Source organism: Mesorhizobium sp. L103C105A0 (genome assembly GCF_000502215.1).
GTDB lineage: Bacteria > Pseudomonadota > Alphaproteobacteria > Rhizobiales > Rhizobiaceae > Mesorhizobium.
The window spans coordinates 1-57,671 of the sequence record NZ_AYXF01000014.1; the positions used below are offsets into that span (position 1 = coordinate 1).

General features: G+C 63.0%; 49 protein-coding genes and 3 pseudogenes (1 of these 52 running past the window's edge). 24 read left to right on the top strand and 28 right to left on the bottom strand.

The genetic code is table 11. The annotated features are described in order from the left end of the window. Both X727_RS139085 and X727_RS139080 read right to left on the bottom strand, forming a co-directional pair. Positions 1-101, bottom strand: a pseudogene (locus tag X727_RS139085) (co-chaperone GroES); the annotation flags it as partial. A 184-nt stretch (positions 102-285) separates the two neighbouring features. Next, positions 286-1,083 carry a methyltransferase domain-containing protein gene (locus tag X727_RS139080; RefSeq protein WP_023835098.1) on the bottom strand — a complete coding sequence of 266 codons (798 nt, stop codon included), beginning with the start codon at positions 1,081-1,083 and terminating at the stop codon, positions 286-288. An 82-nt stretch (positions 1,084-1,165) separates the two neighbouring features. Between X727_RS139080 and X727_RS139075 the strand changes: the two genes are divergently transcribed. Next, on the top strand, positions 1,166-2,035 hold the full coding sequence (locus X727_RS139075; protein ID WP_023715203.1) for a hypothetical protein: 870 nt from the start codon (positions 1,166-1,168) through the stop codon (positions 2,033-2,035). Here the strand turns inward: X727_RS139075 and X727_RS139070 are convergent. Beyond that, positions 2,032-2,658: a TetR/AcrR family transcriptional regulator gene (locus tag X727_RS139070; protein ID WP_023835099.1), complete on the bottom strand. Its 627-nt coding sequence runs from the start codon at positions 2,656-2,658 to the stop codon at positions 2,032-2,034. The two genes, X727_RS139075 and X727_RS139070, sit on opposite strands and share 4 nt — an antisense overlap. 170 nt (positions 2,659-2,828) lie before the next feature. Here X727_RS139070 and X727_RS139065 point away from each other — a divergent pair, with 170 nt between their 5' ends. Next, entirely contained in the window at positions 2,829-4,088 is a 1,260-nt protein-coding gene (locus tag X727_RS139065) for an MFS transporter (RefSeq protein ID WP_031204688.1), read from the top strand. 79 nt (positions 4,089-4,167) lie between these two features. Next, entirely contained in the window at positions 4,168-5,103 is a 936-nt protein-coding gene (locus X727_RS139060; RefSeq protein ID WP_023752081.1) for a helix-turn-helix domain-containing GNAT family N-acetyltransferase, read from the top strand. Positions 5,104-5,109: 6 nt separating this feature from the next. On the opposite strand, the gene X727_RS139055 is transcribed toward X727_RS139060, so the two are convergent. Beyond that, positions 5,110-5,940: an AraC family transcriptional regulator gene (locus X727_RS139055; protein ID WP_023835101.1), complete on the bottom strand. Its 831-nt coding sequence runs from the start codon at positions 5,938-5,940 to the stop codon at positions 5,110-5,112. A 129-nt stretch (positions 5,941-6,069) separates the two neighbouring features. Here X727_RS139055 and X727_RS1000000167085 point away from each other — a divergent pair. The 5 genes and pseudogenes from X727_RS1000000167085 to X727_RS139035 all read left to right on the top strand — a co-directional run. After that, positions 6,070-6,278, top strand: a pseudogene (locus X727_RS1000000167085) (iron chelate uptake ABC transporter family permease subunit); the annotation flags it as partial. 126 nt (positions 6,279-6,404) lie between these two features. Continuing rightward, a complete protein-coding gene (locus X727_RS139050; protein ID WP_023705728.1) occupies positions 6,405-6,875 on the top strand; it encodes a MarR family transcriptional regulator in 471 nt (156 codons plus the stop codon). Continuing rightward, a complete protein-coding gene (locus tag X727_RS139045; protein WP_023835102.1) occupies positions 6,872-8,065 on the top strand; it encodes an HlyD family secretion protein in 1,194 nt (397 codons plus the stop codon). The genes X727_RS139050 and X727_RS139045 overlap by 4 nt, the downstream gene beginning before the upstream one ends. 349 nt (positions 8,066-8,414) lie before the next feature. Next, entirely contained in the window at positions 8,415-9,950 is a 1,536-nt protein-coding gene (locus tag X727_RS139040; RefSeq protein ID WP_023694754.1) for a DHA2 family efflux MFS transporter permease subunit, read from the top strand. A gap of 333 nt (positions 9,951-10,283) precedes the next feature. After that, on the top strand, positions 10,284-12,902 hold the full coding sequence (locus X727_RS139035) for an EAL domain-containing protein (protein ID WP_023835103.1): 2,619 nt from the start codon (positions 10,284-10,286) through the stop codon (positions 12,900-12,902). Between the two features lie 29 nt (positions 12,903-12,931). Here X727_RS139035 and X727_RS139030 read toward each other — a convergent pair whose 3' ends face one another. The 4 genes from X727_RS139030 to X727_RS139015 all read right to left on the bottom strand — a co-directional run bounded on the left by X727_RS139030 (position 12,932) and on the right by X727_RS139015 (position 18,446). Beyond that, positions 12,932-13,468 carry a CAP domain-containing protein gene (locus tag X727_RS139030; RefSeq protein WP_023682979.1) on the bottom strand — a complete coding sequence of 179 codons (537 nt, stop codon included), beginning with the start codon at positions 13,466-13,468 and terminating at the stop codon, positions 12,932-12,934. 139 nt (positions 13,469-13,607) lie between these two features. Continuing rightward, positions 13,608-14,240 (bottom strand): LysE family translocator, encoded by a 633-nt coding sequence (locus tag X727_RS139025; protein WP_023705731.1) that lies wholly within the window; start codon positions 14,238-14,240, stop codon positions 13,608-13,610. Between the two features lie 155 nt (positions 14,241-14,395). Next, positions 14,396-16,369 carry a pilus assembly protein gene (locus X727_RS139020; protein WP_023705732.1) on the bottom strand — a complete coding sequence of 658 codons (1,974 nt, stop codon included), beginning with the start codon at positions 16,367-16,369 and terminating at the stop codon, positions 14,396-14,398. Positions 16,370-16,556: 187 nt separating this feature from the next. Next, on the bottom strand, positions 16,557-18,446 hold the full coding sequence (locus X727_RS139015; RefSeq protein ID WP_023694757.1) for a pilus assembly protein: 1,890 nt from the start codon (positions 18,444-18,446) through the stop codon (positions 16,557-16,559). Positions 18,447-18,781: 335 nt separating this feature from the next. Here X727_RS139015 and X727_RS139010 point away from each other — a divergent pair, with 335 nt between their 5' ends. Continuing rightward, positions 18,782-19,642, top strand: a complete 861-nt coding sequence (locus tag X727_RS139010; RefSeq protein ID WP_023671533.1) for a TIGR01459 family HAD-type hydrolase — start codon at positions 18,782-18,784, stop codon at positions 19,640-19,642. A 9-nt stretch (positions 19,643-19,651) separates the two neighbouring features. Further along, positions 19,652-20,635, top strand: a complete 984-nt coding sequence (locus X727_RS139005; RefSeq protein ID WP_023694758.1) for a bifunctional riboflavin kinase/FAD synthetase — start codon at positions 19,652-19,654, stop codon at positions 20,633-20,635. A 29-nt stretch (positions 20,636-20,664) separates the two neighbouring features. Here X727_RS139005 and X727_RS139000 read toward each other — a convergent pair whose 3' ends face one another. The 4 genes from X727_RS139000 to X727_RS138985 form a co-directional block, all read right to left on the bottom strand. After that, positions 20,665-21,219, bottom strand: coding sequence for an HdeD family acid-resistance protein (locus tag X727_RS139000; RefSeq protein WP_023671535.1), 555 nt, complete (start codon positions 21,217-21,219; stop codon positions 20,665-20,667). Positions 21,220-21,347: 128 nt separating this feature from the next. Next, positions 21,348-21,761, bottom strand: coding sequence for an MAPEG family protein (locus tag X727_RS138995; RefSeq protein WP_023671536.1), 414 nt, complete (start codon positions 21,759-21,761; stop codon positions 21,348-21,350). Between the two features lie 12 nt (positions 21,762-21,773). Then, positions 21,774-22,256, bottom strand: coding sequence for an SRPBCC family protein (locus X727_RS138990; RefSeq protein WP_023694759.1), 483 nt, complete (start codon positions 22,254-22,256; stop codon positions 21,774-21,776). Next, positions 22,253-22,558, bottom strand: coding sequence for a metalloregulator ArsR/SmtB family transcription factor (locus tag X727_RS138985; protein WP_023689559.1), 306 nt, complete (start codon positions 22,556-22,558; stop codon positions 22,253-22,255). Before X727_RS138985 ends, X727_RS138990 begins: the two co-directional genes overlap by 4 nt. 212 nt (positions 22,559-22,770) lie before the next feature. On the opposite strand from X727_RS138985, the gene X727_RS138980 reads away from it, so the two are divergent. The 3 genes from X727_RS138980 to X727_RS138970 all read left to right on the top strand — a co-directional run bounded on the left by X727_RS138980 (position 22,771) and on the right by X727_RS138970 (position 27,675). After that, positions 22,771-23,574, top strand: coding sequence for a MipA/OmpV family protein (locus X727_RS138980; protein WP_023734252.1), 804 nt, complete (start codon positions 22,771-22,773; stop codon positions 23,572-23,574). Positions 23,575-23,808: 234 nt separating this feature from the next. Continuing rightward, positions 23,809-26,790, top strand: coding sequence for an isoleucine--tRNA ligase (gene ileS, locus X727_RS138975; RefSeq protein WP_023712763.1), 2,982 nt, complete (start codon positions 23,809-23,811; stop codon positions 26,788-26,790). Positions 26,791-26,991: 201 nt separating this feature from the next. Beyond that, positions 26,992-27,675, top strand: a complete 684-nt coding sequence (locus X727_RS138970) for a hypothetical protein (protein ID WP_023682973.1) — start codon at positions 26,992-26,994, stop codon at positions 27,673-27,675. 28 nt (positions 27,676-27,703) lie between these two features. Here X727_RS138970 and X727_RS138965 read toward each other — a convergent pair whose 3' ends face one another. Then, positions 27,704-28,156, bottom strand: a complete 453-nt coding sequence (locus X727_RS138965) for a nucleoside deaminase (protein WP_023724815.1) — start codon at positions 28,154-28,156, stop codon at positions 27,704-27,706. 180 nt (positions 28,157-28,336) lie between these two features. Here X727_RS138965 and X727_RS138960 point away from each other — a divergent pair, with 180 nt between their 5' ends. The 5 genes from X727_RS138960 (at position 28,337) to X727_RS138940 (ending at position 34,996) form a co-directional block, all read left to right on the top strand. Then, positions 28,337-30,520, top strand: a complete 2,184-nt coding sequence (locus X727_RS138960) for a pseudouridine synthase (RefSeq protein WP_023835104.1) — start codon at positions 28,337-28,339, stop codon at positions 30,518-30,520. A gap of 47 nt (positions 30,521-30,567) precedes the next feature. Continuing rightward, complete coding sequence (gene rsmD, locus X727_RS138955; protein ID WP_023671544.1) at positions 30,568-31,122, top strand: 16S rRNA (guanine(966)-N(2))-methyltransferase RsmD; 555 nt, start codon at positions 30,568-30,570, stop codon at positions 31,120-31,122. A gap of 96 nt (positions 31,123-31,218) precedes the next feature. Then, positions 31,219-32,574 (top strand): pitrilysin family protein, encoded by a 1,356-nt coding sequence (locus tag X727_RS138950; protein ID WP_023824515.1) that lies wholly within the window; start codon positions 31,219-31,221, stop codon positions 32,572-32,574. A 188-nt stretch (positions 32,575-32,762) separates the two neighbouring features. After that, positions 32,763-34,139 carry a pitrilysin family protein gene (locus X727_RS138945; protein WP_023821174.1) on the top strand — a complete coding sequence of 459 codons (1,377 nt, stop codon included), beginning with the start codon at positions 32,763-32,765 and terminating at the stop codon, positions 34,137-34,139. Next, on the top strand, positions 34,136-34,996 hold the full coding sequence (locus tag X727_RS138940) for a patatin-like phospholipase family protein (RefSeq protein WP_023712767.1): 861 nt from the start codon (positions 34,136-34,138) through the stop codon (positions 34,994-34,996). Before X727_RS138945 ends, X727_RS138940 begins: the two co-directional genes overlap by 4 nt. 168 nt (positions 34,997-35,164) lie before the next feature. Here X727_RS138940 and X727_RS138935 read toward each other — a convergent pair whose 3' ends face one another. The 10 genes and pseudogenes from X727_RS138935 to X727_RS1000000169190 form a co-directional block, all read right to left on the bottom strand. Then, positions 35,165-35,701, bottom strand: a complete 537-nt coding sequence (locus X727_RS138935; protein WP_023697685.1) for a dihydrofolate reductase family protein — start codon at positions 35,699-35,701, stop codon at positions 35,165-35,167. A 113-nt stretch (positions 35,702-35,814) separates the two neighbouring features. After that, on the bottom strand, positions 35,815-36,483 hold the full coding sequence (locus X727_RS138930; RefSeq protein ID WP_023835105.1) for a 4'-phosphopantetheinyl transferase superfamily protein: 669 nt from the start codon (positions 36,481-36,483) through the stop codon (positions 35,815-35,817). Beyond that, positions 36,480-36,938, bottom strand: coding sequence for a GNAT family N-acetyltransferase (locus X727_RS138925; RefSeq protein WP_023697683.1), 459 nt, complete (start codon positions 36,936-36,938; stop codon positions 36,480-36,482). The genes X727_RS138930 and X727_RS138925 overlap by 4 nt, the downstream gene beginning before the upstream one ends. Beyond that, positions 36,938-41,026 carry a Pls/PosA family non-ribosomal peptide synthetase gene (locus tag X727_RS138920; RefSeq protein ID WP_023835106.1) on the bottom strand — a complete coding sequence of 1,363 codons (4,089 nt, stop codon included), beginning with the start codon at positions 41,024-41,026 and terminating at the stop codon, positions 36,938-36,940. The genes X727_RS138925 and X727_RS138920 overlap by 1 nt, the downstream gene beginning before the upstream one ends. Before the next feature lie 300 nt (positions 41,027-41,326). Beyond that, positions 41,327-42,508, bottom strand: coding sequence for an arabinose transporter (locus X727_RS138915; RefSeq protein ID WP_050591325.1), 1,182 nt, complete (start codon positions 42,506-42,508; stop codon positions 41,327-41,329). 29 nt (positions 42,509-42,537) lie between these two features. Then, positions 42,538-42,972: a lipocalin-like domain-containing protein gene (locus tag X727_RS138910; RefSeq protein WP_023835108.1), complete on the bottom strand. Its 435-nt coding sequence runs from the start codon at positions 42,970-42,972 to the stop codon at positions 42,538-42,540. A gap of 57 nt (positions 42,973-43,029) precedes the next feature. Then, positions 43,030-44,046, bottom strand: coding sequence for a zinc-dependent alcohol dehydrogenase family protein (locus X727_RS138905; RefSeq protein ID WP_023835109.1), 1,017 nt, complete (start codon positions 44,044-44,046; stop codon positions 43,030-43,032). Positions 44,047-44,071: 25 nt separating this feature from the next. Next, positions 44,072-44,467, bottom strand: a complete 396-nt coding sequence (locus X727_RS138900) for a cupin domain-containing protein (protein ID WP_023682960.1) — start codon at positions 44,465-44,467, stop codon at positions 44,072-44,074. Between the two features lie 19 nt (positions 44,468-44,486). After that, positions 44,487-44,957, bottom strand: a complete 471-nt coding sequence (locus tag X727_RS1000000169185; protein WP_023734245.1) for a cyclophilin-like fold protein — start codon at positions 44,955-44,957, stop codon at positions 44,487-44,489. A 62-nt stretch (positions 44,958-45,019) separates the two neighbouring features. After that, positions 45,020-45,499: pseudogene (locus tag X727_RS1000000169190) on the bottom strand (MFS transporter); the annotation flags it as partial. Positions 45,500-45,647: 148 nt separating this feature from the next. Here X727_RS1000000169190 and X727_RS138890 point away from each other — a divergent pair. After that, on the top strand, positions 45,648-46,541 hold the full coding sequence (locus X727_RS138890; RefSeq protein WP_031204694.1) for a LysR family transcriptional regulator: 894 nt from the start codon (positions 45,648-45,650) through the stop codon (positions 46,539-46,541). Positions 46,542-46,902: 361 nt separating this feature from the next. Here the strand turns inward: X727_RS138890 and X727_RS138885 are convergent, their stop codons facing one another. The 5 genes from X727_RS138885 to X727_RS138865 all read right to left on the bottom strand — a co-directional run bounded on the left by X727_RS138885 (position 46,903) and on the right by X727_RS138865 (position 52,375). Further along, entirely contained in the window at positions 46,903-47,637 is a 735-nt protein-coding gene (locus X727_RS138885) for a hypothetical protein (protein ID WP_155923613.1), read from the bottom strand. Positions 47,638-47,653: 16 nt separating this feature from the next. Continuing rightward, complete coding sequence (locus X727_RS138880) at positions 47,654-48,751, bottom strand: hypothetical protein (RefSeq protein WP_023835113.1); 1,098 nt, start codon at positions 48,749-48,751, stop codon at positions 47,654-47,656. Beyond that, positions 48,751-50,391, bottom strand: a complete 1,641-nt coding sequence (locus X727_RS138875; RefSeq protein ID WP_023835114.1) for a HAMP domain-containing sensor histidine kinase — start codon at positions 50,389-50,391, stop codon at positions 48,751-48,753. The genes X727_RS138880 and X727_RS138875 overlap by 1 nt, the downstream gene beginning before the upstream one ends. Before the next feature lie 126 nt (positions 50,392-50,517). Continuing rightward, the gene (locus X727_RS138870) at positions 50,518-51,009 is read right to left on the bottom strand and encodes an ATP-binding protein (RefSeq protein WP_196815020.1); all 492 of its coding nucleotides are present in this window, start codon (positions 51,007-51,009) and stop codon (positions 50,518-50,520) included. 10 nt (positions 51,010-51,019) lie between these two features. Continuing rightward, entirely contained in the window at positions 51,020-52,375 is a 1,356-nt protein-coding gene (locus X727_RS138865; protein WP_196815021.1) for an Eco57I restriction-modification methylase domain-containing protein, read from the bottom strand. Between the two features lie 569 nt (positions 52,376-52,944). Here X727_RS138865 and X727_RS138860 point away from each other — a divergent pair. The 5 genes from X727_RS138860 to X727_RS138840 form a co-directional block, all read left to right on the top strand. Further along, on the top strand, positions 52,945-54,003 hold the full coding sequence (locus tag X727_RS138860; RefSeq protein ID WP_023835117.1) for a LacI family DNA-binding transcriptional regulator: 1,059 nt from the start codon (positions 52,945-52,947) through the stop codon (positions 54,001-54,003). A 117-nt stretch (positions 54,004-54,120) separates the two neighbouring features. After that, positions 54,121-55,365 (top strand): sugar ABC transporter substrate-binding protein, encoded by a 1,245-nt coding sequence (locus X727_RS138855; RefSeq protein WP_023835118.1) that lies wholly within the window; start codon positions 54,121-54,123, stop codon positions 55,363-55,365. A 175-nt stretch (positions 55,366-55,540) separates the two neighbouring features. After that, positions 55,541-56,458, top strand: a complete 918-nt coding sequence (locus X727_RS138850; protein WP_023835119.1) for a sugar ABC transporter permease — start codon at positions 55,541-55,543, stop codon at positions 56,456-56,458. Next, positions 56,458-57,315: a carbohydrate ABC transporter permease gene (locus X727_RS138845; protein WP_023705753.1), complete on the top strand. Its 858-nt coding sequence runs from the start codon at positions 56,458-56,460 to the stop codon at positions 57,313-57,315. The genes X727_RS138850 and X727_RS138845 overlap by 1 nt, the downstream gene beginning before the upstream one ends. Positions 57,316-57,353: 38 nt before the next feature. Then, positions 57,354-57,671 carry the 5' end (the start) of a glycoside hydrolase family 127 protein gene (locus X727_RS138840; protein WP_023835120.1) on the top strand. 1,650 nt of this gene lie beyond the right edge of the window, so 318 of the gene's 1,968 nt are visible here — the first part of the coding sequence; its start codon is at positions 57,354-57,356; its stop codon lies off the right edge, out of view.

Below are 57,671 nucleotides of genomic sequence, written 5' to 3' on the forward strand. Positions count from 1 at the left end.
GCCGTATCCGGGATGATGATCCCGCCGGCGGTCTTGGATTCGGATTCGACCCGGCGTACGACCACGCGGTCATGAAGCGGGCGGAACTTCGACTTTGCCATTTTTTCTTCCTCGAATGAGAACGGTGAGAGCTGTTCCTCGATCCGGCGGTGCCGGATGTGCGTTAGCACTCACCTGGGGAGAGTGCTAACGTGCGCTGAAATAAGCGCGTGGCTTTCGAGAGTCAAGGCGAACGGTGAGCACAATTGTGCCAATTGGAGCCGTGCCGCGATCCGACGGCAGACCCTACCGGCGCCGCGGCGATTTAAGCACCAGAAGCGGACAGCGTTCAGCCAGCCCATAGGTCCCTGTCGGCGCGAGGCGGACACTGTCAAAAAACCGGCTCGCCTCTTCGACCAGCGTCGCCGCCGGGGCGAAACTGTAGACAGTCTGCGAATTCGCATAGACATCGATGGTGCCGATGACCGGCATCTCCCATCCGGTCGTCGCGGCAAGGGCCTCCCGGTCGGCAAACAGCGCATCGAAGGCGTCGAGGATCGCCCGCACCGGAATGGCGCGGTCGGGATCGCCGCCGGCACAAGCCATGGCAATGCGCCATTTGAGTTCGTGGAAGGTCGCGACACCACCGGACAGCGTCAGCGCCCGGACCTCCTGCAGATCGTCCGGCACCTGAGGGCTTGCATAGGCGCGCAATGCAGCCCGCCCATCGGACTTCAGCACACGCGCGATCTCGGCAAGCAGCGCCTGCCGTGCAACCGAGGAGTCCAGCGCCGACAGACAGCCGTCGCCGATCACCGCCCCGGCGCTTTCGTCGCCCAGCGGCAACTCCAGCCAGTTGCCGATCACCGCCTTGCGTGAGGCGGTATCGCCCGGCCAGATGCCCGATATCATGGCAGTGGACTCGTCGATCGCGAGCATGGGCCTTCCGAGGCCGGCAAGCTCCGGCGTGACCCCGAGCAGCACCACATCGACTGATTGCAGGCTAAGTTCGCGCTCATAGGCGGCGACAGCTTCCGGGGGCGGACACAGCGGCGACCCGAGAAGCCGCCAATGACGGCGAATTGCGTCCCAATGCTCAGTCATGCGGAACGGTTTGGGGAAAGGCTGGACATATTTCCTTCCAGGCTGTTGGTTGCCTTGCGAGTTACCTCATGCAGGAAAGGCCATGGCCCGCATTGCCGTCATAACGCATGAATTTGACCGCTTCCAGAGCCGGCGGGGCCTCCTGCTGCGCCAGGACAGCCCCTACATGCTGTTCGACGTCCTGGCGGAGCTGAAACGGCGCGGTCACTCCGTGCAGATCATGCGTGGACCCTCGGCAAGTCATAACGCCGATATTGCCGTCCTGCATGTCGACGCGACAGTGACGCCATCGGACTATGTCGACTACGCGCGCGGATTTCCGATTTGTCTCAATCTTGGTGCAACCGACATTTCCAAGCGCCGCATCAGCGGTGCGATCCTCGAGGAGGGTGCCAACTGGAGCGGCCAGGTCATCGTCAAGAGCAACCTCAATCATTGGGGGACGCCCGAGGAGCAGCTCAACCGAAAATCCGTTCGCGCCGGCAAGGCAGTGCCTTTCCCGGGCGCTCAGACCTTCGACCGTTATCAGGTGCATGCCTCGCTGGCCGATGTGGCGCCGGAGATTTTCAGGCGTGCCGACCTGATCGTGGAAAAATTCATTCCCGAAATCGAGCCCGACGGGTTTGCGGCGCGGTTCTGGATATTCTGCGGCGATCGGGAGCGCTGCACCCGCTATGTCTCGCCGCAGCGCCTGGTCAAGGGCGACGACACCGTCCGCCGGCAGCCGGTTGCGGTTCCCGACGAACTGCGCGCCTTGCGTCGGAAGCTGGGCTTCGACTATGGCAAATTCGACTTTGTCGTGCATGAGGGCAGGGCCGTGCTGCTCGATGCCAACAAGACCCCAGGTCGCGCCAGGAACCTGTCGAAGATTGTTGCCGCCGGCACAGCCAACCTGGCCGACGGCTTCGAAAACCTCATCCACCAGACCGGACGGGGTCGAATCGGGCGCTAGAGAAACAGTCCCAACTGCGTATGGATGATCGACCGGTAGTCCTCGATGGTGTGGCGGCTTTCCTCCTGGTCCTGGGTCAGCGCCATGCGCACGACGCCGCCGGCCAGCTGGAAGATCAGGAAAACCATACGGCCGAACTCATTGCGTCGCTCTGGCGCGAGAAAGGGGCCGACATGGTCGCAGAACATCGTCGCCTGGTGCCGGGTTTCGGCGATGTCGAGATTCTTCAGCGCCTTGTCAGCCTGGATGGCGTTTTGCAGGTCCTGAATGGCGGGGTCGCCGGCGACGCGCTCATGGTAGTCGTCGAGCAGCCGGTCGGCCGCAGCGATAACGTCGCTCAGCCCGCCGACGTCGGCAACGATCGCGGCAAGCCGGGCGCGGCTCACTTCGGAGAATCGCTCGTAGAGCATCGCCAGGATCGCCGACTTGTTGGGGAAGTAATGATAGACGGTGGCGATCGGCCCGCCGGCCTGTGCGCCGACTTCCTTCATGGTGACGGCGTCGATGCCTTTCTCGCCGATCAGCCGCATGGTCGTCGACAGGATGGCGTCGATGCGCTCGCGGCTGCGCTCCTGTTTGGGCCTGCGCCTCGGTTCGGTCGTCATCTGCACTGCTTCGTTCATGCCGCCATCCTCTCGATCGCCCAGACCATTCGATCGCCAAGACCATCCCCAGCCTTGTTGGTGCCAAGTCCCGCTACTGATTGACAAACGAATATGATCGAGTATCAGTTTCTAAATGCTGACAGACTGTCAGTTTTTTTGCCGTCAGGCAAGGACGTTGGGAGGCGACCGTGACTTCTGCTGGTAACGCGGATGCCGGGAACGGCGACTGGCTGGTCGGCAACCCCACTGGGGCGCAACTCGCCTCGGCATTGTGGATCGGCTCGGTCGGCCTGCTCATTCTCGGGCTGCAGCCGGTGCTTCTCGGCGCGCTCTACAGCGAAGGGCATGTCAGCGGTGACGAACTCGCGCTGGTCGCCACGGCGGAGATGATCGCCATCGGCATCGGATCGGCGGCCATCGCCATGATGCTGTCCGCCCACAATATGCGCTTGAAAAGTGCCGTCCTTCTGCTCTTGCTGGCGCTGGCGAACGGGGCGACCGCCTATGCGCTGACCTCGACCTCGCTGATTGCCGCCCGCGCGGTGGCAGGCCTCGCCGAGGGTGGGCTGGTGGCGGTCGCCACGGAACTGATCGCCCGTTCACGCCGGGCCGAGCGCATCGGCGGCTTCTTCGTCACCCTTCAGACCCTGGCGCAATGCGCCCTTGCCCTGCTGCTGGCGCTTTACGTCATCCCGGCCGCCGGATCGGCGGGCGGCTTCATCGTTCTTGCCGTCGTCTGCATCGCCTCGGTGGCCGTCGCCTTCATCGTCCCGGATAGCTATGCCGACCTGCCCAAGGAGGAACAGTTCAGCAATGTGCTGACCGTTCCTTCGCTTGCCGCTTTGCTGAGCGTCTTCTGCTACTTCATGTTCTTCGGCTCGGTCTGGGCGTTTCTCGAGCCACTTGGCGCACAATACGGCATCGATGGCCGCACCGTCGGCCTGATCGTCTCGGCCAACCTCGCATTGCAGGTGCTGGGCGCAATGACGGCTACCGTCTTCGAGGCGCGCATCGATTACCGCTTCGCCATCGTGGCGATCGGCGTGGTCGCCGTCGCCAGTTCCGTGATGCTCGCCGGCAGCCCCGGCCTGACGGTTTTCTGGGTCGCGGCCTTGATCATGGGCTTCATCCTTCTGTTCATCGTGCCCTATCAGATCCGGCTGGCGATCACCGCCGACGAGACGCGCACGGCCGTGCTTCTGGTGCCGGCGGCCCAGCTTTTCGGTCTGGCGATCGGCCCGGTCGNCGACGAGACGCGCACGGCCGTGCTTCTGGTGCCGGCGGCCCAGCTTTTCGGTCTGGCGATCGGCCCGGTCGCGGCATCGCTGCTGATCGACGGCAAGGATTTTCGGCCGGTGCCGGAATTTGCCGCCGCCAGTGCTGCGGCCAGCGTTGTGCTGCTCGGCCTGTTCGTCCTGATCGCACGGCGCCGCCGCGCCATCGCCTGAGACACGACCGGGGGAGCATCTCCTCGATACTTGACTAAGTCAAATAAATGACCGATCGTTGATGGGCAGGAGGCTTCCCATGACGATCCATCATCAACCCGGCAAGGAACGCATCGACGCGGTGCGGGCTTTCAACCGCTTCTACACCCGCCAGATAGGTCTGCTCGACGAAGGCCTGCTGAAAAGCGCCTTCTCGCTGACCGAGGCGCGGGTGCTCTACGAACTGGCGCATCGCGATGGCCTGACCGCCAGCGATCTCATCCGCGATCTCGGCCTCGACGCCGGTTATGTCAGCCGGCTCCTGAAGAAGTTCGAGCACCTGCAGCTGATTGCGCGCGCGCCGCTGGCGTCGGATGCGCGGCAGTCGTCGATCACGCTGACGCCGGTGGGGCGGCAGGCCTTCGCGCCGCTGAACCGGGCTTCGCATGACCAGGTCGCGGCCTTGCTGGAGCGGCTTCCTGCTGCCGAACAGGACCGGCTGGTCAAGGCCATGCAGACGGTGCAGCAACTCCTGAGCGACAGCCCGGAGTCCAAAGTGCCGTATATGCTGCGCCCCTTGCAGGTCGGCGACATCGGCTGGGTGGTGCGCCGCCAAGGACAGATCTACGCACAGGACTATGGCTGGGACGAAACCTACGAGGCGCTGGTCGCCGAAATCCTCGGCGCCTTCGTAAAATCCTTCGATCCAGAATGGGAACGCAGCTGGATTGCCGAACGGCAAGGGGAGGTGGTCGGCTCGGTCTTCGTCGTGCGCAAATCCGACGCGGTGGCGAAGCTGCGCCTGCTCTATGTCGAACCATCGGCGCGCGGCCTCGGCATCGGCAAGCGGCTGGTTCAGGAGTGCATCGGCTTTGCTCGTGCCAAGGGCTACAAGACGCTGACCCTATGGACCAACGACATCCTGACCGCCGCCCGCCACATCTACGAGAGTGCCGGCTTCAGGCTGGTGGACGAAGAGCGCCATCACGCCTTCGGCAAGGATCTGGTCGGCCAGAACTGGAACCTGGAGCTGTAGCGGCGTTCAGGCCACCGGGACCCATATCTCCAGCCCGCCATTGCCGCTGCGCGGATCGAACTCCGGGCCGTAGCGCTCGAATTCGGGGCCGTCGGCTATATCGTGCCCCGAGGCCGGCAGCCATTTGTTCCAGATCGTGTTGACGGTGCGGCGGATGGTGGAGATGTGCTCGGCATGGGTGAACACGGCGTATTTCTGCGCCGGCACCCGCACCCGCGAAAGCTCCTTCGGCAGGTCCGAGAAATCCGAAACTTCGACCCCGGCGATATAGTCGAAATTGCCGGCATCGTCGCCATTGACGCAGACGCCATAGGCGACGTCGCCGGTCTCGCCCGGGATGTTGCCGATAAAGGGACCGAAGCGCTGCCACTGCATCGGAATGGCCGCACTGGTTTCGCAGCTGTAGCGCTCGCCGAGGCCGGCAATGAGGAAGGGACGGCCGGTCTCGAAGCGCGGCGGCGGCAGTGAGGCGAGGAAGGACTGGTCCATCAGGATCGGCTCCACCAGGTCGAGATTGCTGAGGCTGCCCTGCGCGCGCACCAGTTCCGGCGTCGTGCCGAACTGATCGCGGAAGGCGCGGGTGAAGGCTTCGTGCGAGGCGTAGCCGGCATCGAGCGCGACAGCGAGGATGTCGGGCGCGCCGGAAGCCAGCTTGCGCGCCGCTTCGGTCAGCCGGCGCGCGCGCATATAGCCCATCACCGAACGGCCGGTGGCGGCGCCAAAGGCGCGCGTCACATGAAAGCGCGAGACGCCGCTGCTTTGCGCGACATCCTCAAGCGAGATCGCTTCCGGCAAATGGCTCTCGACAAACCACAGCGCTTTCTCGGTCGGGTTCATGAGTCTCCTCTCATTTGGCCACTCCATGCTGCCGGCTTTTTGCGAGGCCAGTTTGATCGAAATTGCGCCTGTCGTAAAATCGAAGGGCGCTGGTCGACTGTGGCAGGTCACCATCGTGGAAAGCCGCTGCTGGGCGGCCTCGGCCTGGCTCGCTGGGACAATATCCGGGCGCGCTGGGTGCGGGCACCATCCTTGCCTATGCCCTGTGGAACCACCGCCGGCTCGATGCCTTCCCCGCCGGCGAAAGTGCCGCCGAAAGCCTAGGTGTGCCGGTGGCGAGGACGCGCAAGACGACCTTTCTCCTCGCGGCGTTCTCGACGGCAATTCACGTCACGGTCGGGAGGTCATCCGCAACCGTTATTGACTGTGCCATGACCGCATCTGCATGGCTGCCATCCCTCTTTTTCGGCTCTGGCGCAATGCGGCGCCTTGAATGGTAAGCACGCTTATAATATATACCGCTCATGGTTTCCGACGGCATAGATAGATTGGGCTTTTTGATCCACGACGTGCAGCGCCTCATGCGCAAGCGCTTCGAGGCGCGCGCCAGCGGTCTTGGCCTTTCCTCGGCACAATGGCGGCTTCTGGTTCGCGTCGCCAAGGAGGCCGGCGTCGCCCAGGCTCGCCTCGCCGAACTTCTCGAAATCGAGCCGATCAGCGTTTCACGCCTCGTCGACCGGATGGAGGAGGGCGGCTGGATCGAGCGGCGCTCCGACGCAACTGACCGGCGCGTGCGCATGATCTTCCCGACAGCCAAGGCGAACGCGGCCTATGCCGAGGTCAAAAGCCTTGCTGGCGAAGTTTATGAGGAATCGCTGGTCGGCGTTTCGCCGGACGACCGCCGCGTCCTTATCCGGGCGCTGGACACCATCGTGCAAAACCTGGCGGACGGCGAGACGTCGTCCTTGAAGAGTACGGAAGGGGCAGCAGCATGAACGCGGCAGCCAAGCTGGACGAGAATGTAACCAAGATCGAGACGCCGGCAAAGCCGGCCGCCGAAGCGCCTGCACAGCCGGCCGCAGCACCTGTCGCGGTGGCTCCCCCGGTTCAACCCGCTCCGGCTCCGGTCAAGAAGCGCCGCCTCGGCCGCTTACTGCTGATGGTCGCCCTGCCGGCCGCGCTGGCCATTGGTGGCGGTTATGTCTGGGTGACCGGCGGCCGCTATCAGGAAACCGAGAACGCCAATTTGCAGCAGGCCAAGGTGTCGATCGCCTCGGACACCGCCGGACGCATCGTTCAGGTCGGCATCTCGGACAATCAGCAGGTCAAGCAGGGCGATGTGCTGTTTGCCGTCGACCCCGAGCCCTACCGGATTGCATTGGCGCAGGCCGACGCGGCGGTCGCAGTCGCACGCGTCGGTATCGAACAGCTGCGCGCCGCCTACAGCCAGGCGCTGGCGCAGGAAAAGTCCGATGCCAGCCAGGTCGACTACGCGCAGTCGCAGTATGACCGCGCCGCCGACCTTGCCCAGAAGGGCATCAACGCCAAATCGTCGCTGGACGAGGCCAAGAACGATCTCGACAAAGCCAGGCAGCAACTGGCCGTTGCCGAGCAAGGCATCATCAGCGCCAAGGCGGCTCTCGCCGGCAATCCCGATATCGAGACCGACAAGCATCCGACGGTGATGGCCGCACTCGCCGCGCGCGACAAGGCCGCCTACGATCTGGCGCAGACCACGGTCAAGGCGCCGGCCGACGGCGTCATCAGCCAGGCCTCCTCGTTCAAGATCGGCCAGTATGTCGGTTCCGGCACGCCGCTGTTTGCGTTGGTCGAGACCGGCGACACCTGGATCGATGCCAATTTCAAGGAAACCCAGCTTACCCACATGAAGCCTGGCCAGAAGGCCGAGATCGTCGTCGACACCTATCCGGGCAGAACTTTCGAGGCCACCGTCAAGGCGATCGGCGCCGGCACCGGCGCGGAGTTTTCGCTGTTGCCTGCTCAAAACGCCACCGGCAACTGGGTCAAGGTCACGCAGCGCATTCCGGTGCGCCTGGAGCTGACCGATGCCGACGCCAAAATGGCGCTGCGCACCGGCATGAGCGCCTCGGTTACGGTGGATACCGGCGTGGCCCGCGGGTTCCCCGCTATCTTCGGCCACGCCGCCGCAGGCGAACCACAATAGACTGTGAATGGACCGTGATCTCGAAAAGCAGGATCACGGCCCGGCAGAACGCCCGCCGCAGGCGAGGTGAAGTTGAGATGACAGGATCGGTCCGACGGCAGGTTGAACGAGGGGTGGATTGGACCGGGCCGCATCGCGGCCTGCCCAGAACCCGGACCACTTCGGCGCTCATCCTTCGGACCTTGGATTTCCGGGCGGCAAGCGCCTGATGTGTCGAGACCTTCGATCGATGTAACCCCCACATCGATAGATCGCGTCCCACCGCGATGAGGGTCTCTTCACCAGAGAAGGCCTCGCCGCCCGGAAACCTAGTGTACACGTTTTTGTTACCTGTCGGAAGTTCCGCATCATGACCACACCAGAACCTTTCAAGGAAGTGCCGCATCGCGGCTTGATCACCGTGGCGCTGATGCTGGCGACCGTCATGCAGGCGCTCGACACCACGATCGCCAATGTCGCGCTGCCGACCATGACCGGCGACCTCGGCGCCTCGCCCGACAACATCAACTGGGTGTTGACCTCCTACATCGTTGCCGCTGCCATCATGACGCCGGTGACCGGCTGGCTGGCCGACCGCTTCGGCCGCAAGGAACTGTTCCTGGCGGCGGTTGTCGGCTTCACCGTGTTCTCGATGCTGTGCGGTATTGCCTGGAGCCTGGAGAGCATAGTGTTCTTCCGGCTGATGCAGGGCGTGTTCGGCGCCGCCATCGTGCCGCTGTCGCAGACCTTCCTGCTCGACATCAACCCCAGGGAACGCCACGGCCAGGCGATGGCCATCTGGGGCGCCGGCATCATGCTGGGGCCGATCCTGGGTCCGACGCTGGGCGGTTGGCTGACCGAGAATTTCAACTGGCGCTGGGTGTTCTTCATCAATTTGCCGGTCGGCATCATCGCCTTCCTCGGCATGGCAGCCTATTTGCCGGTCATTGCCCGGCGGATACGCAGCTTCGATTTCTTCGGTTTCGCCATGATTTCGCTCGGCGTCGGCGCACTGCAGCTGCTGCTCGACCGCGGCGGCGAGGTCGACTGGTTTTCCTCGGTCGAAATCTGGATCGAGCTTGCTCTTTCGATCACCGGCTTCTGGGTGTTCATCATCCACACACTGACGGCGGAACGTCCTTTCATCGACCCCAAGATCTTCCTCGACCGCAATTTCGTCACCGGTCTGGCCTTCATCTTCGTCATGGGCGTGCTGATCCTGGCCTCGATGTCGCTGCTGCCGCCGATGCTGTCGACCATCTTCGGCTATCCGACCGTGACCATCGGCGTCGTCCTGGGGCCGCGCGGTGTCGGCACGATGATTTCGATGCTTGTCGTTGGGCGGCTCATGAGCAGGATCGACGCCCGGATCCTCGTCGTCATCGGCTTTCTGCTCACCGCGCAGTCGCTCTACACCATGTCCTCCTTCACGCCGCAGATGGACAATTGGCTGATCCTTAGCTCCGGCGTCATCCAGGGCCTCGGCATGGGCATGGTGTTCGTGCCGCTGTCGACGGTGGCCTTCGCCACGCTCGACGTGCGCTTCCGCACCGACGCCACGGCCCTGTTCAGCCTGGTTCGAAATCTCGGTTCGTCGATCGGCGTGTCGGTGGTGACGGTTCTCATGGTGCGCAACACGCAGGTCAATCACACCGAACTGTCGGCTTTCATCAACCCGTTCAACCCCAATTTGTGGGCGGCCTCGCCGGCGGCAGCAGGCGGCGATCCGACGGCACTTTCGCAGGTGGACCGCATGGTCAACATCCAGGCGATGATGATCTCCTACGTCAACGACTTCAAACTGCTGATGGTGATGACGCTGGTTGCCATTCCGTTTGTCTTCCTGCTGCGCAAGCCGAAGACCGCTCCGGCCGGCGCGGCCGCTCCTGCCGCGCATATGGATTGAGGCGGGCGCCGGTAGCGCTGGCAGCAAGCTGGTTGCCCCTGATGATTGTTGCTCGGATGATCGTCAAAACCCGCGTGTGCAAAAGAATATCGATAATGAGCCGTTGGAAGTTGATTTGAAATGACATTTGCACCTTTGGTATCTGGTTGCTGACGCCTCCAATTCCGTTACAGTTCATCTTGAATTAGCACATCTGTAACATTGTCAGTCGACTTTCGTCTGGCACGACAGAGGCCCTTTCTTGTTTCAGGTGCCAAACCGGAGGAGGTCTGTTTGGTCACGAAGTCATCCAGAAGATCCGTCGGGGCGCGCGGGCCGGTGGGCGTAGCCGCATTGGCAAGACTGGCTGACGTTTCCTACGATACGCTCGAGGGAGAACTTCGCACGACCATTGCGGGTCTCGAAGGGCAGACCCTGCGCTTCGAGACTGCGATCGAGAATATTTCGCAAGGCATCTGCTTTTTCGATGCCGATGAACGGCTGATCCTGAGCAACCGGCGCTATGCGGAAATCTACCGCATTGCGCCCGAGGAATTGCGGCCTGGCGTGACACTGAGCGAAATAGTCGAACGCCGCGTTGCCGCCGGCACGGCGGCGACGGCCGCCGACACCTATCTCGCAACGGCTCGCTCGATCAATTCGGGCAAGGCTTCGCGGCTCTGGACCGCCAAACTTGTCGATGGTCGCACAATCCAGATCCGTAACCAGCCCATGCCCGATGGCAGTTGGATCGCCACGCATGAGGACATCACTGAACTCCTCGCCAATCGGCAGATCGTCGACGAGCGCATTTCGCTGCAGGCGCTGATCGACTGGGTGCCCGATTATCTCTGGGTCAAGGATACGCAAAGCCGTTTCGTCGTGGTCAACAGCGCCCTTGCGACCGATAGCGGCCGCAACAAGACCAGCGACATGATCGGTTTGACCGATTTTGATCTCCACCCCCCGGAAGTTGCGCGGAAATTTCGCCTGGTCGAGCAGCGCCTGCTCAAGAGCGGACAACCAATGATCGACGCGGAAGAGTTTGTCGTCGATGCGTCGGGGAACGGCAAATGGCTTTCGTCGACGAAGGTGCCGTTGCGCAATCGCCAAAATGAAATCTTCGGCCTGGTTGGCATCGCCCACGACATCACCGCCCGCAAGCAGGCGGATGTCCTTCGCAGCGGGCAGGCGCAGATCCTCGAAATGATTGCCACGAGCGCGCCGCTGGAGGACGTGCTCGACCGCCTCATGCGCTTCGTCGAGGCTCAGTTGAAGGGGATATTCGGTTCCGTCCTGCTGCTCGACAAGGACGGCATTCATTTGCGTCACGGTGCGGCGCCGGGCCTGGCGAAAGCCTATACGAGCGCCATCGATGGGGCGGCCATCGGTCCCAAGGTGGGATCCTGCGGAACCGCCATCTACCGGCGGGAACCGGTCATTGTTACCGATATTCTGCAGGATCCGCTTTGGGACGATTACCGCGAACTGGCGGCACCCCATGGCTATCGTTCGTGCTGGTCAACCCCGATCCTGTCGCATCGGGGCGTCGTGTTGGGCGCCTTTGCCATGTATTCGATGACCGTGCGCGAACCCACCCATGCCGAGACCCGCCTGATCGAATTCACCACACACATTGCCGGCATCGCGATCGAGCGCAAACTGGCGGAAGACCAGATCCACTTCATGGCCAACCATGATGCGCTGACCGGCCTGCCCAATCGCGCTTTGCTGGAGGATCGGCTTTCCCAGGCGGTCCTCTACGCGCAGCGATACAATCGCTGGATGACGGTGGTGTTCATCGATCTCGACAATTTCAAACTGGTGAACGATACGTTTGGCCACAATGCCGGCGACGAACTCCTCAAGACCGTCGCCAGCCGTTTGGTTGGATGCGTGAAGGCCACCGACACCGTCGTGCGGCTTGGCGGCGACGAATTTGTCATCGTCCTGTTCGACCAAACCACCAATGTCGATGTGGTCTCGGAAACCCTGCAGACGATCAGGGATGCGATCGCGGAACCGGTTCTTGTCGGAGAGCATCGGCTGAGAACGACGGCCAGCATCGGCATCGCAAATTACCCGAAGGACGGGACCAGCCCGGATACGCTGTTGGCCAATGCCGACGCCGCCATGTATCGCGCCAAGGAATTCGGCCGCGACAATTTCCAGTTCTATGCCCCGGAGTTCAACTCAACGGCACATGAAAAATTCCTGCTTCAGGAGGAATTGCGAAACGCGCTCGCCCGGTCGGAATTCGATCTGCATTATCAGCCACAGGTGGATCTGCGATCGGGGCAGGTTTTCGCCGTCGAAGCGCTGGTGCGCTGGAACCACCCGACGCGAGGCCTGGTTTCGCCGGCGATGTTCATCCCGACCGCCGAGGAGACCGGGCTGATCGTGCCGCTCGGCGACTGGATCCTGCACGAAGCCTGCCGGCAGAACAAAGCCTGGCAGCGCGCCGGTCTGTCGCCCGTAACCGTCTGCGTCAACGTGTCGGCGCGGCAGTTCCGGGAGAAGAACCTGATCGACCGCGTCGTCAACGCATTGAAGGAAAGCGGCCTGGAGGCGAGGTATCTCGAGCTCGAAGTGACGGAAAGCCTGATCATGCAGGATTTCGAGCTGGCGGTCGCAACGATGAACGGACTGCAAAAGCTCGGCGTGCAGATATCGATCGACGATTTCGGAACAGGCTATTCCAGTCTCAGCGCCCTCAAGACGTTTCCGGTGGCGCGGCTGAAGATCGACAAGTCCTTCATCAACGATCTCGCGACCGACGAGAACGATCAGGCGGTCACTGGCGCCGTGATTTCCCTGGGGCAGAAGTTGAACCTTCGGGTGCTGGCCGAAGGTGTCGAAACGGAAGACCAGGTCGCCTTCCTGCGCAAGAACAATTGTGACGAGGTGCAGGGCAATTATTTCAGCGAACCCCTGTCGGCCGGGGATATCGGCGAGCTGATCGCGAAAGGCTGACGGCTGGCTCGCGCCGTAACCGCTGGCTGCTATTTTCCGAGCACCAGGCTCCAGTAGCGGATGGCGCTGTCGCGTCCGTCGCGTACATAGGCGAGGCCGAAGCGGCTGAAATCCGGATCGAGCATGTTGCGGCGGTGGCCAGCCGAATGCATCCATATGTCGAACAGTTTCTGCTGGTCGAAGCGGCCCTCGGCGATGTTCTCGGCGGCGGCGCCCCGCACGCCATTGTCCTTCATCCGCGACGCGAAATCCTTTCCCCAGCCCGTCGTGTGGCTCATGCGCTCGCGTGAGGCCATATAGCCGGCCTGCTGCCGAGCGGCCTGCTCGAGCTGGGCGTCCGGCACCAGCGCCGGCAGTCCGGCCGAAGCTCGGATGCCGGCCAGCGTCGCGGTGGCCGAGGACGACACACCGGCGCCTTCGCCGGTCGGCACCGAGACCGTGCTGCAAGCAGCGAGGCCGGCCATGGCTGCAAGGCCGATCAGCAGTAGGCGCCTGTTTGGTTTTGGACTTGCTGCGCCAGAGCGGGTTTGCGCGAGCGGGTGATTGGTGGTGCAGATCATTGTCATGCCTGCCTGACTTAGCGGCGATCATGGCTTTTGCCGGGCAGGGCTGCGAAAATCTCAATCGCTGGCCTCCGTGCAGGTTCGGCCGGCCGATTCGAATGGGAAGGTCGGCGGCCGATGTAGTCTCGGCGCGCTGCGTCGATCAGCGTTGCGCGTCGGTCGCCATTTTAAGCGCCAGCCCAGCAAGCACCGTGCCCATCATCCAGCGCTGGATGACCATCCATAGCGGCCGTCCGGCAAGAAAGGTGGCGATCGAACCGGCCGTTACCGCGATGATGGCATTGACGGTCAGGCTGATCGAGATCTGCGTGGCGCCGAGCACCAGAAGCTGCGACAGCACATGGCCCTTGCCCAGCGAGATGAACTGCGGCAGCAGCGACAGATAAAGCACCGCCACCTTGGGGTTGAGGAGATTGGTCATCAGGCCCATCGCGAACAGCTTGCGCGGCCTGTCCTTCGGCAGTTCGCGCACCTGGAATGGTGAGCGCCCGCCGGGCCGCACTGCTTGCCAGGCGAGCCATAGCAGATAGAGCGCGCCGGCAATGCGCAGTGCGTAATAGGCAAACGGCACGGCAAGCAGCAGCGCGGTGATGCCCAGCGCAGCCGATACGACATAGAACAGAAAGCCGGCCGCCACGCCGCCGAGCGAGATCAGCCCGGCCTTGGGGCCTTGCGACAGCGAGCGCGAGATCAGGTAGATCATGTTCGGCCCGGGCGTCAGCACCATGCCCAGGCAGACCAGCGCGAAGGCTAGATGGTTGGCGGTTTCGGGCACGGGCAATCTCCGGGAAGCGGTGACGATACCGAGCACGCGTTTTGACTCACCGCAAGAGCATGATGGCCGGAGACTTTGCGCCAGCGTCGAAAATTGGCGAAAGCGGCGAAGCCGCCAATTTCCCCCGCAAGGGGGAAGATCAGCAGCTTCAACCCTCAGCTCACCACGCGCAGGTTCGAGAGCTCGTTGGCGATTTCCTTGAAATTGTCGGACAGCGTGGCGCCGGTCGCGTTCCAGAACAGTTTTGCAGGCTTGCTCGGGTCGGTCGGATCCTTGCGGAAGCGCGAGTCCGACGAGCACGTCTTCAGTGCCTCCATCGCGCTCTTGTCGCCGGCGTCGGTCGTCGACATATCGAGCGCCACCGTCATCACCATGATGTTGGCCGCCTTGGCGTTGTTGCACAGCGTCGCCATCTGCTCGTTGAGCGCGGCGGTGTAGTTGCTCGACGAATAGTTGAGCTGGCCGATGGCGCTCGACGTGCCGCCGAACAGGCGGGTGACCGCAGTGCCGTTGTAGCCAACGCCGGTATAGCCATAGCCGGCATAGGTCGACTTGTTGCCGGCGGGGTCGGAACTCACCGTCGAATAGGTGTTCTCGCCGTCGGTGAGCACGATGACCACCTTGTCATTGCCTCGTTCCGTCTCAGGACGTCCTCCTGTGAAAGGCTCCGTGCTGGAGACGGTGCGCCAGCCCCAGGCCATGCCTTCCGGCACATTGGTGTTGCCGTTGGGCGCCATCAGGTCGATTGCTGCCTTGATCTTGGTCAGCCCGGCGGCGTTGGCGACGTCGGTCAGCGGTGTGATCGGCGTGGTGGTGCAGCTGTAATTCGGACCTGCACCCGTCCCCAGCACCGGAGCATTGATCGGCCGTGGCTGGAAATACTTGGCCATGTTGGACTGCCTGGTCTTGCCGGTGGTGCTCGCCGGATCGTCGTTCCACCAGCTGTTGGCTGCGCCATAGGTCTTGGGGGCCACCTCGTCGGGGTCCTGCGTTATGTACCAATGATTGCCCGGCTCGTCCGGCGCGAACATCGGCACGAACATGGTCGCGGGATCGCCGACGCCGGTGCCGGTGTTGTTCGGTCCGCCGGAGGCCGGCGCGTCGGTGACATTATAGGGGTAGGGACGGACCTCGACGCAGCCCTGCCAGCTGGCGAACGGTCCGTATGTGTCGTTGTAGTCGTATTCGTTGTGGCTGTCCGAGCATGTATGATTGGCACGATATTTGTCGCAGACCACGCGTTTGCTGCCGACGATGCGCTCGTGGCTGGTGACCACTTTCATGTCGCGGTAGAGCGAGAAGCGGGTCAGCATCTGCCCCTCCTGCTCACCCCAGCCAGTGCCTTTCTTGTACCAGATGCCGCCGATCTTCTGGGCATATTTGTCGGCTGCGTTAAGGGTGGACCAGGCGAAATTCTCATTGTGGATGGGCGACAGCCCGTAGGCGTCGATCCACGACGCGTTGTCGTTGCTGGCGCCGACATTGACCGAGGCGGCGAACGGCACAAGGCTGAACTGGACCGGCTTGTCGATCTGCTTGATCATCGCGGCCTGCAAGGCAAGCGTGTCGACGAGCTGCTTGGCGGCTTGCTTGAGAAGGTCGATGCGCTTTTGTCCGGCACCCGTGCCCGTGTTCGACATCGACCCCGAATTGTCGAGCACCATGGCCACTTCCAGCGTGTTCTTCAGCCGGACTTGCGAACACACGGAGTAGGTGACGTTTTCCGACGTCCTGCCGATCAGCATCGCCGCTGCCGGCAGGAAATAGGGCTTGTAGACCAGGCTGGCGCACAGCTTGACGATGCCGCCGCCGGTCGTGCTGCTGGGCAGCGTAACGCTGAGCGTCGTGTCGGCGGGATCGACGTCGTTGAGGTTTGCCTTGAAGAAGTCGAGCGCATAGGCCCGCAACTGGTCGTCGGTGGCGCCTTCCACCAGCCGGCGCGCGGTGGCGAAGTTGGCGGCGTCGAGCGCGTTGACCACCCTCTGCTTCTCGCTGACCACGCCGGTGTAGTCGACGGCCATGGCCACGCCGCCCATCAGTGGCACCATCGCCACAACGGTCATCAGAGCGTAATTGCCGCGGCGGTCACGCCAGAAGTCACGCCGGAATGTGCGCCAGAGTTCACGCATGTGATGTAAGCGGCCCCGCCTGCGGATTCTTCAATGCCGCCACAGTTTCACAAAACGTTGAAGGACGGGTTTGGGAAACTGCTCGATTGCGCGGATAGCGCTTCACCAGGCGCTAACCAAATGCGCCAGCTGCCGAACGCAAAACGCCCCGCCGAGGCGGAGCGCCTTGTTCGAAAGATCGCGCCGATCAGCTGACGATGCGCAGGTTCGACAGTTCGTCGGCGATTTCCTTGAAACTTTGCGACAAGGTGGCGCCGGTCGCGTTCCAGTACAGCTTCGCCGGTTTGCTCGGGTCGGTCGGATCCTTGCGGAAGCGCGAATCCGAGGAGCATTTCTTGAGCGCATCTATGGCAGTCTTTTCCGCCGGCTTGGAACTAACAAGGTCGAGCGAGACGGTCATCAAGAGAATGTTCGAATTCTTCGCATTGGCGCAAAGGGTTTGCATCTGCTCGTCAAGCGCGGCCGTGTAGTTGGTCGCCGTATAGGTTGTCTTGGCGACGGTCGTGTTGACGAACAGGCGGGTCGCAGGCTCCACTGGCTTCGGAAAATTAGGGCCGGTGTAGCCATAGGCGGCGTAGGTCGATCCATTCTTGGCGTAGTTGCTGGTCATGTCGTTGCTGGGGCCGATGCTATAGGTGTTTGCGCCGTCGGTCAGGACGATGACCACTTTGTCGTTGCCTCTTTCGGTGTTCGGCCGGCCTTGCGTAAAAGGCTCGTTGCTCGACACCGTCCGCCAGCCCCAGGCCAGCCCTTCCGGCACGTTGGTGTTGCCCGTCGGGGCCATGGCATTGATGGCATCCGTCAGGATTTTCTTGCCATCGGTGGTGGTTATGTCCTGCAACGGCGTGATCGCGGCGGTCGTGCATGCCGAATTGGGTCCATCATCGGCCGCAGCGGCTGCTGCGTCCCAGGGCTTTGTCAGAAAATACTTGCGCATATCCGCCTGGCGTTTGGGGACAGTCAGCGTGTCGGAATAATCGATCCACCAATTGTTGGCGTAACCCCACGTCGATGTGCTGGTGCGAGTTGTGTCGGTCCAGAAATTGCCAGCTTCGTCCGGCGCGAACATCGGCACGAACATGGTGGCGGGCGTGCCAGTGGTCGGCGACGTGTCGTCGTCATTATAGGGATACGGCCTCGCCTCCACGCAGCCCTTCCAGGCTTCGTATTTGGCGACGACGGAGGTCTTGCAAGTGCCGTTCGAGTTTTTCTTCGTACAGGTCGTTGCCATCATGTCCTGATAGAGGGTGAAACGCGTCATCTCCTTGTCTTTGTCAGTGCCCCAGCCCGTGCCGCGCTGGTAGTAAACGCTGCCTACTTTTTCGATCCATTTGGTGGCATTTGCCGCCGCTGTCATCGTCGACCAATCGAAGTTCTGATGATGGATCGGGGAAATGCCGGTCGTGTCCAGCCACGTCGGCAATGGAGCCGGGGGGATCGGAGCGCCGACATTGACCGACGCAGAAAACGGGACCAGCGAGAACTGCACCGGCTTGGTCACCTGCTTCATTTGTGCGGCCTGGAGCGCCATTGTATTGACAAGCTCGGTCGCGGCCTTCTTGAGCAAATCTATTCGCGGCTGGCCGGTGCCGGAGCCGTTGATGCTCATAGAGCCGGAATTGTCGAGCACGAGAGACACTTCCAGCGTGTTTTTGAGGCGGATCTCCGAGCATGCCGATGTTGTGACGTCGGCGGCGGTTCTTCCGATCATCATGGCCGCTGCCGGCAGGAAATAGGGGTGGTACGTCAATTCGGCGCACAGCTTCAGCGTGCCACCACCTGCGTTGTTGTTGGGAAGCGTCACCGTCAGGGCCGTATTGGCTGCTTTGACGCGGCCGAGATTGGCTTCGAAGAAATCCTTCGCATAGGCCTTGACTGCCGTGTCGGTCGCCCCGGTGACGATCTGCTGTGCCGTGGCAATCCCGGCGGCATCCAGCGCGTTCAGCATGTTCTGCTTTTGGCGCAAGAGATCGGTGTAGTCGATGGCAAGCGCCAGCGCGCCCATCAAGGGCACCATGGTGATCACTGTCATCAAGGCATAGTTGCCGCGTCTGTCGTTCAGAAATCTGCGGATCATGCCTTCAGCACCCCTGCCAGGACCCCAATATCGGTCCGAAGATGCCCACAAAATCGTTAAATTTCAGGTTGCTGAAATGCGTTCAACATGGGCCCATCTTTTCAAGGCTCGTTAACCACTCGGCCCTGGTGATCAGCGGTGCGACATTGTTTCGATAGACCGAAGCTCGGAGAAGGGTGGTTCCTGCCTGTGCAACCTTCGATCAGCCGTTGCGCAACAGCCTGGCAAGTGCCGAAAAGCTGGTGACAGGATGAAACGCTTCGGTTAATGCGGGGCCGGTTGCGGCGGACCGTCGGCTGCAGCTCTCGCAATGATCGTCACAGCAGGTAAACGGCATGGCGGATTCGCCTGATATCATCGGCTCGCTCGCGGATTTGTCGGGCGCCTACTCGGCCATCCTGTGCGATGTCTGGGGCGTGATCCACAATGGCGAATGGCATTTTCCGGCGGCTGCCGAAGCGCTTGCCGCCGCGCGTGCGGCGAAGGTCCCGGTCGTCCTGATCACCAACTCGCCGCGCCGCAATGCCGATGTGGTGGCGCAGATGAATGCGATCGGCGTTCCCGCCGCCGCCTACGACCGCGTCGTGACCTCAGGCGATGTGACCCGCGACCTTATCGCCGAAGGCCCACGAAAAATCTTCCATATCGGCGCCGACCGCGATTTCACCCTCTATGACGGTCTGGACGTCGAGCTCGTCGAGGAGTTCGAGGCCTCCGGCGCGGTCTGCACCGGGCTGTTCGACGACGAGGTGGAAACGCCTGAGGATTACGCCGATCTGCTGCGCCGGCTGCGCGCCAGGAACCTGCCTTTCATCTGCGCCAATCCCGACATCGTGGTCGAACGCGGCGAGCGCATGATCTGGTGCGCCGGCGCCTTGGCGCGCGACTATGCCCAGCTTGGCGGCCGCACGCTGATCGCCGGAAAACCTTATGCGCCGGTCTATGACGTAGCGCTGCGGGAGGTTGCCGTGCTTCTAGGCCGAGACGTCGCGCGCACCGAGGTGCTGGCCATCGGCGACGGCATGATGACCGACGTCAAGGGCGCCGCCGACAACGGCATCGACGTGCTTTACGTCTCGGGCGGCATTCACGCGCGCGACTATGGCGATCCCATGCAGCCGGACCCCGCCAGGCTTGCAGCCTTTCTGCAAAAGCACGGCTACCGGCCGGTCGCCGTCATTCCGAGACTGCGGTAGGGTTGCTGCATGAGCGCAGCTTTCGAACACATTTCAGCAACCGCGCCGCTGCCGCCGCATTTGCGCGGCGGCGTGGTGGCGATCGGCAATTTCGACGGCGTCCATCGCGGCCACCAGGCGGTGCTCGATCGCGCGCTTGCCGAAGCCGGGCGGCGCGGCGTGCCGGCGCTAGTGCTGAGCTTCGAGCCGCATCCGCGCAAGGTGTTCAGGCCCGATATGCCGCTGTTCGTATTGACGCCGCCGCCGATGAAGGCGCGGCTGCTGTCGCATCTGGGCTTTGCCGCACTCGTCGAACAGCCGTTCACGCGCGCCTTTGCCGGCCTGTCGGCCGAGGCTTTCGTGACCGATGTGCTGGAGACGAACCTCGGCATCACCCATGCCGTCACCGGCTTCGATTTTCACTTCGGCAAGGACCGGCAGGGCGGTCCTGCGTTTCTGATGGCGGCAGGCGAGCGCCATGGTTTCGGCGTCACCCTGGTCGACGCCTTTCGCGACGAGGGCGCCGAGGTGGTGTCGTCGAGCCGTATCCGCGAGCTGCTCTGCGAGGGAGAGGTCGCCGAGGCCGCAGGCCTGCTCGGCTACCGCTTCACCGTCGAAAGCGAAGTGATCGGCGGCCAGCAGCTCGGCCGCACGCTCGGCTTCCCGACAGCCAACATGAGGCTTTCGCCGGAAACGACTCTGAAGGAAGGGATTTATGCCGTCCGCTTTCGCCGCGCCGACGGCACGCTCTATGATGGTGTCGCCAGCTTCGGGCGTCGCCCGACTGTCGACGACAATGGCGCGCCGCTGCTCGAAACCTTCGTCTTCGACTTTGCCGGCGATCTCTATGGCGAGATCTGCGACGTATCGCTCTTCGGCTTTTTGCGTCCCGAGGTGAAGTTCGATGGGCTCGATGGGCTGGTGGCACAAATGAAGCGCGACGAGGCGGAGGCGCGCGCGCTGCTGGCCGGCGTCAGGCCGCTTTCGGATCTGGACGGCGCCATCGCTTTTTGAGCCTTCCGGCCGCTTACCTCTTCAAGCCCCTACTTCTTCAACGCCAGTCCGAGAGCGATGAAGCTCCAGCCCTGGAAGATCAGGTCGATGGCCAGGAACAGGCCGAGCACCCACAGGCTGTTGACCGGCCAGCCCATGGCGATGGTCAGCCCCGCCAGCACGCTGATCAGGCCCGCCGCGACGACCCAGCCCCAGCCCTTTTCCGGTCGGTGGCTATAGCCGACCCAGGCCCTGAGCGCGCCTGAAGCGACCAGCGCCACCGCCAGCAGCAAGGTCAGCACCGTCGAGGCCAGCAGCGGATTGTCGAAGGCAAAGAAACCGGCAACGGCATAAAGCAGGCCGCTGAGCAGCCAATAGAAGAAGCGACTCCAGGTCTTCACGCCGAAGGCATGCACGATCTCGATGATGCCGGCCATCAGCATCAGCCAGCCCACGACATAGACCGAGGCGACGGTGGCGATGAACAGATTGCCGAAGGCAATGCCGCCGAAGATGAGCAGCAGCACGCCGAGCGCGACGAACCACCCCCATTTGTCCCGTGTCCGGCCGATCGCATCTTTCAGGGTATCACCGTGCAGGGTCATGGCTGCATCTCCTCGAAATCGCCTGGCACCTTGCCGGGAGGTTAGCCCCGGCTGTAGCGGACGTCCAGCCGATGGCGACGGCTAGCAAACAAACAAAGCGTCGGTGGCTTGAGGCTCGCGCGTACGTGTCAATTTATGGCAGCCCACCCAGTCACAAGGACGAGGACAAGCGTGACGATCGCTCCAGAGACGTAGACGATCGTTCTGACACTGCCACCCTTGGCGGCATTGCCGCCGCGTAGGTAAACCCCCAGGTGAAGCAGGCGTATCGCCACATGAACCCAGACAATGGTCGCCAACGTGGCCGACCCAACGCCAACCATCATGGCCAGCACCGCCGGGACGACAAAAGGCGCCAGCGCCTCGACCGAGTTCATATGCACGCGGTCGATCCTGTAGAGGAGATTGGCGTCGTCGGCCGGGATCACCGGACCGGAAAGCGCTCCGGCAAATCCCTTGGACGAACCCGAGTAAACCGCCAGCGCGACTGACAAAAGACAGAGGATCAGTACACCGAGGATGCTTAGCCAATAGGGTTCCATAATTGTGCTCCTTCAGGTCACCTTGCTGGCAAAAAGATCTTGGAATCGCCTGAGATACAGCGGCCAGCCTTGATCACCGTCAATCCCAAAGCGCACGCCTTCCCAGCCTTCGCCATGACGTTCGAGATTGCGATGCTCGATCTCGACGCAGGTCCGGCTATTCGTCTCCGCCGTAAACCGGACTTCCCACTCGCTGGTCCTGTCCGGATTGGTCTCGATCTGCCATTGAGGGCTGATATCCCAACTCAGAAGCAGTCGGTTCGGCGGCTCGTAGGCCAGCACCCGTGCCCAGCGGCACTCGCTGCCATCCACACCGCGGTCGTAGACGTGACCGCCAACGCGGGGTTCGAAGATCGTCTCCGCGATCGGCACCGCAAGCAGGTTATGCTCTTTGGGTTTGAAACTGCCGAAGTCCTCGGTGAAGACCTTGAAGGCATGTGCGATCGTAGCCTCGACAAGGATGGAGTGCCTCACGGGCGGTTGATGCGTGCTCATTCCTGCTCCTTCAAGGGCTGTTCGACGACCACTTTGTAGGCCGCCAAGGTCTTGCTCCAGAACCGGTCGAGTTCGGCGCGCAGGCTGGCCAAGCCTTCCGGTTCGACCCGGTAGATGCGTTGCTTGCCTAGCCGTGTGTTGGCCACGAGGCCGGCGTCCTTGAGCACCTTCAGGTGCTGCGAGACCGCCGGCCGGGTGACAGGAAGCGCACGAGCCAATTCCCCGACCGAACAGGGTTGTTCGACCAGCAGTTCGAAGATCGTCCGCCTGGTCGGGTCGCCAAGCGCTGTCCATCTGTTCATGTTAGTCTGCACTAACGCGAATTTAGGCAACCTCGCTATTTCTGTCAACTCGCCACAGGCCCGGCGGCGCCCTGTTCAAATGGGCCACAGCGCAAAAAACAGGGTCGCAGTTGCCGCCACTGCTGTAGATTTTAAGTCAAATTTTACCGAACCGGCGCCATGGCTTTGGCTGCCGGGTGTTCTCTCCGTTTTGTTTCGCGTATGGGGTGATGATGCGTATTGTCTGGACGATTCCGCTGTTTCTCGCCTCGGCGCTGCTCACTGTGTCCACCGCCAATGCGGGCGAGGGTGCCTTCGGCTGGATGTCCGGCGACTGGTACCTGACGCTTGGCGCCACCGGCATGGTCGCGCCGAAATTCGAGGGCTCCAACAGCTATCTGCTCAGCGCATCGCCGATCATCTCGCTGGGCAAGGCCGGCCCGGCCGCACGCTTTAGCTCGCGCAACGACAACATCTCGCTGGCGCTGGTCGACGATGGCGGCGTCCGCGCCGGCCTGACCGGAAAATTCCTGTTTTCCCGCGACAGCAAGGATGAGCTCAAGGGCCTCGACCCGGTGCGCTGGGGCGGTGAGGTCGGCGGCTTCTTCGAAATCTATCCGACGGACTGGCTGCGCGCCCGCGCCGAACTGCGCCATGGCATTCGTGCCCATGATGGCTTTGTCGCCGACATCGCCGCCGATGCTTTCTACGACGTGACGCCGACTGTCAGAATTTCGGGCGGACCACGCGTGTCCTTTGCCTCGTCGGGCTATTTCGACTCTTATTATGGTGTCAACGCCAAGGAGGCTGCGGCCTCGGGCCTGAGCGAATACCATCCTGGCGGCGGCCTGAAATCGACCGGCCTTGGTGGCGCCATCACCTGGAAGGTGACCGATCCGATGACCGCCAGCCTGTTCGGCGAATATGCGCGCCTGACGGGCCCGGCCGCCGATTCCAGCCTGGTCAAGGAGCGCGGCGACCGTAACCAGTTCACGGTCGGCGTCTCGACCACCTATCGCTTCGACTTCGCGATGTAAGTGAATCGAACAAGAGACGCTTTATTCCTGCGGCTTTCTCGGCTAAAAGCCCGGCAATGACGAGCTTTTCGCGCCTTCGCGCGCTGACGATACGAATTACAGGCCCGGTGTTCCGGGCGGCCTGAGCGCCGCCGGAGCCGCCGGGAGTTTTGCGCGCGCCCTCGCGCTTTTTCCAAATCATGATAGTTCACGCCCGAGCTTTTACGCCCGCCGGGCAATGCACATGGCAGACCAATGACCGACACTGTTGAAACGATCGACTATTCCAAGACGCTTTACCTGCCGCAGACGGATTTCCCGATGCGCGCCGGCTTGCCTGAAAAAGAGCCGCTGCTGGTCAAGCGCTGGCAGGATATGGACCTTTACGCCAAGCTGCGCGAGGCGGCCGCCGGCCGCGAAAAATACGTGCTGCATGACGGCCCGCCCTACGCCAACGGCAACATCCATATCGGCCACGCGCTGAACAAGATCCTTAAGGACGTCATCACCCGCTCGTTCCAGATGCGCGGCTATGACTCCAATTACGTGCCCGGCTGGGACTGCCACGGCCTGCCGATCGAATGGAAGATCGAGGAACAGTACCGCGCCAAGGGCAAGAACAAGGACGAGGTGCCGGTCAACGAGTTTCGCAAGGAATGCCGCGACTTCGCCGCGAACTGGATCACGGTGCAGGGTGGCGAGTTCCAGCGGCTCGGCGTCGTCGGCGACTTCAAGAACCCCTATACGACGATGGCTTTCCACTCGGAGTCGCGCATCGCCGGGGAGTTGTTGAAGTTCGCCATGTCGGGCCAGCTCTATCGCGGCTCCAAGCCGGTAATGTGGAGCGTCGTCGAGCGCACCGCACTGGCCGAGGCCGAGATCGAATACCATGATTATGAGAGCGACACGATCTGGGTGAAGTTTCCAGTTGTGTCAGGATTTTGGAGCGTTGAGCACTTTGTATCAGACGCTGCACCGTCCATGCGCGTTCCGGAAAGCGTTGCACTTTTGGACAACGCCCACGTCGTCATCTGGACGACAACCCCGTGGACGATCCCCGGCAACCGTGCCGTCAATTATTCGTCACGGATCGGCTACGGCCTTTATGAAGTTACCGCAGCCGAAAATTCGTTCGGTCCACAGCCCGGTGAAAAGCTGATCTTTGCAGATGCGCTTGCCGAAGACTCCTCGGCCAAGGCCAAGGTCACCTTGAATCGGCTTCGCAGCGTTTCGGTCGAAGAGCTTGGAAGCCTTACACTTTCACATCCCTTCAAAGGTCTCGGCGGCGGCTACGAATTCGCCGTGCCGATGCTGGCCGGCGAGCATGTCACCGACGACGCCGGCACCGGCTTCGTCCACACCGCGCCCGGCCATGGCCGCGAGGACTTTGATGCCTGGATGGATGCGGCATCGGATTTGCGCGCACGTGGCATCGACCCTGCCATCCCCTTCACTGTAGATGATGCCGGCTTCTTCACCAGGGACGCGCCGGGTTTTGGCCCGGATCGCGAAGGCGGGGCGGCGCGCGTCATCGACGACAACGGCAAGAAGGGCAATGCCAACCAGGCGGTCATCGACGAACTGATCAAGCGCAACGCGCTGTTCGCGCGCGGCCGGCTGAAGCACAGCTATCCGCACTCGTGGCGGTCGAAGAAGCCGATCATCTTCCGCAACACGCCGCAATGGTTCGTCTATATGGACAAGGACCTCGGCGACGGCACGACGCTGCGCAGCCGTGCGCTGAAGGCGATCGACGACACACGCTTCGTGCCGGCGGCCGGCCAGAACCGCATCCGCGCCATGATCGAGGAGCGCCCGGATTGGGTCTTGTCGCGCCAGCGCGCCTGGGGCGTGCCGATCGCCGTCTTTGCCGACGAGGACGGCAATGTGCTGAAGGACGAATCCGTCAACCAGCGCATCATGGACGCATTCGAGAAGGAAGGCGCCGACGCCTGGTTCGCTGCCGGCGCCAAGGAGCGTTTCCTCGGCAATCACGATGCCTCTAAATGGAAGCAGGTGATGGACATCCTCGACGTCTGGTTCGATTCGGGCTCGACGCATGTCTTCACGCTGGAAGACCGTCCGGACCTGAAATGGCCGGCCGACGTCTATCTCGAAGGCTCCGACCAGCATCGCGGCTGGTTCCACTCCTCGCTGCTCGAAAGCTGCGGCACCAGGGGCAGGGCACCTTACGACACCGTCGTCACCCATGGCTTCACCATGGATGAGGAGGGGCGCAAGATGTCGAAATCGCTCGGCAACACCGTCGTGCCGCAGGACGTCATCAAGCAGTCCGGCGCCGACATTCTGCGGCTATGGGTGGTGACGACCGACTATTGGGAAGACCAGCGTCTCGGCAAGAACGTGCTGCAGACCAACATCGATGCCTATCGCAAGCTCAGGAACACCATCCGCTGGATGCTGGGCACGCTCGCCCATGACGATGGCGAGGAAGTGCCGCTCGAAAAGATGCCGGAGCTGGAGCGGCTGATGCTGCATCGGCTGGCCGAGCTCGATGAGGTCGTGCGCTCGGGCTACGACGCGTTCGAGTTCAAACGCATCACCCGCACTTTGCTGGACTTTATGGTGGTCGAGCTGTCGGCCTTCTATTTCGACATCAGGAAGGACGCGCTCTATTGCGAGGGGCCCGCCAGCGTGAAGCGCAAGGGCTCGGTGCAAGTGGTGCGCCACCTCTTCGACTGCCTGGTGAAATGGCTGGCCCCGATGCTGCCCTTCACTACGGAAGAAGCCTGGCTCGACCGTCATCCGGATGCTGTCTCGCTGCATCTCGACCAGTTCCCCGAGATTCCGGCCGACTGGAAGAACGAGGCGCTGGCGGAAAAATGGCGCAAGGTGCGGCAGGTTCGCCGTGTCGTCACCGGCGCGCTCGAGATCGCACGCGCTCAGAAGGTCATCGGTGCCTCGCTGGAAGCCGTGCCGGTCGTGACCCTCGACGATGCCGCGCTTGAAGCCGCGATCGCCGATGTCGACATGGCCGAAATGGCGATCACCAGCGATCTCGTCATCGCCCATGGCAAGGCGCCGGAAGGCGCCTTTGCGCTCGACGACGTCAAGGGTGTCGCGGTGGTGGTCGAAAAAGCCGAGGACCGCGGCTTGGTCAAATGCGCGCGTTCGTGGCGCTATACCGCCGATGTCGGGCAGGACGTGGAATTCCCCGACGTGTCTGCCCGCGATGCCGCCGTCCTGCATGAACTCAAGGCTCTGGGACGTTTGTGACTGCTCATAAGCCGGTGCACAAATGCCACGCCGCGTGGGCGAAAACCGCCCGCGCGTTGCTCTTAACGAGTGGTTGAGATAAACACGCGAAACTCCGGAAGACAAATTGTCGCCGGAATTCCGTCGCAAGAGCGTGGACGATGGGGACCGGGCCTTTGGCCGGTGACGATCGAGAGGCTGTCTAGAGTGGGACTTTTTGGCATGATCGACAGAACTTCCGTGCGCGTTGCGCTGCTGGCGCCGCTTGTCGCGTCCGGCCTCGCTCTGTCCGGTTGCATGGGCTCGCCTACCTACGGCACCGACAAGACGGCTGGCGAGCAGCTTGCCGGAGACCTTTCCGGCGCCTTCGCGATCACGCCCAAGCACAAGGAACAGATCGACTACAGGCCGCGTCCGGAGCTGGTAAAGCCGGCGCCGGGGCAGAAGGAAGTGCTGCCGCCGCCGCAGGAAAGCATCGAGACGGCGAGCACCGATTGGCCCGAATCGCCCGAGCAGCGCCGCGCCCGCCTGCGTGCCGACGCCACTGCCCACCAGGACGACCCGTCCTATCAGTCGGGGATCGTCGATGACGTGCAGACCGATCCGGCTTCCGTGAAGAAGGCGCTGGCGGATTCGGGCTCCAGCCACCCGCCGGCCTGGTCGCCGAAGGATTCAGACAAGGGCCGCGCCGCCGAGATCCAGCGCCGCACCGCAGAGCAAAAGCAGGGCGACCCCAACACTCGCAGATATCTGAGCGAGCCGCCTCTGGCCTATCGAGCTGCCTCCGACACGGCGCCGCAGGGCGAACTCGGCGAGGATGAATACAAGAAGGAACGCCGCCTCAAGAAGGAAGCGGCCGCCAAGGGCAAGAGCGGCGGGCTCTTCGACTGGCTGCCCTCCTGGTAGGAACCGTCGCCTTCGGTAGCTGAAGGCTCTACGTTTCGCGTCTTTCCCGAAAGAATTCCCTGAGCAGCAGCGCCGCGTCGGCCTCGGCCATGCCCGGATAGATGTCGGGCGTATGGTGGCAGGTCGGCGAGGCGAAGAAGCGCACGCCGTTGACCACCGCGCCGCCCTTCTCGTCGGCCGCGCCGAAATAGAGCCGGCGCAGCCTGGCGAAGGAAATGGCGCCTGCGCACATGGCGCAGGGTTCCAGCGTCACATAGAGGTCGTGGCCGGTCAGCCGCTCCCTGGAGAGCGTTTGGCAGGCCGCGCGGATGGCCAGCATTTCGGCATGCGCCGTCGGATCGGCAAGTTCGCGGGTGCGGTTACCGGCGGATGCCACCACCGTGTCGCCGCTGGCGATGACGGCGCCAACTGGAACTTCTCCACGCAAGGCGGCGGCTTGCGCCTCTTTCAGCGCCAGCGCCATGAAATCCGGCCGCTTCACGCGGTTTCCATTCCGATTATCTCCTCGCCACTTGGCGGTGATCCTGTTATGGAGCGCGTCAACCCGAATATCGGAACAGATTTTCGGAAATGATCATGCGCCAAATCAAAGTGCTATAGCGTCCTTTGCGCGTCCGAAAGGATGCGCCACGCTGTAGCAGCGCAACAAGGCAAAGGCCACATGGACGACAACGACAAGAAATCTCCGCGCCACAAAGGCCCGGGCAAAAGCGGCCCTGGAGCCGCGGGGCCGCGCCGCGATGGCGCCGCCGGCAAAAGCGGCAAACCCTCCTTCGGGGCCAAGAAACCCTATTCACCGCGAGGCGCCCGGCCCGCAGCGGCTGAGGGCGAGCGGCCCAAGCGCGATTTCAAAAGTGGCGACCGGCCATTCAGCAAAGGTCCGCGTTCCGAAGGCAAGCCCTTCGAAAAGCGCGAGGGACCGCGCAAGCCATATGCACCACGCGGTGACCGGCCGATGGCAGCCGAAGGCGAGCGCAAGCCGTATGAAAAGCGCGAAGGGCCGCGCAAACCCTATGCGCCGCGTGGGGATCGCCCTATGGCGGCCGAGGGTGAACGCAAGCCGTATGAAAAGCGCGAGGGGCCGCGCAAGCCTTATGCACCGCGCGGCGATCGGCCGGTTGCGGCCGATGGCGAGCGGCCAAAGCGCGATTTCAAGGGCGGCGATCGGCCATTCAGCAAGGGGCCGCGTCCCGAAGGCAAGCCTTTCGAAAAGCGTGAAGGGCCGCGCAAGCCCTACGCACCGCGTGGCGATCGGCCTGCTTCCGCCGAGGGCGAAAAGCGTTTTGACCGGCCAAAGCGCGATTTTGGCGATCGCCCGCAGCGCGACGCCGGAGATCGTCCCAAGCGTGACTTCAGCGATCGCCCCAAGCGCGATTTCGGTGGTGACCGGCCGCAAGCATCTGGCGGCGCCTTCAAGCCGCGCCCGCGTCCGGCAGATGCGGAAGAAGCCGGCGAGCGTATCGCCAAGCGGTTGGCCCGCGCCGGCCTGGCGTCGCGCCGCGACGCCGAAGACCTGATCGCGGCGGGCCGTGTCAAGGTCAACAACCGGGCTTTGACCTCGCCGGCCTTCAACGTCATGCCGGGCGACATCATCCATCTCGACGGCATGGAGATCCCGCCGATCGAGCGCACCCGCCTGTTCCTGTTTCACAAGCCGGCCGGCGTCGTTACCACCAACCGCGACCCCGAGGGCCGCAAGACCGTGTTCGACGTGCTGCCGGCCGAATTGCCGCGGCTGATGACCATCGGCCGCCTCGACATCAACACCGAAGGCCTGCTGCTGCTCACCAATGATGGCGGTCTGTCGCGCGTGCTCGAACTGCCTGCCACTGGCTGGCTGCGCCGTTACCGCGTGCGCGTTCATGGCAAGGTCGAGGAAAGCATGCTCGCAGGCCTGCGTGAAGGCATTGCCGTCGACGGCGTCTTCTACGGCGCCATCGAGGCGACGCTCGATCGTGAACAAGGCACCAACGCGTGGCTGACGATCGGCCTGCGCGAAGGCAAGAACCGCGAAGTGAAGAACATCCTTGGATCGCTCGGCCTCGACGTGACGCGGCTGATCCGTATCTCCTACGGACCGTTCCAGCTCGACGATCTCGCCGAAGGCCATGTGCTGGAGATCAAGGGCCGCGTCTTGCGCGACCAGCTCGGCGAGCGACTGGTCGAGGAATCCGGCGCCAATTTCGACGCCGAGATCATCAAGCCGTTTTCCAACCAGCCGGTGCGGCGAGAGCGTGACGTGGAGCCGGAACGGCCGAAAGTCACCCGCGAGGGTGACCATCGGCCGATCGGCGAGGGCGGTCTGATCAAGAACCGCAAGCGCCGCGAAGGCAGCCGCGACGAAGCGCTCGGCAAGCTGTCGACCAGTCCCGAAAGGGGCGCGAGGCCGGAAAAGAGCTTTGGCGAACGCGGCCCGAGACCTGAGCGCAGCGAGTTTTCGGACAAGCCGCGCAGCGAGTTTCGCGAAAAGCCGCGCGGCGATTTTGGCGACAAGCCCCGTGGAGGCTTCGGCGACAAGCCGCGCGGCGCCTTTGGTGACAAACCGCGCGGCGGCAAGAAGCCCGAGCGCGAGCAGCGGCCGATCGATCCGCCGGGCCAGCGCAAGGCTAATGTCTGGATGGCGCCGGGCGCGCGTCCGATCGGCAAGGGCAGGGCGGAAGCCGATGCCGCCAAGGCGGCCGAGGCCAAGGCGCGCAAGGCGTCATTCAAGCCGTCCTATGGCAAGCCGGCCTATGGCAAGCCGGGCGGAGCCAAGCCGTTCGGCAAGCCGGGTGGCGAGCGTCCGGATGGCGGTCGGGGCGGCGAGCGGCCACGCAACGGTCCCAAGGGCCCGAGGACCAGATGATGCCGGGACTTAAATGAGATCCGGCCTTAAATGAGACCCGGGCATAAATGAGAATCGTCGGCGGCCAATTTCGCGGGCGTCCGCTGGCGACGCCGCGCGACCATGCCATCCGCCCGACGACCGACCGCGCCCGCGAGGCCGTCTTCAACGTGCTGGCGCACCGCTTTGCCGACAAGCTCGACGGCGCGCGTGTGCTCGACCTTTTCGCCGGCACCGGCGCTCTCGGCCTCGAAGCGCTGTCGCGCGGCGCTTCCTATGGCGTCTTTATCGAAGAATCGGCCGAAGGACGCGGCCTGATCCGCACCAATGTCGAAGCTTTTGGCCTTACCGGCCGCACCAAGATCTTCCGCCGCGACGCGACCGCCCTGGGTGAGGCCGGTACGCTTGCGGCATTCGGCCTGGTCTTCGCCGATCCGCCCTATGGCAAGGGCCTTGGCGAGCGCGCCCTGCGCTCGGCCAGGGATGGCGGCTGGTTGCTGCCCGGCGCGCTCTGCGTGGTCGAGGAAGCCGCCTCGGCGCCCTTCGAGATTGGGCCGGAATTCTCGGTGGTTGATGAACGAAACTACGGCGAGACGGTGGTCCGGTTCATCGAGCTTGCGTAAGGGTGGAGCGACCGGCGCCTTCAAAATGACGCACAATTCACTTTGCCTCCGCGGCTAACCTTGCCTATCGTCGCGCGATAACAACCGGAGCCATCAATGACATTTCATACTGAATGGCTGCGGAGAGCCTTGCTCGCCACCGCGCTGACCATGGCCGGCCCGGCCCTGGCCGCGGACGATGGCAAGGTGGCCAACTTCCTGCTCGACAATGGCATGGAGGTGGTGGTCATTCCCGATCACCGCGCCCCCATCGTCACCCATATGGTGTGGTACAAGATCGGCAGCGCCGACGAGCCGCCAGGCAAGTCCGGCATAGCGCACTTCTTCGAACACCTGATGTTCAAGGCCACGACCAACCACGCCGCGGGCGAGTTCGACCGCGCCATATCGGCCATCGGCGGCTCCAACAACGCCTTCACCTCCTATGACTACACTGCCTTCCACGAGACGGTGGCGCCCTCGGCACTCGGTGAGATGATGAGCTTCGAGGCCGATCGCATGCGCAACCTCATCTTGACCGACGAGGTCATCAAGACCGAGCGCGACGTGATCCTGGAAGAGCGCCGCGCGCGCATCGACAGCAATCCGCAGGCGGTGCTCGACGAAGAGGTCGACGCGACGCTCTGGCAGAACCAGCCCTACCGCATTCCGGTGATCGGCTGGATGCAGGAGATGGAGCAGTTGAACCGCACCGATGCGGTTGCCTTCTATGACAAATACTACCGCCCCAACAATGCGGTGCTGATCGTGGCCGGCGATGTCGAGCCGGAGGTCGTGAAGGCGCTGGCCGAAAAAACCTATGGCAAGGTCGCGCGCGGTCCCGACCTGCCCCCGCGCATCCGCCCGGTCGAGCCGGAGCAGAACACCAAGCGCACGGTGACGCTCACCGATGGGCGCGTTTCGGTGCCGAGCTTTTCGACGCAATGGGTGGTTCCGTCCTACCACACGGCAAAACCCGGCGAGGCCGAGGCGCTCGACCTGCTGGGAGAGATCCTTGGCGGCGGCAGCCGCAGCAGGCTCTACCAGCAACTCGTGGTCAAGCAAGGCATCGCATCGGCGACCGGCGCCTTCTTCCAGGGTACGATGCTCGACGCCACCAATTTCACCGTCTATGGCGCGCCGCGCGGCGACGCCAAGCTGAGCGACGTCGAGGCGGCCGTCGACGCCGAGATCGCCCGCATCGTCAAGGACGGCGTCACCGCCGATGAGCTGGAGAAGGCCAAGGCCCGCTATATCAGGGCCATGATCTTCGCCCGCGACAAGCAGGACGAGATGGCCAATCTCTACGGCGCCGAGCTCGCCACCGGCGGCAACGTCAGGGATATCGAGGAATGGCCGGAACGCATTCGCAAGGTCACCGCCGATGAGATCAAGGCGGTCGCCGCACGCTATCTGCTGCTCGATCGTACGACGACCGGCTATCTCTTGCCGCAGCAACAGGCGGGGAATTGATGATGACGAGATTGAGCGTTAGCGCTGCCCCTCACCTGCCTGCCGGCATCCTCTCCCCCTATAGTGACGGGGAGAGGGGCGCTGTCATCGTCGATTTCGCCAACCATCAGCGTCGTAAGAAGAGCGCCAGCGTCGCGGCGAGACCCCTTCTCCCCGTCACTATACGGGGAGAAGTGCCCGGCAGCGCGATGAGGGGCGGAGCTGACCTTGGCGATCAATGGCCTGATGGGATTACTCATAGGCGCATCGCGGTTCTCCACGTCTTCGCCACACTGTTCCTCGGCATCTTCTTCCTCATCCTGCCGGCGCTTGCCGCGCACGCGATGGACATTCAGCCGGTGACCTCATCGAAAGGCGTCAACGCCTGGCTGGTCGAGGACCACTCCATTCCGATCGTCGCCATCCGCTTCGTCTTCGATGGCGGCTCGACGCAGGATCCGGCGGGGCGGGAAGGGCTGGTCAATCTGATGACCGGCCTATTCGACGAGGGCGCCGGCGACCTCGACAGCGAGGCCTTCCAGATCAAGCTTGACGATGCCGGCGCCGAAATGGGCTTCGAAGCGGCGCGCGACGGCACCTATGGCGCGATGCGGATGCTGGCCGAGCAGAAGGATGCGGCCTTCGACCTGCTCAGGCTGGCGGTCACCAGCCCGCGCTTCGACCAGGCGCCGATCGACCGTATCCGCGCCCAGATCCTGTCCGGCATCATCGCCAATGAGCGTGACCCCAACACCGTCGCGCAAACCAAATGGCTGCGCGCCATCTATGGCGAACATCCGTATTCCAGGCCCGACCAGGGCACCAAGGACAGCATCGCCACCATCACGGCGGCGGATCTGGCTGCCTTCCACAAGGCCAATTTCGCCCGCAGCGGCCTGCATGTTGCGGTGGTCGGCGACATAGATGCCGCGACGCTGAAACGGAAGCTCGACGAGGTCTTCGGCGATCTGCCGGAAAAGCAGGTGCTGCAACCGGTTGCCGATACCGAGCTGAAGCTCGGCCAGCAGCTCGAGGTCGACTACGACCTGCCGCAGACCTCGCTGCAGTTTGCCTATCCCGGTGTGAAGCGCGATGCGCCGGATTTCTTCCCTGCGGTGCTGATGAACCAGATTCTCGGCGGCGGCACCTTCACCTCGCGCCTCTATGACGAGGTGCGGGAAAAGCGCGGCTTGGCCTACTCCGTCGATTCCAACCTGGTCGACCACCAGCATTCCAATGCGCTGATCATCACCACGGCGACGCGTTCCGACCGCGCCGCCGAGACGCTCGGCATCGTCAAGGAGGTGGTCAAGAAGATGGCGCAGGAGGGGCCGACCGAGGCCGAGCTGGACGCGACCAAGAAATACATGGTCGGCTCCTATGCTATCAGCAATCTGGATTCTTCCAGCGCCATTGCCGCGACCCTGGTGGAATTGCAGCTCGACAATCTCGGCATCGACTACGTGCAGCGCCGCGCGGCGCTCATCAACGGCGTGACGCTCGATCAGGTCAAGGCAGCGGCGAAGAAGCTGCTGACGCCGGCGCCCGCGATCATGAGCATCGGGCCGAAGCTGGAGGCCAAATGACAGGTCCGACTTTCGGTATCGCCTTTGGCGGCGGCGGCGCGCGCGGCCTCGCCCATATCCACATCGTCGAGGCGCTGGACGAGCTCGGCATCAAGCCCGTGGCCATCGCCGGCTCCTCGATCGGCGCCATCATGGGCGCCGGCATGGCCTCGGGCATGAGCGGCAAGGACATCGAGGACTACGCCCGCTCGATCCTCGGCCGCCGCGCCGAGGTGGCGGCGCGCATGTGGCGCTCGCGTCCCGGCACCATCGCCGAGGCGATGCAGGGCGGCATCCGAGTCAGCCAGTTCAACATAGAGCGCATCTTGAAGGCGTTCCTGCCGGAAGCCATCCCGGAAACCTTCGCCGAGCTGAAAATCCCGCTGAAGGTGACGGCGACGGACTATTTCGGTCACAAGCTGGCCGTCTTCGACGAGGGCGACCTGCATTCGGCGCTCGCCGCCTCGGCTGCCATTCCCGCCGTGTTCCGCCCGGTGACGCGCGACGACCGCGTGCTGATCGACGGCGGCATCTACAATCCGGTGCCGTTCGACCTCATCGAAAACGACGCCGACATCATCATCGCCATCGACGTCGTCGGCGCGCCGAGCGAGGCCGAGCGCAAGCACCCGACCACGGTCGACCTGATGTACGGCGCGACGCAATTGATGATGCAGTCGATCATCGCCCACAAGCTGAACCAGCGCCCACCAGACATATTGATCCGCCCGCCAGTGTCGAAATACCGCGTGCTCGATTTCATGAAGATCGACACGCTGATGGCCGAGACGCAGGAGGTCAAGGACGAACTGAAGCGCGAGGTGGAAAGAGTGGTCGAGGCGCGTGCCAAGGGCAAGCGGGGGAAGAAAGTAGGGTGAGCTGCCGATCTCCCCCCTCGAGGGGGAGATGGCCGGCAGGCCAGAGGGGGTCGTCTCGCGTGAAGCTAGACCTCCTACTGTCGATAGGAGGTTGCGTCAGGACGGACCGACCGCCTCTGTCGCCTTCGGCGACATCTCCCCTAAAGGGGAGATTACCCCACCAGCGTCTCACACCCTCCCAGCCGCATATTCCAGCGCCACCACGCCATTGCTGAACTGTACGGTCGAGATCGGCTCCAACGCCACCGGCATATCGGGCGGGAACAGCTTCTTGCCCTCCCCGACGGAGCCAGGGTAGCTCAGCAGCCTGACGCGATCGACCAGACCATGGCGCAGCAATTCCCGCGCGACGCTCAGGCTGCCATGCACATAGATGTTGCCGCCGCTGCCTTGCTTCAGCGCCCGAACCGCTTCCGGCAACACACCCTTCAGCAACTCGGCCGGTTTCCAGTCGAGTGCCTTCGGGCTTGTCGACGCGACATATTTCGGCAGCGCATTGAACCGGTCGGCGAAGTCTCCGGTTTCCTTGGGCCAAGAGCCGGCAAAAATCTCGTAGGTCGTGCGCCCCAGAAGCATGGCCCCGCTGTCGGCAAGCTCGTCCTCCTTGAACCTTTGCATCTCATCGTTCCAGGTCACGCTGGGCAGCTTCTCGACCTCGGCGATGCCATCGATGCTGATGAACTCGGTGATAATAAGGTTTCTCATGGCGCTCTCCTTCTTCTGTCAAAGGACGAACCGTGTGAGCCTTTTGCGACCGCTCTGCGAAAAAAAAGCGCTTTGTTGAGCAGGCGTTGCTGTCGGGCGCTGGCCCATCGCGCTTAAAGGGGGGCGCTTCGGACACCATCGACAAACGCCAGAACGACCACACACGGAGCAACGCAGTAAACCAGTCTCGCTCTGCGGCCCGTCTTCGTCACAGCGTCGCTTGCGTCGAGATCGACGGTGATGTCCTCATAGCCCAGCACTTCGCCATCAAGCGGGTAGGCGGCCTTGTAGACAGCTTCCTTGGCGGCAAAAAGGATGCGACCGGCAAGACACAAGTCGGTTGCGTCGATCCGGTCAGCGGGGACTGCAACCAGCGCGAAGATGTCGTCGGGCAGGGGCAAAGCGGGCTCGATATCGATGCCGAGCGAGGCGACGTGGGAGAGCGGCGCGACGGCCGCCACGGCTATCTCGTCGTCGTGAGCCAGCGACCCCGTTACTCCATGAGGCCATACCGGTGCGCCGGAGGAGCCGCGGAGGATAGCGACGTCGTTCAAGCCCATATCCGCCAGCAGCTCGTGCGCGATCCACCGCGCCGCGCCACTCGCCCGCCGCATCAGCGGCAGGCGTGACGGGATGGAGCGTGCTTCCTGCGGCAGCAAATGGTTCTCATCGCCTTCGCGGATCGTGCGGCATCCGATCCGAACGCCGGCCGGTGCCATGGCGGCCATCGCCGCCAGCAACTGCGCCGACAGGTTGGCACCGGCATCGAGCCGGCGCGTCATGGCTGTTCGCCCCGCAGAGCGAGGTCGGCGATCATTTCCCCGTCCTCGTCGGGCCCTTCTTCGACGAAACCGGCAGCGCGATAGAGGCGGCGTGCCGCTTCATTCCCAGGTTCGTAGCAGATCGAAACGTGGCTGATGTGGCCGAGCCGCATGATTTCATCCAGCACTTCGCGCAAAGCGGCCTTGCCGTAGCCTTGGCCCTGATGGACGCGATCGATCATGAAGCGGTAGATCCGCGCCTCGTCGTCGTCCTGCGGCGCCTCGTACATCAGGAAACCGACGACGCGATCCCCTGCCATGACGACGCGCGGCCGAGCGTCCCCGTCGCTTTCGGCTTCGTCCAGCGACTCCGCATTGCTGGCGACGAAATCCATCTGATCCGCAGCCAGTTCCAGAGCCGCGACCAGGGCCCGGTTGGCCCCGGTCACCGAAACGAGGCGGATGTCTGCGCTCATCAAGCCGTTGCCTTGACGCTATCCTCCGGCACCGGCGTGACGAAGCGATGCAGCTTGGCCGGGTTGCCCCGCCAGATCGAGTTGGGCTCCAGCTCTTCGCCCTTCATCACGAAGGAGTCCGCATCGACCATCGACCCTTCACCCATCACCACGCCGTAGTGGACAAAGGCGGACGGTCCGAGCGTGCAGCCCTTGCCGATACGGATGAAATCGGACTTGAACGCACCTTCTTCCAGCGAATGGGCCTGGATGACGCAGCCTTCGTTGAGCGTGACGTCGTCGCCGATCTCGACCAGCGAACGCTCGGTCAAATTGCTGCCGCCGTCATAGACCCGGCTGCCGACCTTGACGCCGAGCAGGCGCAGGATCATCGGCCGGAACGGCGTGCCGGCGAACAGGCGCACGATCGGCGAATCCGCCAGCTTCCAGTGGCGTTCGTGGCGCCAGAAGGTGACGTCGTAGATCGTCGTCATCTGCGGCTTCAGCCGGCCAAAGCCAAGGCTTGCCCGCTCGACCAGAATGTAGAACGGAATTGTGATCGCCGAGGTCAAAAGCACGGCGGCGAACAGGGCGACCTCCGCCCATTCCGTATAGTAGTTCAGCGCCCGGTCCCAGATCGCCAGCGTGACGAACAGCATGACCCATTGCGTTGCCAGGAACAGAAGAATGGTCACCAGGTTGTGGCGGTTCTTGTGCGGGATGCGCCGGCGCCGGTCGGCCTCGTCGACGCCGGCTATAAGCTCCTTGTCGCGGTTCACCATGCGCGGGATTTCAAACGCAGGCGAACCGAGAAGGCCGACATTCTCGCGCACCGGCCCATCGATGGGGATCATCACCTTGGTGCCGAGCAGCACGTTGTCGCCGGTGCGGCCGTCCGGCGGATAATAGATGTTGTTGCCGAGATAGTTGCGTTCGCCGATGCGCGTCGGCTCGAGCCTGAAGGCCGAGGCGGACTTGTGCATGTTGATCATGAACAGCCCGTCCGAGACCATGGTCTCGGTGCCGATCTCGCACAGAAGCGGGTTTTCGTGCTGCTGGTTGGAGCCGAAATTGGAGCCGGTCTGCACCACTCTGTTGAGGTTCCAGCCGATGGCGCGCATGTAGTGCACGATTGCCGAGCTGTCGCCGGCCAGGAGCCCGAGCACGCGGGAATTGCTGGCGAATTCGGCGACGGTCTGCAGCCAGTAGCGGAAACCGTAAAGCGTGTAGGTGCGGCCCGGCTTCAAGATCAGGCTCGTCAGGCGCGGCACCAGCGTCGCTGCCAGGAAAGCCGCCGCGATATAGCCGAAAAGCGTGACCGTGGTGCCGATTGCGACAAGGCCGATCGTCTCCTGATAGTCGTCGCCGACATATTCCCAGTAGCTGTGGAACAGGAGCGGCAGCGGGGTGACAAGGCCAAACAGGCCGACCAACTGCAGCGCTTCATAGAGGAAGCGCCGGACCTGGTAAGGATTGACATTGCGCACCTTGCAATAGTCCGCCGTGGTCGGCACTGCCGGCGATCCATGCCAGTGCTCGCCGTCCGGGATGCTTTGCCCGCGATGCAGCGAGGACGAATGGCCGAGCTGGGCGCCGTTGCCGATCCTGGTGTCGATATCGAGCGTGGAGCCGACGCCGACGAAGGCATCGCGGCCGATGGTCAGCGGCCCGGTGTGGATATAACCGGACTGGGCCCTGAAGCCGAGGATCATCGATTCCTTGCGCAAGATGGTATTGGCGCCGACCGAGATGAGATCCGTGCAGACGGGCACGGACTTCGATTCGATGACGGCGTTTTTCCCGAGTTTGGTGCCGAGCAGCTGCAGATAGAGGCTGTAGAGCGGGCTGCCGCGGAACAGCACGACGGGTGCGGTGCGGATCAACGTCTTGACCACCCAGAAGCGGAAGTAGCGCACGCCCCAGATCGGAAACGCCTCGGCCTTCCAGCGGCCGATGAGCACCCATTTCGCCAGGACGGCAAAGCCCGACATGCCGAAGAACACGGCGGCCGAGAGCGCCACGCACCGGATATAGAGCTGCAGCGGATCGTCGAGCGCGTCATACATCCAGTTGAGGCCGTCATTGATCGCCCAGAGCGCCACGTAGCTGTAGAGGCCGTAGAACGAAAGCTGCGCCGCGCCGCAGGTCCAGTAGGCGAAATTCGAGGCCCGGCGGGTGAGGACCGGCTCGTTGGTTGCCGTCGTCATCTCCTCCGCTACCCCCAGATGCAGCGCCAGGCGCGCCACTGTGGGATAGAGATAGATGTCGCGCATCGACGTCGTCGCCCATTCCTTCCTGGTGCGCACTCGCGCGCAGAAATGCGCCATCAGCAAGGAGTTGGCGCCGAGATCGTCGAAGAAGTGATCCTCGACCGACACCGCGTCGAATTTCAGCACCGTGGCCAGCGCTTCCGCCAGGAATCGCTCGTCCTCATTGCCGGGCGGCACCATCGTGCGATCGGCCGAAAGCCGGACGCTCGTCGGCTTCGGCAGTTGGCGCAGGTCTACCTTGTTGGAGACGGTCATCGGGATGGCGGGCAGCTCCTCCAGATAGGCGGGCACCATATAGTCCGGCAGCCGCCGCTTCATCGTGTGGGCGAGATCCGCACGGGAAACCGCCGCTACGCCGGTTTTAAGCGCGTAATGGGCAACCAGTTCGACGCGGCCGGGCTCGATCTCCCAGGTGGTGACGGCGGCCTGCGCGATCTCGGGCTGGTCGAGCAGCACCGCTTCGATCTCGCCTAGCTCGATGCGATATCCGCGAATCTTTACCTGCGTGTCGATGCGCCCGGCATACTCGATCTCGCCGCTATCGTTGATCCGGCCAAGATCGCCGGTGCGGTAGATGCGCTGCGACGGGTTGTTCGGCAGGCCGACGAAATCGGCGATGAATTTCTGGTCGGTCAGGTCCGGCCGGTTCAGATAACCGACGGCGAGCCCGATACCGGCAATGCCGATCTCGCCCAGTTCACCGGGCTCGGCAAGTTGCGGCAGCGAAGCGTCGAGAATGACGATTGAGTAAGTCGGCAACGGCGCGCCGATTGTGACGGGACGGTCCGGCGTCAGCGCCCCCATCGTTGCGGTGACGGTCGCCTCGGTCGGCCCGTAGGTGTTGAGGATCTGCCGGCCCGGCTTCGACCAGCGCACCACCAGATTGTGCGGGCAGGCCTCGCCGCCCACCAAAAGCGTGCGCAGGCTGGGAACGTCCGATGTCATCGATGACAACAATGTCGGGCTGCAGGCCATGCAGGTGATGTCATGAAGGCGCAGGAAATCCGCCAGTTCCTCGCCCACCAGCGGCATCTGGCCAGGTGCCGGCACCACCGTCGCGCCGGCGACGAACGGCACCCAGATCTCTTCGGAGGAAAAGTCGAAGGCAATGGTCATGCCCTGATACACCCGGTCGCCCGGCCGGTAGCCGTAGGAGGCGGCCGCGACGTGTATGAAATTGACGAAGCTCTGGTGCGTGATGACCACGCCCTTGGGCTTGCCAGTGGTGCCCGAGGTATAGAGGATGTAGCAAATGTCGTCGGCCGCCTGCGGCTTCAGCGGCGCGGGCGACTGCGCGGAAATCTCGGCGGCGGCGCTGTCGATCAGCACATGCGGAACGGGCAGTTGACCGGCGCGCGACGCATAGGCGGCGATGGTGATGATCATGCTGACGGCGGCGTCTTCGATGATCAGCGCCATCCGCTCCTGCGGAAACGCGGTGGCCAGCGGCACGAAGGCAGCCCCCGCCTTCATCACCGCCAGCAACGCCACATAGGTCTCCGCCGAGCGGTCGAGGATGAGCCCGACCCGGTGGCCCGGCCGCACGCCGTGCTTGATCAGCATGCGGGCGAACTGGTTGGCGCGGCTGTTCAGCTCCTGATAGGTCCACACGCGCCCTTCGGAGATCACCGCCGGCAGTGCGGCAAACGTTACGGCGAGCTGCTCGAACACCGTATCGAGCCGCTCACCCGGCTGCCGGGCAAAGTCGGCGCCCGTCAGGACCTGGCCGTTCCTTGTCGGGCCGCGAGCGATCCGTGCCAGCGCATCGATGCCTGGCAGGCCGCCGATCGGTGTTGCCGCGTCGCTGTCCAGTTCGGCGATATCGTAGTCCATGTCCATACTTTCTCGTCCTCGCCGGGCATTGCCCGGCTGTTCATGCCGCCGCTGGAGCAGGCACTGCGCCGCCGCTGCGATTTTGTTGGTGGAGGGCTTCCAAAAAGGAAGAACCCGGAATCCGGGAAGCTTATGCCACCCGATCTTTTCGCCGGTTTTTCCGAACTGTTGAATTTTGTTTCTGGAGTGTGTCTGGGCGGGGATTTGCCGGGCCTCGTTGACCCTTGCGGGGCAGGGGTTCAGCGTCAGTGGCGACCCGGAAAGAGACTATGAGCGAACCTCATGCGGACGGCGCCGGCGAGCTGTCTATAATGGAGCGCTACGGCGACCCAGCAGCAGAGCGATGCCCAACGCCGGAAGCGTTGCCGCGGCGACGGCGAAGAAGACGAATTGCAGCCCCGTCGACGCGGCGACCAGGCCGAGCGCCGGACTGCCGAAGCCGAGCGCCACGTCGAGGAAGACGGTGTAGAGTCCCATGGCCAGGCCGCGGCTGCGCGACGGAAGACGGCTTACGGCCTCGGCGCCGAGACCGGGATAGACCAGCGAGTAGCCGAGGCCAGTCAGGCCCGCTCCGATCGCGGCGACAACAGGCCCGGTCGCAAGCCAGACCAGCATCAGCCCTGCCGCCTCGACCACAACGAAGATCACAGCGACGCGTGCGCCCCCAAGCCTGTCGGGCAGGTGGCCGAAGCACAGCCTTGCCACGATCAGCGACGCAGCATAGGCCGTGAAAGGAAGCCAGACCGGCTGCCAGCCCCGCTCGGCGAAGAGCAGGGCGCCGAAGCCCAGAATAGCACCATAGCCGAGGCTGCTGAAAGCAGCTCCGACGCCAGGAAGCCAGACCGCTTTCGCCACGCTCCTCCATGATTGCGGCGCGCTGCTCGCGACAGCGCTGGTGCCGCGCATCGGCAGGATGGCAAGCAGCGTCGCCAGCGGCAGGATGATCGTCGCGAGTGCGATCGCGGTGAAACCGCTCGCTGCATAAAGCGCAGATCCGGCCGGCGCCCCTAGCGCGAGCGCCGCAAACATCGCCGTGCCCACCCAGGCTATGACTTTTCCGGAGTTCTGTCCGCCCGCAACGGAGAGGCCCCAGGCGACGCCGCCGGTTATGATGAAGCTCTCGGACGCGCCCAGTACCGCCCGTCCGGCGAACAGCGCCGATGCGGACGCTACCGGCCGGTCGAGCAATGCCAGCGAGCCGAGGTAAAATAACCCGGCAAGGGCAGCGGCAATGAGGCCGACGACGACGGCGCGCTTGCCGCCGCGTCCATCGGCATAGTTTCCAGCCCCGATGCGCGACAGCATCGAGGCGACGAACTGGCTGCCCGTCACCAGCCCGACTGCGAAGGGGCCGAAGCCGAGCTGCTGGTGAAGATGCAGCGGCAGGACGGGTAGCGCCAGTCCGATCAGCAGGAAGCCGGCGAAGACAGCCGCCATGATTGGCACCAGTTCCGCGATGACGCCATTTCGGTCTGACATCCGCGCCATTTTGGCCTTCGGTAACCCAACTGTTCGGATCAGTAGCGTTCGTAGGTTACGCGCCAGCCTTCGGCCGGGTTGTCCGGCGTGAGGACCAGTTCGTTGTCCGAGACCTCGAATTTGCGTTTCATGCTCTTCCCGACAAGGTTGCGGACCAGGGAGGACTCGATGGTGATGACGAAGGTCTTGTCCTGGTCGTTGATGGCGACCGGCCCGTAATAGGCTTCGTAGCCATTCGCCGTGTAAGGCGTGTCCGGCGCCTTGGGGTCGGGGTTCTGCGCCTGCACCGAGAGGGTGCCGGCCTCGGTGAAGATGACCTGGCCGGAATAGGGCACGGGCTTCAGGTTTCCCTCTGCCCCGGCCTCGAGCGAAATCATCCGCCATGCGCCGATGATCGCGGACTCTTGCGAGAAAGCCGGCGTGGCGACCGAAAGCGCAAGAGCAAGGGCGGCAATCTTCAATCTCATCGTCATATGTCGTTGTTCCTTTTCTGAGTTGTGGGAGCGCACAGACCGTCCGCCCGATCTTGCTCACACCGAAAGCATGACCTTGATGGCGCGACGCTCGTCCATGGCGCGATAGCCTTCAGCGACCTCGGCCAACGGCAGCTTGAGGTCGAAGACCTTGCCGGGCTTGATCCGACCTTGCAGCACACGGTCCATCAGGTCGGGCAGGAAGCGGCGCACCGGCGCCGGGCCGCCCAGCATGCGTTTCTGGCCGAAGAATAGTTTTTGGCCGTCGAAGTTCACGCCATGCGGCACGCCGACATAGCCGATGGTGCCGCCGGGGCGGGAGCAGGCCAGCGCCTGGTCGAAGGATTCTCCCGTGCCGACGCATTCCAGCACGGAGTCCGCGCCGACGCCCTTGGTGAGTTCCTTGATGCGGGCCACGCCTTCCTCGCCGCGCTCGGCGACGATGTCGGTGGCGCCGAACTCGCGGGCGAGCTTTTGGCGGCTGGCGTGCCGGCTCATGGCGATGATGCGCTCGGCGCCCATCTCCTTGGCCGCAAGCACGCCCATCAGGCCGACCGCACCGTCGCCGACCACCACCACCGTCGATCCTTCGCGGACCTCGGCTGCGTCGGCCGCATACCAGCCGGTGCCGAGCACATCGGACACAGCCAGCAGGTCTGGGATGAGGTCGGCCGGCGGGACCTCGGTGGTGGCGACCAGTGTGCCATCGGCCAGGGGTACGCGAGCGTAAGGCGCCTGCGCGCCCGACATGAACTCGCGCTGCACGCAAGACGACTGGAAGCCGAAGCGGCAATGCGGGCAGGTATTGTCGGAGAGGCAGAATGACCCCACGACGAACTGGCCGGGGCGGACCGTGCGCACCTCTGCGCCGACCTCGACGACGATGCCGCAATATTCGTGGCCCATATGCATCGGCCCGGCGACCGGCTGCAGCCCGCGATAGGGCCACAGGTCCGAGCCGCAGATGCAGCTTGCCGACAGCTTGATGATGGCGTCCGTCGGCCGCATGATTTTCGGATCGGCGATTTCCTCGCAGCGTATGTCGCCCGGTTTGTGAAGAACGGTTGCAAGCATGTTGGTTCCTTCCGAGGGGAGAAGATCAGCCGCCGTAGTCGGCGTCGCTGACATGTTCCAGCCAGTCCACGACCTTGCCGTCCTTGACCTCCTGGAGGGCGATGTGGGTCATGGCGGTCCGAGGCGACGCGCCGTGCCAGTGCTTTTCGCCGGGAGCGAACCAGACGACATCGCCCGGATGGATTTCCTCGACCGGGCCACCTTCGCGCTGCACGCGACCGAGGCCGGAGACGACGATCAGCGTCTGGCCGAGCGGATGCGTGTGCCAGGCGGTGCGGGCGCCGGGCTCGAAGGTCACCTGTGCGCCTTGAACCCGCTCGGCGTCGAAGGGATTGAAGAGCGGATCGATCCGCACCGTTCCGGTGAACCAGTCAGGCGGTCCCTTGCCGGAAGGCCTGGTGCCGGCGCGAAGAATGTCCATGGTGATCTCCTTTGCGTCCTCAAATGCGTTCGATGCGAAGCGGGAATTTGCCGCGAATGTGCAGGGCCTGCTCGCCCTCGTCGAAGCGGCCAAGCCTGATCAGCCCCGGATGGCGGTAGTCGGCGTAGAACATGGCCAGGTTGCCCCACGGCATGAAATAGCACAGGTCATAGGGCTGCTCGTCGGCGAACGGACCGCTTCCCTCCTCGGTCAGCTTGCGCGGCAGATAGGCGATCTTCTCGTTATGGGCGTAGTCCTCGATTTCGAGGTCGAGCGGCAGCATGGAGAAGAAGTCGTGCGCCGACGGATTGTCGTAGAGCGTGGCGGTCATGGTGCGGCCGTTGAAAACCATCCTGATCTTCATGTCGGTGGGCTCCTGGCTGACGGGAGATTGGCCTTCCTGGCCGGCGGCTGTGCGAGGCAGGGCCGCCGCCGCGAGCGCGGCGCCGAGCAATGTCCGGCGGCTGAGCGGCGCATGTTCGTTCGTCACGGCAAAGACCTCCGGGCCATATGCGCTGCGGCAAGGGCGGCGACCGCCGATCCGCAGAGCAGCAGCGGCGCGGCGATGGTGGCCGCAATGGCATTGCCGGCGTTCAGCATGGCGAGACCCTTCGGAACCATGTCTTGCGGCACGAGGCGCATGACGATCGCGGTCGACATCGACCAGAACCCGCCGATCGCGATACCGAGCAGCGCCCGGCCGACCATGAGCAACGCGTAGTTCGGCGCGAAGGTGACAGCCAGACCGGACACGATGAGGAGGAGGGTAAAGCCGGTCACGACCAGTCGGCGGTCGATGTGGCGCGTGAGGCCGGCGACCAGCAGGCTGGTCACGACGGCGAAAGCGCCCGAAATCGAGATCGCCTGTCCCGCCCGGCCCTCGGTGATGCCGAGATCGGCCGCTAGCGGCGACAGCAGGCTGACCGGCATGAATTCCGACGCGATGAGCACGAAAACACACAGCGCCATCGACAACACCGCGCCCCATGCGGCGCGGTTTTCAACAAGCCTTGTGTCGTACGTGGTTTCCATGATTGGCATCCTGGCAAAGCGACCGGACGGATCAGCCGCCAATCCCCATCGCTGCCAGAAGATATTGCAGGGGAACCCATTTAAGTAGACTAAGCAATCCGCATGGACTTATCTGCTCATGATATGAATGTCCGATGGGAGGTGCCCTGTGCAACGCGATGGCATGAAGGATCTGCTCTGGTTCGTGGCGGTCGCCCGGGAGCGCAGCTTCACCAGGGCGGCGGCCAAGCTCGGAACCTCGCAGTCGACCCTGAGTTCGACAATCAAGGAGCTTGAAGCTCGTCTTGGCGTCCGCCTGCTGACGCGTACGACACGGAGCGTCTCTCCGACCGAGGCCGGCGAGCGACTTTTCCAATCGCTCGTTCCGCGCTTCGAGGAAATCGAATCCGACCTCGCAAGCCTGGTGGCGTTTCGCGACAAGCCCTCCGGAACGGTCCGCATCACCCTGTCCGACCATGCGCTCCAGACGACCGTCTGGCCGAAGCTGCAGCCCTTGCTCAGCGACAATCCCGACGTGCGCGTCGAGCTCTACAGCGACAACGGCATGAAGAACATTGTGGAGGAGCGCTTCGACGCAGGCGTGCGGCTTGGCGAGAGCATCGACAGGGATATGATCGCAGTGCGCATCGGGCCCGATTGGAGGCTCGTGGCCGTGGCGTCGCCGGACTACTTTTCCCGCCATCCGGTTCCGACCGCGCCTCAGGACCTGGTCGACCATGACTGCATCAATATGCGGCAGGCGACGTTCGGCGGATTGTATGCCTGGGAATTCGCCAGGGATGGCCGCGACCTACGTGTGCGGGTGGAGGGCCAACTCACCTTCAATTCGTCCATTCCCATGATCGAGGCTGCGACAAGCGGTTTCGGGATCGCCTACGTCCCGGAAAACCTCGTCAGCCACCACATCGCCGAGGGACGCCTCAGGCTCGTGCTCGATGACTGGAGCCCGCCATTTGCCGGCTATCACCTCTACTATCCAAGCAGGCGACAGCTCTCCCCTGCGATGGCAGTGATCATCGACGCGCTCCGCCATCGCATCTGACCCGAGACTGTTTGGATCATAGAGGCTGAGCTTGGCCCGTAGCCAACCGGATCGCCGTCGTCATCGAACAGCCAATGTTCAGCGATCTTCCGAGCCAGTCGTACCTTGCGCTTGAGGCCTAGCCGACATCATGGAGCACGTCTTCCTCGAAGATGCATCCATGCCGTCGTCCCGATCTCGGAAAAGATGCCAGAAGATCAGCGCATGGACCATCCGCTCAAGCTTGCATGCTAGGGACAGGACGCGCCCTCGAAGGCGTCCACCTCGCTTCGCACGCCACCCGCCGTTCGTGGAATAAGCCCCGCCCCAGTTGCTGTGCGTCGGGATTGCTCATCTATCCAGCCATCCTCAAGCGCACGCATCAGGCGTTCGCTGCCGGCGCTTCGTACCAATGGGAGGCGCGATAGCAGCCTGCGGCGTGTGCCTCGCTCAGGAACGGTAGCCGGTGTGCTGCCCCAACGAGGAAATCGCCAGATCTTCGCAGCTTCGCAAACGCATCCTTCACGTCTGTGCTGGAGTCCTGCCACATCAGATGATCCGCGCAAATCTGCGCGATGACGGAGAAGATGTCCATCTGCGCCGAAGGCGTTCGAACCGTACCAAGTACTGCTCCGACACGATCCACCACCGCCTCATCTCGCTTGAACAAAGTGTGTACGGCGGCAACGAACGCCTGCTGTGACCCGAACTGGACGTGGAAGACGGGATGGCCCGGTCTGATTTCGTCCATGTCAAAGTGAGCGCCATAGACATGCTCGAGACTTTGCCCCTTCTGACGAAAATAGCCGACTTCCGTTCCAAAGCTTTTCGTCCGCAGAGGCAACTGCTTGAAGTCAGGGCCCTCGAGGGTCAGCCAACCCTGAGCCACTACAAAGAGGTCAGGCGAACGTCGGTTCGGCCGCTCTGGGACGTTGAAGACGATCGGTCCGAAATCGAGCTTTACTTCATCGTCGGGAGCATTTGTGTCGAGCCTGAACGCCTCATAGCCGCTTTGCGGCATTACAGAGCTCACCTGGCTCATCTGCTGTAGGCCATAGATCGCCGCCTGCCAAGCGTCGTTGACCTTTAGCCTCACACGATGCGCATCCTTGTTCACCTGACGGCAATCCCCCTCATAGACCCAACAGGGGGGCCCATTCGTCGTAGAAATCTTTCTCCGCCCGGCTCAGCTGCGCGCCGGTAGGTATCCAGCTGCTCGAAGGCACCGAGCAGTCGGAGCGCTCGCAAACCGGCCGCAAGGTGAATGGGCACCAGAAACCGCCCTTCACGCCGCCACACCGGTCACACTGATGGTGCGCGAGCGGTCGTCCCAGCGCCGTTTCCATGATGTGGCGATTGAGGTCGGCGAAAGACTCAAATTGCACCTCGCCCAGCTCGGCGCCTAATTGATCGAGTATGCGATCGACTTCCTCTTTCCAGAACAGGCTCTGGCCCTCACTGAATGGTCCAAGATAACGTGCGTTGGCGAAGTAAGGCTCGATCGCAGGGCCCTCTTCCGGGCTCGTCGCAACGTAAGCGCACAGTGCCTTGCACGAGAGGATCGGGCCTGGGTATTTCAACACGGCATTGAAGAGAACATGACCAAGAACGTAGGTCAGAAGCCTGATTTTGTCCTCGTCGTTTGGCTCCTCGTCGCCTGCGAAGTCGCGCAGTCGCTGCAATAGGGCGGAGTTCGCAGCACCGAGGCGCGACATGTAAGCGGCGAATTGACTTTCAAGCCTAGCCCGTCCGAGCAACGACGCCAATACCGCCGCTAAGCTACGGCGCTCGGTAAGGAGCGCAGGCCAATCTTCGATCCCTTGGCGCAGCACTCGGAATCCACGGAACATTGTCGCGATAAACGCAGCATCGTGCTCATCGTCGGTGGGTACGCGCAGCTCGAATAGATTCGGTTCTTTCGGCAACGCCGCCACGTTGCCACGTGAGAAATCGCCCACAGGAATCGACTTCTTCTGGCACCATGCCACGATACTTAAACCGAAGAGCCCTCTGACGCTGGTGGTGAGATCATAGTCGGTGATGACAAGTGCAGTATTCTCGTCCACACGGGCTTCGAAGGCTTCGGCCGGCGGCCCATCGTTCTCGGTCGGAACCCAAGTTCTGAGGTCGACTTCGTCAGGATGAAGCCGTGCGACGAGGCGTTGCCGAAGCGCCTCAAGGTTCGGAGCATTATCGTCGATTAAGAGAAGCGACGGCTTTGCATTGGACATCACCGAGTTCCTCCAGCCGGAAGCGGCAGGCGAACCCGCACGCAGGTTGCAAACTCGGCCGGCGGAACGACGAGTTCCGCTCTGCCACCGAAGGCTTCCGCTCCACGCCGTACAAGAGCCAACCCCAGCCCCATACCCGAACCGAGAGGATCATTTTTCGATTGCGTCGTGGTAAAGAGAGGATCAAAAACCCTCTCATGGAGCGCATTCGGAATACCGACGCCCGTATCGGAAACCTCGAGGTAGTGCCACTTACCTTCATTCCAGGCCCGAAAAGCGATTTTGCCCGGGTCCTTACCGATCTTCGCCGTCACTGCTTTGAGCGCGTTAGTATAGAGGTTGAGAGCGATGCCGTTGTATAGCGATACCGGCACCGGCGGCGCTGGCAAATCGCTCTCCGCAGAAATCTCGACCTCTATTTTTCGCTCCTCGGCGTAACGGCCAAATACGCGCTTGACCTGCTGGAGCCGTGGCCTAACTGGATATGGCTTGCTGGGAGTAGTCTTCGCGCCTTGGATGTATCCGGACGAGTACGTGACGAACTCTTTTAGCTGGCGAATGTGGGCGGCGAACGCCTCGACTTGCGGTTTGAATTTCGGCTGCGACTTCGCGAGTTCAACCAGGTCCTTTTGGGTTGACTCAAGTTCCTGAAGGGCAACGCCGAACTCATGTGTCATAAAACCGGCGACGATGCCGAGCAAGCTCATGACTTCAAGCTGTTGTTCGCGCTCCCTAGCATTCTCCTCTTGTCGCTCAACGAGCTGCTGCGTCTGCGCGATCGCAGCAACGATGCGCACCTTGTCTTGCGCAGCGATGTTTGGGTTCGACTGGACTTCTGAAATAGCCGAGCGCGTCCGGTCGCGGATCTCGGCGAGAAGCGCTTCCTGCTGGGCTAGCTCCTCTTCCTGCTGGAGCTTTCGGTCGGCATATGCGATCGCCTCGACGGCTCCGCGGACTAGGTCATTTAACTGCGCGAAGGCGGCATTCTCGACAAAGCCCTCACGGTCGGCCGACGCGATAAGGCCCTCCTCATAGCCGCCGGGGTCCAACTCATTCGATCGAGTGCCCTCAACTTGGACCAACCCAACCAGCTGCGCTGACTGCGGCAATCGCAGCATCCAGTTCTGCGACGTGTCCGCTCGCACTTGCGCCGGCATGGCGAAGTGCTTGGCAGAGATTGACGACCGCGAGTCACGACGGTTGCGCGCTGCGTCCGCCTGCAATTGCAGCCAATCGTCACGTGACGAACCGTAGGGCTGCACTCGAAAGCTTCTGTCGAACACCGCGACACCGTGGTTCGCCGCGACCCACGACTGGGCGCGGCGGCCGTCAACCGGCATGTTGGTGAACGTCCCGGTCCGTCGCGGGAAGAAGCGAATGTCGGCGTAAAGCTTCCCAATCTCATTCGGGTAGGTATCAACGACCTTCAGGTACGCCGCTCGCTGCCCTCGCCGATAGATGCGTAGATCGACTTTGTCGCCGCGAAGCCGCAGCTTGGCACGGAGAACATAAGCGTCTAGGATCGCGGCGGCGACGTCGCTCTGCTCATCGTCGTCGCCGATCCGCACGTTCAGAATGAACCCAGGATCGACAGCCTCACCGTCCTCGTCAGACACCTCGACATCGACGCCTTCGGTCATCTCTCGGAAGAGCGATCGAAGCGGCGTCAAGATACCGATGGATCCGGTTCGAACTGTATTCAGGTCGAGTCGGCCCGCTTCCGTCCGCAGCCTGGTGATTGTCAGGACGGTTCCAGTTGCGGTTTCCTACGGCACCTCGGTCAGAACGTATGGCACCTGAACCTTGCCGAGGTCCTCGTGCCGATCGAACTTCGGCCAATCGAACGTGGCGGTAAGCCGAGTCCGCACCCCGCGGTCGGCATCATCAGCAACCGACTCGAGCTTCAACGCTCGTCCAAGGAACCGGACCGCGAACCGACCGATACCCTTCTCACCTGTGATGAGCCTTGAATAGACGTCGCTGAACCTAATTGCTTCCTTGGAACTCGTTCCAATCCGCATCCAACCATTGGTGAAGCGATCCAACGTCATGCCGGAACCATCGTCGGCGACCGTGATCGAACGTGGAGGATCGTAGTCGACGGTACATTCAATCGCGTCTGCGTCGTAGGCGTTCTTGATCAACTCGACGACCGCGACTTCGGGCTGCTTGACCAAGCGCTCGCCAAGTTCGCGTAGGATCCGGCTCTCGATGGTGAACGAAATCGTTCCCTCGTCGAGCACACGGTCCTTCTTCACGGTGGGGGCCTTAGCCACGCGATGCGACCGAAGAAAACTTGGCCAACAGAAGCGCGTTCAGCTGGTTGATTTCAATCTTCCTAAGGCCGTTCGAGTGCGCGACGACCCGGTCCCGAAGATCCTGCCCGTCGAGACCGCCGACGATTGCGACCATTTGCTCCACGGTCACGTTGAAAACTCCGGAGACGCCGCCGACAGCACGCGCGCCGACTGCGTTGCGTACCCCTTTCGGAAACTCGCCTTTGAAACTTTGTGCGATTAAGACGCCAGGCACTGGCGGCATCTTGAACTCCCACCAGTTCTCCCGCTCCAGACATGTCGCTGTCTGGTACTGTTCAGCCGGCACGGCGTTCAGGTAACAGCGCAGGGCTGCGCTCTGGCTGACGTCGGTGCGGATGAGCCAGCATTTCTGGCCGGGTGACCGGTAGTGCTTCTTAAACGCCGCATCATCTAGCTCCCGCAGGTCGCCTGGCAGCGTTCGTAGGGTGGTTATGCAGGGCACGACATCTCGGCCAATCACTAGCCCGCTCCGCACACGCTCGCCCTCGGTAAGGGTAAGGACCTTCTGCGTTCCCGGACTCAAACCTCGAACCGCGCGGGGCGCACCCTCAGGGATATCGCTCCGCTTCACATAGCTGATAACGCCCGCGCTCGACCCACTCGGTGACGAAAGAGGCAGGTAATCCCCGTCGGCCGTCTCCTCGAAGTAGCTCCATTTGCCAGTGCGCTTGGCCTTATCGACGATTGTGATGGATGATGTGGTCAGCACGCTGTCGAAAGTAGTGTCCACCAGCCGGTAGACTTTCACCTCCCAGCGCTGCTCCTCGATGAAGGTTCTCAGCGCGCGAGCCGACGGTCGCGAGACCCATTCATACGGGATAACGAGCGCACAAAGCCCGTCGCCCTTGAGGCTGGCGAGAGCCTGGAGGAAAAAGTATTGCCATGCGTTCGCAAGGCCGGATACGTGTATTCCAAGACGACGTTGAAGAACCTTCGACGCCTGCTCACGCCAGCCCGCCGGCAGGTCCTGATTGCGAACAAAGGGCGGATTGCCGATACAAACGTCCGCGTTATCAACGTCGTCCGAGAACGCGCAGCGGTTCAGCAGCCTTGCGTTTGGAGGCAGCTTTACGTCGGCACAGCGATCGCCGTCGATCTCGTAGCCGACATATTCTGAATAGTTTCCTCCGAACGCAAAACGTGCATCACCTGCGCCTAAGTCGAGGACTTTGCCGACTCGGGATCGCAGAAGACCGACGTGTACCCAAGTGGCCTCGACGAGCTCACTAGGAGTATCGACTTGGCACCGATCGAGATAAAGAGAGACGCTATTCCAATCACCCCAATCACGGGTTAAGTCGATCACTTGGCGTGCTTTGACCGCTGGCTCGCAATCCATAGTCATACGCAGTGGCTCATCCGTCACATCATTCTTGCGGCCCGAATCTCTTCAGAGCCGCCCCCCGGGGCGACAAACCTAGCGTTACGGTCGACGTCGGACAATCGCTTGTAGCTGCAAGATCGTTAATAACAGCTGGAGAGGCGTGCATCGCTCAGCAGTATCTCGGCAAACTTAGCAGGATTGGCGCTTACGTGACAGAAATTTTGCAACGTTTTTCGCTCTCCACAAGCCGTGGCACAACCGCCAGCTATCCTGTCGCGAAAGCCTGCTTTTCGCAAGGTCAGCTCCACACCGAGCCCGGGGCCGCGCCATGTCCGGTTTTCTATCGATTTGAGCGCAAGCGGTCATGATGAACACCTCCTCGATCGCGTCGCCACTGGCCACATCCCCCTTGCCAGCCCCAAATTCTCATCTTAGTCTGGCTTTGAAAAAACCTTTTCCCAAGTCTCGCAACGCCGTCGATCACCCACCTCGACACACTCAGGTCCACAAAGAGAAAACCTTTTCCCAGCCCGAGGACTTACACCCCAACAATGGCCTCCGACACCTCGCCAGCACCCGCCAAACAACCCATCACCCTGCGTGAAGTGGCGGCGATGGCTGGCGTCAGTGTGGCCACGGCGTCGAAGGCGCTGAACGGGCAGGGGCGGATGACGGCCGAGACGCGGCAGCGCATTCGCGAGACGGCGCAGCGGCTGGGCTTTCGTCCCAACAGCCTGGCGCAGAGCCTGCTGCGGCGCCGCTCCTTTACCGTCGGCCTGTTGACCAACGATACCTATGGCCGCTTTTCGCTGCCGGTCATGTCGGGCATTTCGGACGCGCTGGTCGATGCCGGCGTGTCGGTGTTCATGTGCAATGTCGAGGACGATCCGCGGCTGGCGCAGCTGCATGTCGAGGCGATGCTGGACAAGCGCATCGACGGCATAATCGCCAGCGGCAAGCGCATCGACCGCCATCTGCCGGTCGACCTCGCCAATCTCGGCGTGCCCGTCATCTACGCCTTCAGCCAGCCCGATCCCGATGCCATCGCCTTCGTCTCCGACGATGCCGGCGGCGCGCGGCTGGCGGTCGAGCATTTTTGCCGGCTCGGGCGTCGGCGCATCGCCCATGTCAGCGGTCCCGCCAGTTTTGCCGTGGTGAATGAGCGGGCACAGGCTTTTCGCGATGTGCTGGCCGCCCACGGCCTGCCTGTGAGCGAGCCCTTGCTCGGTTCGTGGTCGGAAGCCTGGGGGCATGAAGCCGTCGGAAAGCTGTTCGACGGCCCAACGCTCTTCAACAAGAAGGGAGAGAAACCCGACGCCGTGTTCTGCGGCAACGACCAGATCGCGCGCGGCGTCATCGATGCGCTGCGCGAGCGCGGCTTAGGCGTGCCTGGCGACGTCGGCGTCATCGGCTTCGACAATTGGGAGATCGTGGCCGAGGCAACCCGCCCGCCGCTGACCTCGGTCGACATGAACCTGGCGGCGCTCGGCCGCGAGGCCGGCCTCACACTGCTTTCGCTCGTCGGCGGCCAACCCGCCGCGCCGGGCATTCGAAAACTGCCGTGCCGGCTGGTGGTGCGTCAGTCATGCGGCCGTCCGCCGGGCGGCTGAGACCAATGCCTGTCGCCCAAAAGTGCGCAGCGGTTTGGGACAACGACATGCATCAAGCAAAGGCCGCGCTGGGAGCGCGGTTACAGGGAGGAGAACTGAACCATGAGGAGGAGAACCATGAAGACCATGATCGCCGGGCTCGCCTTTGCGAGCATTCTGGGCACGCTGGCAACAGCTTTTGCCGCCGACACCGCCAACATCTGGGTTCGCGCCGACGGCTCGAACTTCATGCCCCGCATCGTCGATGCCTTCAACAAGGGCCATGAGAACAAGGTCAAGCTGGACATCATTCCCAATGCCGAGATCATCCCGAAATATGGCGCCGCCGCCGCCGGCGGCACGGCGCCCGACGCGCTGTCGCTCGACCTGATCTACACGCCGTCCTTTGCCGCCGCCGGCCAGCTCGAAGACATTACCGACTGGGCGAAGTCGCTGCCCTATTTCGCCAGCCTGTCGCCGGCGCACGTCAAGACCGGCACCTACAAGGACCACATTTATGGGCTGCCGTTCTCGGCCGACGCCTCGGTGCTGATCTGGAACAAGAAATTGTTCAAGCAGGCGGGGCTCGATCCGGACAAGGGGCCGGCCAACTGGGCCGAGATCGAGGCCGATGCCGAAAAGGTCAACGCGCTCGGCGGCGACATCAAGGGCTTTTATTTCTCCGGCAATTGCGGCGGCTGCAATATCTTCACCTTCACGCCGCTGATCTGGGCCTCGGGCGGCGACATCCTCTCCGAGGACGGCTCGAAGGCGACGCTGGACAGCCCGCAGCTGCGCGGCGCCATCGACCTCTACCGCTCGATGGTCAAGAAGGATCTGGTGCCGGCCGGCGCGCAGACCGACACCGGCGCCAACTTCTTTGCCGCCTTCGCCACCGGCAATATCGGCATTTCGCCGTCCGGCGCCTTCGCCATCGGCGCGCTCAACACCCAGTATCCGGATATCGACTATGGCGTCACCTTCCTGCCGGGCAAGGACAGCGGCTGGTCTTCGTTTGCCGGCGGCGACAATTTCGTCGTCACCAAGGGCACCAAGAAGCTCGCCGTGGTGAAGGAGTTTCTCGACTTCGCCTATTCGCTAGAAGGCCAGACCATCCTGGCCAAATACGGCAGCCTGCCGGTGCGCGGCGACATCGCCAAGGAGGCGCTGAAGGATCTCGATCCGCGCTACCAGATCGCCGCCGAAGCCATGGCCAAGGGCCGCACGCCCTATTCCGTGGTGTTCAACGACCTGATCAACTCGGCCAACGGTCCGTGGACGCAGATGATCAACGAGGTCGTCTTCGGCGACGACGTCGATGGCGCCATCGCCAATGCACAAGAGACCATGCAGTCCATCATCGACCAGGCGCCGCAAAAGTAAGCGCCGCCCCTACCTCCCCCTCGAGGGGAGGTCGGACCGCAGGTCCGGGTGGGGTCGTTCCGGCAGTGCTCGACGTTCTTTTTCGTCGGCGCACTGCGCGGAGGACCCCACCCCCGGCCTGCGGCCGGACCCTCCCCTCGAGGGGGAGGGGGATCACCGCACCCGGAGCCCACGTATGACCGCCACCACCACCCCGCCACGCGCCAGAAAACTCGTCGGCGCCGGCCGCCGGCAGTGGATCGGCCTGCTCTATGTCGCGCCGGCAGTGGCACTGGTCGTCTTCTTCTTCATCATCCCGCTCGGCATGACCGCGTGGATGTCGCTGCACAACTGGCCGCTGATGGGCGAGCATTTTTACATCGGCTTCGACAATTACCGGGCGATCCTGCGCGACAACCGTTTCTGGAACGCGCTGAGCTTCACCGCCTACTACACCGTGATCGTCACCATCGTGATCTTCGCCGTCGCCTTTCCGCTGGCGCTGTTCATCGAAAAGCCCAGGCGGCTGACCGGCTTTTACCGGACATCCTTCTTCATGCCGGCGGTCGTCGGCTTCGCCTCGGCCAGCCTGCTCTGGTCGTGGCTGCTCAATGTCGATTCCGGCCTGTTCAGCCCGGCCGCCTACGATTTCGGCCTGACGGCGAAAAAGTTCAACCTCCTGGCGACGTTCCAGCCGGCCTTCTGGTCGATCATCGCCATGGTCGTCTGGAAGGTGGCGGGCTTCACCATGATCATCCTGATGACCGGCCTGCAGTCGATCCCGACCGACCTGCAGGAAGCCGCGATGATCGACGGGGCAGGGCCGTTCGCGCGCTTTCGCGCCATCACCCTGCCGCTGATGCGCCGCACGCTGGCGCTGGCGCTGATCCTGTCGATCGCCGGCTCGATCCTCGCCTTCGACCAGTTCTACATCATCCTGCGCGGCGGCCCGCGCAACCAGACGCTGACCGCCGTCTACTGGATCTTCAACCAGTCCTTCGTCTCGTTCAAGCTCGGCTATGGCGCCGCTTTGTCGATGATCCTGCTGGCCATATTGGTGGCGCTCAGCCTGGTCCAGCTGTGGCTGCTGCGCAAGCCGGAGGGCATCGACTGATGGCGCAGGCAAGAAGCCGCAGCAGCCGCCTCTGGCTCAGGATCGCCGAGCATTCGACCGGCATGATCGCCTCAGTGCTGTTCATCGCGCCGATCGTCTGGGCCGTGCTGTCGACCTTCAAGCCGGCGCAGGAGGCGCGCCAGCCGCCGCTGCCGCCATGGCCGACGACAGGCTTTTCGGTCGAGAACTACCGCACGCTCGACACCTTTGGCGACGGCCTCTGGCTGCCGGCGCAAAACAGCCTCTATGTCGCCTCGATGACGGTGATCCTGTCGGTCATCGTCAGCGTGCTGGCCGGCTACGGGTTTTCGCGCTTCCGCTTTCCCATGAAGGATGTGCTCTTCATCGTGATCCTTTCGACGATCATGATCCCGTTCCAGTCGATCCTGACGCCGATCTTCCTGGTGCTGACCAAGGTCGGCCTGCACAACACGCTGACCGGGCTTGTCCTGGTCTACGTCACGCTGCAATTGCCGTTCTCGATCTTCATGATGCGCAACGCCTTCGACGCGGTGCCGCGCGAGATCGAGGAGGCCGCGCGCATGGACGGCGCCAACAACGTCACCATGCTGCTCAAGGTGATGCTGCCGCTGGTCTGGCCGGGCATCGTCACCATCGCGCTGTTCGCCTTCCTCGGCGCCTGGAACGAATTCCTGGCCGCACTCGTGCTGATGACCGACCAGTCCAAATTCACGCTGCCGATCATGATGACCGCACTTCAGTCCGGCCGCTTCGGCGCCATCGACTGGGGCGCGGTGCAGGCGGGCGTCACCGTGATGATGGTGCCGTGCCTGGTGCTCTTCCTCTTGCTGCAGCGCTTCTACATCCGCGGCCTGATGGCCGGCGCGGTGAAATGACCCCCCGTGAAATGACCAATATCCAACGGAGTGACACGATGACCGTTCAACCATCCGCCAAGCCCGGCAAACTCGCCTTCCGCCCGCTGCCGGTGCCGCAGGTCGATGTCCGCGGCTTCTGGGGCGACCGTGTCGATGCCGTGGCGTCGCGCACCGCCGACATCCTCTACGAGCGCTGCGTCGAGGCGCGCATGCTGGAGCAGATCGACCCGGACCGGCCCTCGCCGGGCGTCGTCATTCCGTTCCATTCGCCGTCGCCCGACGAGGCGGCCAGCCCCGGCTTCACCGGCTCGACGGTGACGACGCAGATGTTCTGGGACTCCGATTGGGGCAAGACCATCGAGACCGCGGCCTAT

Coding starts and splice junctions, on each gene's coding strand:
- X727_RS139080 (WP_023835098.1), bottom strand. CDS start 1,083: ATGACTGAGCATTGGGACGCAATTCGCCGTCATTGGCGGCTTCTCGGG.
- X727_RS139075 (WP_023715203.1), top strand. CDS start 1,166: ATGGCCCGCATTGCCGTCATAACGCATGAATTTGACCGCTTCCAGAGC.
- X727_RS139070 (WP_023835099.1), bottom strand. CDS start 2,658: ATGAACGAAGCAGTGCAGATGACGACCGAACCGAGGCGCAGGCCCAAA.
- X727_RS139060 (WP_023752081.1), top strand. CDS start 4,168: ATGACGATCCATCATCAACCCGGCAAGGAACGCATCGACGCGGTGCGG.
- X727_RS139055 (WP_023835101.1), bottom strand. CDS start 5,940: ATGAACCCGACCGAGAAAGCGCTGTGGTTTGTCGAGAGCCATTTGCCG.
- X727_RS139050 (WP_023705728.1), top strand. CDS start 6,405: ATGGTTTCCGACGGCATAGATAGATTGGGCTTTTTGATCCACGACGTG.
- X727_RS139045 (WP_023835102.1), top strand. CDS start 6,872: ATGAACGCGGCAGCCAAGCTGGACGAGAATGTAACCAAGATCGAGACG.
- X727_RS139040 (WP_023694754.1), top strand. CDS start 8,415: ATGACCACACCAGAACCTTTCAAGGAAGTGCCGCATCGCGGCTTGATC.
- X727_RS139030 (WP_023682979.1), bottom strand. CDS start 13,468: ATGACAATGATCTGCACCACCAATCACCCGCTCGCGCAAACCCGCTCT.
- X727_RS139020 (WP_023705732.1), bottom strand. CDS start 16,369: ATGCGTGAACTCTGGCGCACATTCCGGCGTGACTTCTGGCGTGACCGC.
- X727_RS139015 (WP_023694757.1), bottom strand. CDS start 18,446: ATGATCCGCAGATTTCTGAACGACAGACGCGGCAACTATGCCTTGATG.
- X727_RS139010 (WP_023671533.1), top strand. CDS start 18,782: ATGGCGGATTCGCCTGATATCATCGGCTCGCTCGCGGATTTGTCGGGC.
- X727_RS139005 (WP_023694758.1), top strand. CDS start 19,652: ATGAGCGCAGCTTTCGAACACATTTCAGCAACCGCGCCGCTGCCGCCG.
- X727_RS139000 (WP_023671535.1), bottom strand. CDS start 21,219: ATGACCCTGCACGGTGATACCCTGAAAGATGCGATCGGCCGGACACGG.
- X727_RS138995 (WP_023671536.1), bottom strand. CDS start 21,761: ATGGAACCCTATTGGCTAAGCATCCTCGGTGTACTGATCCTCTGTCTT.
- X727_RS138990 (WP_023694759.1), bottom strand. CDS start 22,256: ATGAGCACGCATCAACCGCCCGTGAGGCACTCCATCCTTGTCGAGGCT.
- X727_RS138985 (WP_023689559.1), bottom strand. CDS start 22,558: ATGAACAGATGGACAGCGCTTGGCGACCCGACCAGGCGGACGATCTTC.
- X727_RS138980 (WP_023734252.1), top strand. CDS start 22,771: ATGCGTATTGTCTGGACGATTCCGCTGTTTCTCGCCTCGGCGCTGCTC.
- ileS (WP_023712763.1), top strand. CDS start 23,809: ATGACCGACACTGTTGAAACGATCGACTATTCCAAGACGCTTTACCTG.
- X727_RS138970 (WP_023682973.1), top strand. CDS start 26,992: ATGATCGACAGAACTTCCGTGCGCGTTGCGCTGCTGGCGCCGCTTGTC.
- X727_RS138960 (WP_023835104.1), top strand. CDS start 28,337: ATGGACGACAACGACAAGAAATCTCCGCGCCACAAAGGCCCGGGCAAA.
- rsmD (WP_023671544.1), top strand. CDS start 30,568: ATGAGAATCGTCGGCGGCCAATTTCGCGGGCGTCCGCTGGCGACGCCG.
- X727_RS138950 (WP_023824515.1), top strand. CDS start 31,219: ATGACATTTCATACTGAATGGCTGCGGAGAGCCTTGCTCGCCACCGCG.
- X727_RS138945 (WP_023821174.1), top strand. CDS start 32,763: ATGAGGGGCGGAGCTGACCTTGGCGATCAATGGCCTGATGGGATTACT.
- X727_RS138940 (WP_023712767.1), top strand. CDS start 34,136: ATGACAGGTCCGACTTTCGGTATCGCCTTTGGCGGCGGCGGCGCGCGC.
- X727_RS138935 (WP_023697685.1), bottom strand. CDS start 35,701: ATGAGAAACCTTATTATCACCGAGTTCATCAGCATCGATGGCATCGCC.
- X727_RS138930 (WP_023835105.1), bottom strand. CDS start 36,483: ATGACGCGCCGGCTCGATGCCGGTGCCAACCTGTCGGCGCAGTTGCTG.
- X727_RS138925 (WP_023697683.1), bottom strand. CDS start 36,938: ATGAGCGCAGACATCCGCCTCGTTTCGGTGACCGGGGCCAACCGGGCC.
- X727_RS138920 (WP_023835106.1), bottom strand. CDS start 41,026: ATGGACATGGACTACGATATCGCCGAACTGGACAGCGACGCGGCAACA.
- X727_RS138915 (WP_050591325.1), bottom strand. CDS start 42,508: ATGGCGCGGATGTCAGACCGAAATGGCGTCATCGCGGAACTGGTGCCA.
- X727_RS138910 (WP_023835108.1), bottom strand. CDS start 42,972: ATGACGATGAGATTGAAGATTGCCGCCCTTGCTCTTGCGCTTTCGGTC.
- X727_RS138905 (WP_023835109.1), bottom strand. CDS start 44,046: ATGCTTGCAACCGTTCTTCACAAACCGGGCGACATACGCTGCGAGGAA.
- X727_RS138900 (WP_023682960.1), bottom strand. CDS start 44,467: ATGGACATTCTTCGCGCCGGCACCAGGCCTTCCGGCAAGGGACCGCCT.
- X727_RS138880 (WP_023835113.1), bottom strand. CDS start 48,751: ATGTCCAATGCAAAGCCGTCGCTTCTCTTAATCGACGATAATGCTCCG.
- X727_RS138875 (WP_023835114.1), bottom strand. CDS start 50,391: ATGACCGAAGGCGTCGATGTCGAGGTGTCTGACGAGGACGGTGAGGCT.
- X727_RS138860 (WP_023835117.1), top strand. CDS start 52,945: ATGGCCTCCGACACCTCGCCAGCACCCGCCAAACAACCCATCACCCTG.
- X727_RS138855 (WP_023835118.1), top strand. CDS start 54,121: ATGAAGACCATGATCGCCGGGCTCGCCTTTGCGAGCATTCTGGGCACG.
- X727_RS138850 (WP_023835119.1), top strand. CDS start 55,541: ATGACCGCCACCACCACCCCGCCACGCGCCAGAAAACTCGTCGGCGCC.
- X727_RS138845 (WP_023705753.1), top strand. CDS start 56,458: ATGGCGCAGGCAAGAAGCCGCAGCAGCCGCCTCTGGCTCAGGATCGCC.